A 57,671-nucleotide genomic window follows, 5' to 3' on the forward strand; every position below is an offset into this window, starting at 1 on the left:
GTGAGTTTGAAGCATTCTTTCTTGCCTCTATTTAATTGACGAACGGTATATAAAAAAATCGACATACCCTAGAAAATATTTCAATAAAATAATCTTTATCTTTATATAGAGCGATCTTCCGCAGGTTTGCTTTTCAAAATTTCACTTTCAGCTCATTTAATAGCAAATCTCAATCGCTGTGACAAGTATTGAACTAACGTTTCCCGTTAGCGCAATAAGGCTTTGGTTGATCCGACAATAGCCAAGAGTTAAATGCTATCTTAACGCCATTAACAAATCATCAAATTTCCCTCGCCATTCTCGGTGAGTCGTCCAGTTAACATCTTGATTGTCACCATGTCTCCTAGGGACAATATGGAAATGGGTGTGAAACACATCTTGTTGTGCTTCGGGTCCTGAACTGTTAATTATCTGGACATTTTTGATTCCTAACTTTGTGTTATATAACATAGTTCTCTTTTTAACAACTGACATTACTTTTATCAATTCATCTTCAGGTGTGTCAAAAATGTTCTCATAATGCCTTTTTGGAATAATTAAAGTATGATATTCATTTACGGGATTTAAATCGAGAAAAGCATAAACGGACTCATTTTCATAAACCTTCCAAGAATTAGCTTCACCTTTTACGATTTTGCAGAATATACAGTCTTCCATTAACTCTCTCCTCCCTACCCCAGTAACAGAATATTTATCATTGAGTGACATTCGAGTATTGATTTAAAGCGGAACAAGCAAGGTTACCGAACCTTTGGATATCTGAAATATAATCAAATCCATTTTCCCCTCCAAAAGTCCAAAGACTATTTGTCATTCTCACCACCACTGCTTTAAGCTTAGGTATAACAGTACATGAACATCCTGAAGCTCCAAGAATTTGATAACTCCCTTCAGGAAGGTCCGAGCCCATTTCAGAGTTTTTTACATTCTTGTCTTGTATCCACCAGAATGATCCTAGCTTTGGTAAATGGGATGCTAACGAAGAAGGAGTTAAGACAGAAGTGAGGTTATCAAACAACTCTTTGGGAAGGATTTGTCGACCTTGAAAATATCCCTTATTTAAGTGGAAATTTCCCCATAAAGCAAGATCCCTTGCGCTTACATAAAGATTACGATCACTACCTTCATCTGATTCAAGTCTTAATGTGGGGTAGCTATTAGGATCATTTATATCACAAACTAAAGATTCTTTACCTGCTGTTCTCCACTCGGTCTCCGTTATACCCAACGGTTCAAACACTCGCTTGTTTATAAGTTCAGCTACAGTTTTTCCGGTTGCATTCTTGATAATTGCTGCTAGTATTTCAGGTCTTTTTCCTTCAAAGGACGTACCTGCTTCAAATCTACGTAGTACACCGTCTCCTTGAAATTGCAAACCCGTTGTCCTTGTAACTAAATGTCTAATTGTTGTGTTATTTAGAATGCTACTGTCATAAGTCATTAAATAATTACTTATTGGCTCATCGAGACTTTTTATTGCGCCATCATGTATAGCAATAGCAGCTGCTAGACCTACATATGTAACCCTTGTTGAATAAACATTAAATTGAGAGAACAAATCCACCCTTCTGGCACCTTTATGGAAATGATGATATCCAGAATACCACTCATGAAGGATCTTGTTGTCTTTCATAACGCATATTGCAGCAGCCGAAGCAGCAATGCGATCTTTAATTTCATTTGTATATTGATTCAAATCACTAAAGAAATCCATTTGCTACACCTCATTTCACAAAATATTCGTTCGTATATAATGATAATGATTTCGCTTAATTTTTGGATCTGCTCTTAGCTTTAAAAAAGGAGCGTATTCGGCTCTACCTGTTTTTATTCAACTAACATGCCCGTTAGCTTAATGAAAATTGGAGCAGCTGCTAACCGGCAAACTGCTCACTAAAGTTCTCCATTAATTCAATATTTCATTTTCCCGATTTGGCTACCTCAATCATATCCTTCTTGCATAATTGGGTGCTATCCTTCTCAATATAAGTACCATCTTGTACCCATCGTATAAATCCGCCAATCGTGTTATTCGACCCAGGGATAAACCGCGCTTTCCATTCCGCTAATTTTAATAATTTCACAACTTGTATTAAATTTGAAATATTCTTCGACAATTGTCCTTGTAGTTGTGTTATTACGGTCATCAATATCTATTTTTCCTTTCTGCCCGAAGCGTGATTATTGTGTTATTTGAAGTCCCTGGCTTCCTGAATCATCTCTTATATGATCTTATTCATTGGTAGAGTGCATAGAAATCTTTTAACACCAGGGTATTTCTCCCCCAAACTCATGATTTCAAATCCAATTTTTTTAAAGGATGTAAATTTGAAGTCAATATCATCACTTTAAGTTTTCAGGGTTTAATCCTTTTAAAATATCAGGAATAAACATTCCATCTTTGCGGATTAATATATCATCAAACCATATCTCTCCACCGCCATATTCAGGCCTTTGGATATTAACAATATCCCAGTGAAGCTCGGACCAATTTTCATTTCCAGGTGAACTAACTGGAACACATCCAGGTGTAAAGTGAAAGCTTCCCCATATTTTTTCATCAAATAAAGTATCTTTCATAACATTCTCAATATATGGATTAAGACCAATTCCAAATTCACCAAAATACCTCGATCCTTGATCCGTATTCAATAATTTATTAATTCTTTCTGAATCATTTCCGGTAGCATGTATAATTTTGCCGTCCTTAATTTCAAAACGAATGTTCTCGTAAGTGAATCCCTCTTTTAAAGAAGGTGTATTATACGAGATAACTCCGTTGACTGAATCCTTAACTGGCATCGTATAAACTTCACCATCTGGAAGGTTCATAATTCCTGCATCTTTAATACAAGGCATGCCTTTAATCGAAAATGTTAGTTCAGTTCCTTCTCCTATAATTTTAACTTTGTCTGTTTGCTCCATTAACTCAATTAGATTATCCATAGCTCTATCCATTTTTGAATAGTCCAGATTGCACACATTAAAATATAAATCCTCAAAATCCTCCGTTGACATGTTCGCCTGCTGTGCCATGGCATGATTCGGGTAACGAAGAATACACCACTTTGTATTGTTGTATCGTCTGCCATTAATCGGTTGAGAGTAATACTTCCTGTACAACGCCATTTTTTCAGGAGATACACCACTTAATTCACTCATATTCTCCCCAGCTCTAATAAGTATATAGGCTTGCATATCGTTTACTCGATTTAGGTCGTAAGATGCCATTGCTTTTAATTGTTCCTCAGTACAGCCGATTAATATCTCTCTTAATATCTCATGATTATTTATTAATAGAAATGGAACTCCACCGACGAGATAAGCTTGTCTTACCAATTCTTTGGCCAAGGGAATTTCCAAACCATCAACCTCAATTAATATTTTTTCCCCTCGTTGTAGCTTCACCGAATATTGAATAAGATTGTTAGCGAGTTGTTCAATTCTAGGATCTTTCATTGTTAGTCTCCTTCATAAATTCATTATATTTATTGTTCATATTATTGCTGATAGTATTTGGATACATGTAGATGTTTATCATACAATAATTTCGTCTAACGTTAGGGCATTCACGAACCCTCACTGGCTTAAGCAGCCGGTCGATCGAGCACAATGATCGGCCTACCGGGTCGAAGACTTAGCCAGTGCAGGGTTGTCCCTGAGTATGCTCCCCTGCTTCCACCTCGGGAGTCCGATACGTGAATGCGTTGTTATCAGATGTCCTTACCATCTTCGAAATTGCTGAGAGCACTTTAGTATTTAACAAATCAGATTCGTTTAATAAATCCACGCTTAGTACCCTCATATCCAATTGATTCATAAAATCTATGGGCTTGTTCACGATTTTTACTAGAAGCTAAGATTATATAAGAGCATAGGTTTTCCATAGCAAAATCCTCGAGTGCATTCATGAGTTTCTTACCAATTCCACTTCCCTGGTACACAGATGAAACAACTACATTTTCTACAAGCAAGTATGGCTGACACTCTCCTACAATATCTGGACAAACAATGCCCATGGCTGTTCCAACTACCTTTTCCTCTAAACATGCTACTGCAACATAGTAGTTTGGTTGCTTATGTAATAGGTCTAACTGATATTGGATCTTTTCAATGTTAGATCTCGTTCCAATAAACTCAACGAACAATTCAGACAACTCAAATGCGTCATCTTTTTTTGCCATTCTGACTTTTATGTCCACGCCTTCAGCTCCTATGGTTTATAATCTTGCAAGGATTTCCGATAACGTCTTATCTACGAACTTCGTAAATAATTCCATATGTAGAGTATTCGTGAGTTTATTAAACTATCCTGCCCGTTAGTTTAACAAAGGCAGCCGATCTCGTTAACGGCTGCCTACTTGTCTTTTATTAAACTAACGTTTCCCGTTAGCTTAATCATTACGAGCAATATTACGAATTATTAGTTCGGGGGAGTTTAAAGTTTAGTACCAATCAAAATGAGAATGTCCAGCAAATGAAAATGCCAAGTGTGCGCAGGAGTGAGTCAACAATTCAAGTCCTAATCTTGAGGTATTTAGAAGAACAAGGTCTTTACCAGCGTCTATTCTTAACTGCCTTTCATACTCCCAGCTTTCCCATGTATCCCAAAAAGCCTCATCTTCGCTGCTTTCAATAGATAAATCAATTATTTCCTTCGACTTAGAGCGATTAAGAATCAATTTTAATTCTTTAATTATCTTTCGGTTTAAAGGAATGACAGCACCATTGAAAATAAATATGTCAGAATTTGCAGGACTTCCTCTTTGAAGGTAAAGCACGTCATCAGTGTCATAACAATGTTTAAAAAGAGCTGATAGCAATAACATCTCCGGGGTAGAAGTCGACCCATCTCTTCTTTCACTATGACCCCAATTTCTTTTTGTTGTAGATGTACTACTCTTAAATCGAGTGGACCTACTCTAATTTCATTTCGACTTATAATCAAATTTTTAAACCTCCGTCAAATGGTTAACTCCAGAATAACAAGCTATCCATCTGGAATAAAGGTTGAACTGACCTGCCCGTTAGTTTAATGAAATTGTGTGGAAACATAATTAGATTTCAAACATTACTTCAAAACTTAGAATCGTCGGATACTCTGGAGAGGTTCCATGATATGCTTTAGGGGACATTTCTTGTGATACGATTATTGTTCAAGTCCTTCAAAATTGCATCGCCAATCAGACACCCATGCGGGGAAATAATTTAATCGGTGAGCTACTCTCTGTGAAGCAATGTTACTTGCAATTACGTCATAACTCGGTATTTCTCCACGTTCCAATATTTCAAAAGTTAACCTGTTTACAAGATAACTAGCCAATCCCAGATTACGATATTTGGGTAATACTTCTATGCCAATTTGCCACAGTTTTGTACAGGTTTTACTTGCTCCTGCCACACCAACAATTTCCCCATCTTGCTTTGCAAGCACTGCTAGATCAGTCTGCCAGGGAAGATTCGTATCATATATAATAGCTTCATTGAATCTTGTAACATCAAATAAATTGACCACTTCTTCTCGCTTAATCAGTTCAAATGAAAAAAAATTCGGCGGTGACATTGGCTTAATTCTTTTTACATCAGGCAGAAAATGCAAGTAAAGACCTCTGATAAATGGTAAGGAGAATACGGTATCCCTGGTTTTGCCCTGCATCTGTGTTTTGGCAATTAACAACCGTTCAGGTGTAGCCGACACTACAATTGATTTTCCTATAGAAAGGATCTCGAAATAACGTGCCTTCCTTGGAAACGGTCTGCATCCAGGATTTTCTTTAGCTTCAACAAAAATAATGCTATCCTTTTCGCCGTTCAGGTCATCGATAGAGCAATTCAGGTCAATAGCAAGTTGTGATTGCACAATGAACAGCATTTCTTTTTGTGTCATAATCATTGTTACCCTTCCTTTCGCTTCTGCAACGCAATTCTTCTCTAAAGATTCAGATTCATTTATCGATACTTCTGCTATTTTTGCAGCCTATTTGCCCATAGTTAAAATATAAAGACAGCCGATCGCGTCGCCGGCTGCCTAAGTGTCTATTTCGTTATCGTTTCCCGTAAGTTTAATCCTTGGGTAAAGTAATGCTCTTAACGGTACATTTGAACAAACCACTCTGCAAGTGATTACACCACAAGTCTCTCAATTGCAACAGCAACACCATCATTATCATTTGATTCGGTTACGTGGGCTGCACAATTCTTTAGTTCAATTATCGCATTTTCCATTGCGACCGGAAATCCGGACATATGGAATAGGCCTAAATCGTTAAAATCATCCCCGAATACCATTACATTTTCTGACTTCACTCCGATATCGCTTAACACCCATTGCACGGCTTTTTCCTTTGAGGCTGATTTATGCATGATTTGGACCAATACTCCTTCATCGGTTGCGATTACGTTCACATGGTCACCGAATTGCTCGGATATATCCCTCCATGTGCTGCAACCTAGAACCAATATTTTGGTCGGGGAAAGTGAACTAATATAATCTTTATCAACAACCTGGGGTTTCGGGTCATTCGAGCGGATACCTAATTGAGCGCATTGGGAGTCGGTAACTGGTCTACACGTATACCATGAATCATTAACCTCGTATGAGATTATCGATTGAGGTACTCCTAACTCGATGAATTTGTTAATCTGTTGGCTAATCTCCATAGGAATGCTAATGTGCCGCTCATTTTGCTTAGATTTGCATGTAACTAAAGCACCGTTGTAATAAACCATGTAGTCTACAAAAGGGAACTTCTTCAAAAATTGATTAGCCGCTCTAGGCGGCCGCGCCGTGGCAATAATAATATGAATTCCAGAATCAAAACATCTTTTAACAGCCTGATAATTCCTAGGAGATATCGATTTATCACTAGCAAGCAAGGTTCCGTCCAAGTCCAGTACAATTGCCTGAATATTTGACATCTGTACCCTCCCAAAATAAGCGAAATTGGTAAAATAATACTACTTAATAAAGGTGTCGTCAACAGAAAAGTTGTATTATCCTGCATGTTAGTTTAACAAAGGCAGCCGATCTCGTTAACGGCTGCCTACTTGTCTTTTATTGAACTAACGTGTCCCGTTAGCGCAATGACTTGCTCAGTTGAATTTCATGTTCCTCAACATAATTCCGGTAATGTTCACCACTAAAGTAATCCACAATATCCTTATTAATTTCTGGATATAGTTGAATAGAGTGTAACTCCGAAATAGGGATCCACTTGACTCCAATCTGGTTAGGGTCTGGATTTTCAGGAAGTTTGGGAATCGATTCTGGTTTCAACTTACATTCAAATGTAACTCCTACTGAGTGAGTATCTCCGTAAATGTAGTTGTTTTTCGTTGGTTGATATTCGTAAACAAAAGCGACTGGGCCAACTTCTACCTCTACACAAGTCTCTTCCTTTGCTTCCCGTTGCGCAGCTTCAATCAATGTTTCACCTAGCTCAAGGCCACCTGCTGGAAGGTTGTAATGTACGCCGTCATCATTTTTGAATTCGACTAGTAAGATTGCCTCGTTTTCAATGATTAATGCACAAGCGCGAAGTCTTATCTTTTCCATCCTCTATCACATCCCATTAGGTATATTGCGTTCTACTACAACTTAGCGGAACGGTGTCTGCAGTAATCAAAAATAGCGATTGATCGGTTCCATCGCCGTGCTTCCGTCTTTCGATCGTTGAGTTTCAAGTGAAAATCAGAGTGTCAATACGGTGATTAGCTCGTCTCCAAAGATTTCGCCGTTGTCACGGAACCCGAAGCTTTCATAAAGTTTTTTAGCGGGCAAGTTATCTGCCTTATAAGAAATCCAGCAGTAATGTGCAGGCCCAGCCGGATAGGTGCGGATAAATCCCAAGATTTTTTTCATGGCTTCCCGACCGTAGCCTTGGTTCTGGTAGTGCTTGTCAAACATCAGTCGTACGATACAATAGCTGTCGTTTGCGATTGACGGGAGGTCGTACCCGGTAATTCCATACGTCAACATAACAAATCCGACCGGCTGCTCATCCGAGTAAATGGCAAACGGAAATGGATGTCCCCCATTGGTTGCAAGGACATAACACGAAGCCACGCTTGACAGATTGGACGCAACGAAGCGCCGTTGTTCTTCGGATACTTCCAAGTTAAATATGGCGCGTCGATTTTCCAACGTTATTTTTCTAAGCGTAATCATGCAGATCGTCTCCTTCATACATTAAGGTTTTGCGCCGCGGTCGCATGTATAACTTACAGTTTTCACCAAAAAATTAATAGACTTATGTTGAATTTTTTTATATACTATCATGTATCCATGGCTTTTTTAGGGGTATCCTTTTGGGCATATGGCAATTGGCTAATCGGCACATAATTGCGCCGGTTTTATTTTTTTGTTAGTGTATCCTGGCCGTAGGTTACCCCAACACATAAGATAATCATCTAATCGGCGAAGTAATCAAGTTCTTGTCAATTTCGGCAAAGTATATAAATTCTTGGTCATTGAGTTATGACAAGAACTTATATACTTAAAACAAAAAAGACCGCAACTTATGCGGTTTTCAATGTCTATATGTTCTTGTCGTTCGACATTGAACAAAAGCAGCCGATCTCGTAAACGGCTGCCTTCTTGTCTTTTATTAAACTAACGTTTCCCGTTAGCTTAATCATAATTTTTAATTCCTCTTTTGCCTCGACTGGAAAAGACATGTCAATTGTTCCAGTACCTCGAATTCCGATACTTATGCTTATTCTGTCACCTACCGTAGTTGCGTCATAATAAGATTTCTTCACAGTAAGCCAGATTGCGTTGGGCATTTCATAATTCAACATTTCGCTTAGTGGCGATTCGATATCAGCCCTGCAGCGAACAACCAGTATTCTATCGTTTTCTTTTGCAACATCAAAACCTTCTTTATAATTCCAACGCTCATCAAAAATTAAAAGAGCCGTAGGGATGCTTTCCCATACGGCTCTCTTGTACGCGCGCTTCACGATTTAACCAAATCTTATCACGTAATCGAGTAAGTTGTCTATCTTTAGGACATCACCATCAATGAGTTTAATGCCTATCCACTAATGACCAGGCTAGCGGTTGACCAGGTAATGATTAAGGATAATATATCCTTGTACCATCGAAATAATTAAATGAAGTAATAGTCCAATCATTAATCTTCTTAGTCATCTCAGCTTCAATACTGTAGCTATAGTTATAGTCGCCAACAATCCCATCTGAATGAAAGACCGCTTTAAATTTAGTAAGACTTTGATTCCATTGAATATACTCTGACTCAGGAAGACCTATTTCTAAGTTATTTTTATGAAATTGAATCCAGTATTTCTTTTTGGACATCGCATTTGTTGCAAGAGTCAATGCTTGATTATCTGTCAATGGACGAGCATATACCGTAATGTGCTCAGAATTTCCTGTCAAAGTAGATTTATCCCATTTGATATAATCGTTCGGATAGAAGAAGTTACTTAAAGCTTTAAATTGTACATACACCGAGCCATTTTTCAACAATACTCCATTACCAACAGTAGCATTAAAAGTCTTCCCGCCTTTAGTTAGTGAAGCAGTTTTTGTCTTCTGATTCCAAGTTATTTTTACATCAAAATATTTATCAAGTTGTTCATCGTATCTGAATTGATAATTCGTCGCCATACTACGGAGAGGGGCATATAATCTACCCTCAGAAAGCAAACCGTTTACTCCGCCATATGCATCATAATCATCATTTGCGGCATAAGAACTCATTGGACTAATCATTAAAGCGCCACTTAATAATGATATAAAAACAACCCACAAAATTGGTTTTTTCAAAATAATGATTTTCATATTTACTCCTCACTCTTAATTATTCATACTACCAATAAATTTTACATGAATTAGCAATTAATAACACAGGTAAATTTATCCACTGATTTACCCTTTAGTTGAGTCACTACTACTCATCCATGTGCCTAAAAAAAAGCAATTGTATAGCTCTCTTCTTCGTTCCCCTCGCAGCTGGGCATATATTTGAGTAGTCGACGCTTTTTCATTTCCTAACATGCCCTAGATGAAATCAAGCGGTGCTCAAAACCAAGGATGAGTTATTAAGCTAAACTGCCCGTTAGTGTAACAAGGAAGAAATTGCTTTTGGGTTTTATGTTTTTGCGCTGATTTCTTATAACGTTCCAGCATTCACGAACCCTCACTGGCTTAAGCCCCAAAGGGGCAGCCGCGATGCGGTTAGCCAGTGTAGGGTTGTCGCCTGAATCCTCTTCTACAAAATCCCTCTGGACAGCTTGCTGGACCGCCGCGTGAATGCACTGTTATCTGATGGCATGGCCTTCTCCGAACTACCTTCAAAATCATATTTTTATATTTCCTTCTCGAAGAACACGACATTCATGTCACCGAATTTCTTTTGGGTATACTCTCGATATCCATTCTTCTTGAAAAGTAATATTGCTGGCTCCTGATTAGTGGTTGTATCCAAAATAATTCTTCCAAATCCCTTTTGCTTGGCCGACTTCTCTAACGCAGTCAATATATCTTGACCATATCCTCGCCTTTGATAAGCACTATCTACTCTTATTCTCTTAACTTCTGCGGTCAAATAATCTCGTTTACGGTATGCGCCCATGCATACGATCATGCTATCATGTATTCCAACTAAGAAATCACCATCATTGTCAATATATGTTGTCAAAATGTTTTGCATATCCTTATCCATACTCGGGTCACCGATGCTTGCATTGTGCTGTCTAAGTCCTTCAATGTGCAAATGCATTACTCGTTCATGATCGGTTTCTCGATATTTTCGAATTGCTAACTCCATCACTTCACCGCCCAAATTGGTTTTGCCATGCTTTCAGATAACGTTCAGGCATTCACGAACCTCCGAAGGAGGTTGTCCGCAGCACCCGCTTCCCTGAGATCCCGCCTGCGGACCCGGGCCGTAAGGCCCGCTGTGTGAATGCAATGTTAGGTGAATTTAATACCTTCTTTGAACTAGCAATATACATTTTTTAATATGTCGGGGCGTTCTTGCATTAGCCTAGCTAGAAATCTCATTTGACCTAGGGGTTGTAAAATATAATCTTTGCTATATTCATTTCTTACAATTCTTGATCCGCCCCACGCTATAAAATCTCCATATGTTACTTCACTATTACAAATCCTCAACAACTCGGTTTCAGATAACAAAATAATTCCTTTTGTTTCGCTCCATGGTTTCGGTTCAAGATTGGATCGAGCAAAAAACATTACGTTCTGTCCAAATCTCAATATTGGTTTTACTTCTTTCCCTTCATCTTCTACTTCCATAAGTCGACTATCCCAGGAATCAATCTGATAAGTAATCGGGGAAGAAACCAATAACACATCTAATGTTGTTTCTTCCTTAACTTCTCTTAAAGCGCATTCCACTATTGATTCATTCGCTTCAATATGTCCACCAAACCGTGCTATTCCTAGTTTCCCTTCATGTCGATTAGGTCCAAATGCAAATGCAAATAAACCATTAATAAATAAATAGACTCCTACTGTCTTTGGTTGAATAGTCATTTATTACCTCCAAGATTTACGAGTCATATTGCACTTGCACTAATTTCACCTAACGTTCTTGTATTCACGACGCCCCACCACCCTAAAGGAGCGAAGTGACTGGCCGCGATGCGGTTGGGTGGTGCGGGTGTGTCCGGCAGATTCCGCTTCCTTGCTACTGTAATTGCCTCCTTGAAACCTCTTCTAACTTCGGTCCGGACCGAGGCAGCTTGTCTGCCGAAGCGTGAATACGGTGTCATATGATGGATCGGCCCACTTCCTCGAATTAAGACACGATGTCGACCCACATAAAAATATTAAGCAGCTACATTCTAACTGTAGCTGCTCTGTTCTATGGCTTATGCTTCTGGAAAGAGAGCATTTATTGAGAGATATCGCTCGCCTGTATCTGGAAGTAGTATAACAATTTTTTTATCTTTATTTCCTGGTCTTCTAGCAATTTGTAATGCAACAAATGCGGCAGCACCCGAGGAAATCCCTACCAGTAATCCTTCGCTTTTCGCTAACTGCCTTGTAGTTTCAAAGGCATCTTCATTTTTTACTTGAATAATCTCATCTACTACTGATCTATTAAAATTATCTGGTACGAATCCTGCTCCGATTCCTTGGATCTTATGTACTCCTTTGTTTCCTCCAGAGAGAACCGGCGAATCAAAGGGTTCAACTGCAATAATCCTTACTGTAGGCTTTCTTGCCTTTAGTACTTCTCCAACTCCAGAAATTGTTCCTCCTGTGCCAACACCACCGATGAATATATCAATGTCTCCATCTGTATCTCTCCAGATTTCTTCAGCAGTTGTTTTCTTATGTATTTCTGGGTTAGCTGGATTATTAAATTGCTGAGGTATATATGAATTAGGAATTGTAGCAGCTATCTCTTCGGCCTTCTTGATTGCACCGGACATGCCTTCCTGGGCAGGGGTTAGAATTAATTCTGCACCTAAAGCAGTTAAAAGCTTTCTACGTTCGACACTAAAACTCTCAGGAAGAGTAATCATTAATCTATATCCTAAAGCTGCTGCAGCAAAGGCAAGACCCACGCCAGTGTTCCCACTGGTAGGTTCTATTATTACTGAATCCTTATTTATATATCCTTTTTCTTCAGCGTCTTTAATCATAGCGAATCCAATTCTGTCTTTAACACTTCCAGCAGGATTAAAGTACTCCAATTTAGCAATGATTTTTGTCTCAAGTTGATGCTTCAGCGAAAAGTTGGTTAGCTCTAATAATGGGGTATTACCTATAAGATCTGTAAGGTTCTTTGCAATTCTAGACAAAGTTATCCCTCCGCCAATGTCAATTCCAACTGAATTAGTTGGCTTTATGTTTTTAACATAACACTTATGGAAAATAAATACAACAATAACTTCAGCCCCATGGACGGGGCGATTGATTAGCTTCCACAATGGTATTCTGGGCCGATCTTTCATATAACGTCTTATCTACGAACTTCGTAAATAATTCCATATGTAGAGTATTCGTGAATTTATTGAACTAAACTGCCCTTTAGTTGAACAAAAGCAGCCGATTACGTTGATCGGCTGCCTTTGTTTTTATTGAGCTATCGTTCCCCGTTAGTTTAATAACATCAATTTAAATCTTTATGTTCTAACCCGTGGCATTTGAAAATATGACTGGGATTATTCTCAACCTGTTCTTTCTGAAGGTCATACATGGCAATTTTATAATTAATTTCCTCCAAATACCTCAATTCTTCTTGAATTTTCTTCTGCACTTCCAATTTATGATTCTTCAGCATTTCTTGTCTTTGTAAAAAGGTGGTGTTTCCTTTCAGAAAAAGATCCTTATATTCTTTTATTTTAGCAAGAGACATTCCTGTCTCTCTAAGACATCGAATAAAAGTAATCCATTCTATATGTTGTTCAGAATAAACTCTTCGGCCATTCGTATCGCGAGGTATACCATCTAATAATTCTTGTTCTTCATAAAATCGAAGTGTCTTTGCCGTGATATTAAAGTTTTCCACCACATGTTTCATCGAGTATAACATCTTACTCACCCCTTACTACAGTTACTGTAGATCAAACAATATCACAAATGATTAAAATACTCCAAAAAATCTTGATTATTATGTATAAAAATTTATATTTGACTTACCCTAAGGTTAACATATTACACTTTAGTAGAACTTGAAACAAAATAAAATGAATGAGAGGTTACTACAATGAATCAAAAATATAGTAAGTTTTTTGACTCCTTCACCTTCAAAAGCGGAGTAACGATCAAGAATAGAGTTGTTATGTCACCCATGACAACATGGTCAAGTAATGATGACCTTACCATTTCGGATGAAGAGGTGAGTTATTATAAGCAAAGAGTAAATGGCGTAGGGCTTGTTATTACAGGCTGCACTCAAGTTTTGCCTAATGGACAAGGTTTTACGAATGAATTTGCTGGATACAGCGATGATTTTATTCCGAGTCTGCAAAAACTAGCCGATGCGGCTAAAAGTGGTGGTGCCCCTGCGATACTGCAAATTTTCCATGCAGGCAATAAAGCCATACCTGGATTGGATGCAGTTAGTGCGAGTGCATCGAAAGCCGAAGCTGATAATCCTTTTGAAATAAGTGTAGAAACAAGAGAGCTATCACATGAGGAAATCCTGTCGATTATACGTGCTTTTGGAGACACAACGAGAAGAGCGATTGAAGCAGGATTTGATGGCGTTGAAATTCATGGGGCCCATGGGTTCTTAATCCAAAACTTCTGGTCTCCAGCAACCAATAAACGAACAGACCAATGGGGTGGAAGCCTTGAGAATCGACTGCGTTTCCCATTGGCAATTATTGAGGAAATCAAAAAGGTAATCGAAAAGCACGCTACGAAACCATTCCTGTTAGGCTATCGGTTGTCCCCTGAAGAATCCTCCAAAGTGGACGGATTACGAATGAAAGACACTTATGAGTTAATTGATTTCCTTGTCGAACAAAATTTGGACTATATTCATGCTTCATTAGATCATGTGGCTTCCAAGCCAGTCGATAGCCAAGATGAGAAAACAAGGCTCGAATTGATTCTTGAAAGAGCAAACGGTAAGGTACCTGTGTTAGCAGCTGGTTCCATGCTAACACCAGATGATGCTCTTAAAGCTGTGGAATTAGGATTGCCGCTAGTCGCCATTGGACATGCATTAATTATGAACCCCGATTGGGTTGAAAAAGTGGAAAATGGACGTGAAGCCGAAGTCGAAACCGAGCTGGATGTTTCGAAACTCGACCAACTTCATATTCCAGGAAAACTTTGGGATCAGATTCAAGCATCACCAGGTTGGTTTAATATCAAGAAATAAAAAAGTTGCCCTTTGGGGCAGCTTTTTTTATTTCTTGCAACTATCCTGCCCGCTTAGCTGAATTGTTACAAAGATAAGACCGGATTTATTTGCGCTCTGGTCTTCCTTCTTACTCTTTTAAACTCACCATTAATTCGGCTCTCCGCTTTACCACTCCTTGTGATACGGTTCAGCGCGAATGATCTTAAACTAACCTGCCCGTTAGCTTAATTAGGCATCGTGAGTATTGTCCGTAAAGGTAGTTTACCTGGATAATACCGGCTGTCTCTGCGCTTAATCACGATTCCTTCTAGCTGCTGCTGTTTGCAGAGATCAAACAAGGGTATGAAACCTGGCTCCATATACCTTATTCTCTTAATCACTTCATTCTCTGTGACAGCCTCTTCTAAAATCTCCTTACGTTGCATCAAATTAAGCTTCGTCAGGTCCTTACCCTTATATTGCAGAATATCAAAAGCTACGTAGGTAAGTCCTGGTGTTCGATCTATTCCAGGCTTAGGGTTTGATGAAAATCTGGCCATCGTCGCCTTTATCTATATCAAAGTTTTTCTTTTCGTTATATTTAATGTGAAGTAAAGTCTATTAGAAAGGGGACGATCGATATGATTTCTTAATGCAAACTCAATAAAATTTTATATACCTTGGAGGGGAAAGATGAGAATCGTATGGTTTGCATTCATCCTGTTATTCTTGATAACCGGTTGTCATATTCAAGAATCAACACCTCAAACGATTAGTGATACAGTGACTCCTTATTACGTTAGTGAAATGAAAGATGTGCCTGAAGATACCATACTAATAGAAAACTTAATTGATGAGATGGATCAGGGGACATTTGAGTATCATTCAGGTGAATGGGGAAAATTTGTTGTTAATCCCAATCAACGTGAATTTAACAGAGGTGATGTGGTATACATCCAGACACCTAAAGAAGAGTTGAAAAACCAACCTCCGTATATACCGGAGACGAAAATTCTACGGATTGTCGGAATGCCCGGAGAAAAGTTAAAAGTAAAGAAAGGTCAAGTTTTTGTCAATGATCTACGTCTTGATACTTTTTATGGTAGCGTAAGGAATCTCGGAATGGTCGAGGAGGAATATATTATGTGGGCACACGAGAATGGGGAAGATCCTCATCGGTTTAATGATTATTTTCATAAGAACATTAAAGAAATCACAATTCCTCAGGAACATTATTTTGTTATTGGCGATAATTGGTGGCGAAGTGTCGATAGTTTCAAATTTGGCCCGATTCATAATAAGGATATCATAGGTACAGTTATTGGATATAAAAAGTAAACTCTCGTGCAATGTTGACACTTTTATGTCATTAGACATCCCTCCACCCGCGTAGCAGGTGGTTTTGTTTCGCGCACTCAACTGGCTAAAGCCTAAAACAAAATCATCTGATCACGTTGGCCAGCTGCTTTATTGGTTTTATTAAGCTATCGTTACCTTTGTTTGCTTTTCAAACTAACCTGCCCGTTAGTTGAACAAAAGCAGCCGATCCACGTTATCGGCTGCCTTCTTATTTTTATTGAGCTATCGTTTCCCGTTAGTTTAGTCCTTAGTAGAGTAATGCTCTTAACGGTACATTTGAACAAACCACATTTTAAACCCATGCTTCTCGTAAAAACCAATTATTTTTTGCCACTGCTTTGTCGCTGAATATACAACAGACCGAGTTATGCCATTACCTTCTGCGGCTTCAAGAAGCTTATCTACCATCACGTGACCTATATTTCCACTTCGATACTCAGGGTGAACATATACCTCATCTACCTCTAGATAATGCTCTCCCTGCTCGATTACAGCTAACCCGTCGCTTACATGTACACTACCAGTTATATAGCCTACAATTTCCGAGTTGATTTCTGCAACCCAGAAGTAATCCCCGATATAGTTCTTCAACAACTCTTCGGTATTAGCCCCCAAACCGTAAGTGATACATTCTGAGACCCATATTTCAGATAGGTTAGCCACATCCGAAAGGTCCGTTTCATTTGCTTTTCTAACAATAAACATTTATATCACCACCATTTATTATTTTTTTAAGTAGTTCAATTGTTAATAGTCAAAATCCTTGTCAAAGATTACTGCCCGTTAAAGTAGTGAATGACAATTGTTATCCGTTAGCTGATGCCATCGTGCTAACCTGCCCGTTAGCTTGATAAAATTGCGTGGGAATATAGTTAGATACTTATTTAATCGGTAATCGGCTCATGTTCTTGTCCTCGGCTTGGGACAAGAATTTGTACCGATAAAACAAAAAAGCCGCTAAAGTAGCGACTTTCTATGGGGGCATATTCTTGTTCCTCGACACTATGCGATTCATCTTGTTTTATCATAATTTACAGAAACTTCCACCCGGATCGAATTCCTTAGACTTAAGAGCTACTCTTCGAAGGAAACAGTTCATAAGAGCGACTACGTCTAGTGTGCCTTCCTCTGCTATTCGAGCAATTCGCCCATAATTTAATTGACTTATCCGGAAATTGGCGTCTGCCAAGCCGCTAGAGAACTGGTACTATTTCGATTCGATCTTCAATACCTAGGTTTTAAAGTTTTGCCCTTCTTGACATGCTAATTTCTTAATCAATCACGATGCTTTCTTTTTTGAATAGACTGAAGAATTACGTTGCGCATAAGATCAGGATAATTTTCTTTTAGGTATTTAGTACCGCCGTCAGATATTCCATTTTGATAAGCCTCATTTAGCAGTTTCGTTATTTCTATCACGACTTGTTTATTGAATTGTTCAGAAATTGATTTAGTAAATACTCCATCAGTAAAATATATTTCGTATAATCCTTCAGATTTTTGCTGATATCGATACATTATGCATATCACATCCTGATGTTTTCGTTAGTCGTTACTTCATTATGGGATTTGAAAGCAAAATCGTACTTTGATGATATAATGAGAACTCGTCAAATACATATTGCAATATATCAAACGAAAAAAGTAACTAATCGGCATTTGTTTTAGTTCATGGCCGGCGCCTTAGGTTCCGTTCCGACTGTGTACCTTTCAATAATGTCATTTAAGTTAATCACATTCCAATTGTTTTCTTTAGCGACATTAATTTTCTCATCTAGTCTTAACAAGTTTTTTTCATTTATAGCCACTGCCGCTAAATAATTCGGTCTGCTTAGAGCAACATATGCCAATTTCAGATACATTTTTATATTTCCTTCATTCACTTTAATAACATCATAATCACCAACAAAATAATTAAAAATAAGGCTTAAATCAGATTCATTCTCTGAAGAATTTTGGTCCATATATAAATTTGATTCTAGGAGTAAGGTTGCTTTATGAGTTTCACCTTTGACTGCATGTATTGTATCTAATGAAATAGAAACCTCATTGTGAAGAAACACATTATTGTCTTCTGAATCAACAGATCCATGTTTAGTAATAACATCATTACAATCTTTGAATGATTGATTTAAACCATGAATTTCTACATCTATCATTTCTTCTGTAATATTTAATTGCCAAATGGTTTTCAACAAATACTGATATGTGTCCTTAATGTCTTTGTTTAATTCAGTATAGTCTTTATCAGCCGCCAAATTTATTCTTTTTATCCATTCGGAAATTTTAATTTTAAGCTCCATTAATTCTTTAGGATAAGATTCCTTTAATAACTGGATCAGAGTGTTGTTATTAAAATAACTGTTATCTTTACTTTTAATTTCCGAACTTCTTAATAATCTGATCAATATGTTAATCAGCATTTTATGGTATTTTTGAACAAAAGAAACTTTTTTTTGATCGTTTTGTTTTTTGATGTAACTTGAATGATATTCACCTAATGCTTCATGATTTCTGCATACAGCAGATATTTTTTTGGTACTCTCTCTGAATGCTTTATTAATTCCCTCTAGATTTTTAACTATTACACAAAAACCAGATAACAACTGATCCTTATTAGAATCATTATATATTAACAGATGAGGTTTAAATGATGATATATCTGGATTTCCAACTAAAACGTCATATCGTCGAATACAAGTTGTTTTTAATACATTAGCAATTGATGGGCCGAAACGATTACTAAATGAAATCTGAATACTATTCTCCTCGTCTGGAACCCATGCATCACCTTCTTCATTAAATGAATTATATAGAGCTTGATAAGGATCGCCGAAACGTTGAATGATAGTGTTGCTGTCGTTCAACGTTTCATTGAAAAGCAAATTCAGCAGGTCATATTGTTTAATACTCGTATCTTGTGTCTCATCCATAAATAAATACATAAACCTATTTTGAAATGCTTTATTTAATTCTGCTTTATATTTTTGAATATACCAATAAGATAAGGATAACGTATCGGAATGACGCATAATTCCAACTTGCATTAGATCACTAATTGATTTAAGAGCAATACTTTGTGATTGACTGCCATTTGAATTTAGAAGTCCTATAGATCCATCATCATTCAATACGAGTTGTAATCTTTTTAATGATGGAGGATTATAAGTCCACCAATTTGGTTTATTTCTTTCAAAATTTCTTAAATAATATTTTTGATAATCATCATCATCTAGGAAAGTTAATCTATTATGATTGAAGAATAGTTTATAGGCTTTAATAGCAAAAAAAGTATTTAGAAAATCGTGAATCGTACCAATGAAATGTGGATGAGATAGTTCATTAATACCTACATTTTTCAACTGTTTTAATATTTCTTCGACCCCAACATTTGTATGCGTAATAATGCATATTCCCTTGTTGGCTTTTTCCATTTTTCTAATTATTAAAGCTAACTTAGCTATAAGAACTGTTGTTTTTCCACTTCCTGGGCAAGCAATTACATCATAAGAATGATGATTTGATATTATTACATTAATTTGATCATCGTTGAATGATTTTCCTGCATTAAGAAGCAGCGGCTCTATCTCTCGAATTTCCTCAAGTGTAATGCTAACCATTTACCTTGTTCCTCCTGTAGCATGATAAATCGCTGCCCTTAGATATTCTAAAAAGGGATCATTAAGTACAATGTCACTTAAATTTTGTTTGTTTTCAGACAATAAATGTGCTAATTCTTGGGCTACTGCAGCCTTCGAGATGTGCTTCTCGGATAGAGGTTTATAGATTCTATAAGCCCTATCCGATGAATCTTGCAATATGCTGTAGGATGTTTTTAATCCATCAAATTTATTTTTGTTAACCTCACTATCTGGCTTTTTATATTTCACATTGTGAATGGATTTAATTAAAGTAGGCCATAATTGACTCAATGCTATTTCATATTCCAATGTCCAGTTTGGTGCAATAAAAGTTTTTATATTGGAATGCAAATCTTCGTATTCACTTCGAATAGAATGTTTCTTCTTATTTCTTAATGAAACGATTATCTCAGGAGTTATATCTGTTTTGATAAAATTAAGAATATATTCGAGATTGGAAGAAGTTGTCTTACTGTACAATTCTAATGCGCCCTTTAGCTCAGTTTTTGATAGGAAAACAGTATTCATTGTTCCTTTAATTTCATCTGAACTTATATCTAGTGTCTCTGCTATATGAACTAATTGTTCCTCATTTTGTATTATGTACACTGTTGAATCAATCTCTTTATTATCATCATAATATTGAACAGGACGAACATCGACATCTGTAACAATGGAAACTGGTACATTCAAAGGCGGATTATTCTCTAACCAAGTAACAGATCGTCCATAAATTTTTGCATAGCGCTTGAAAGCTGTATTTCCTACATTGACAATTGTTACACCATGTCTATGCAATGGACGATCTAATATATCGGCAATCACCGGTAGTAATAGATTTTCAGCATCGCCTTCTACAAATATGACTCCTTTTGCAAAGAATAAATTTGCTTTTGTAGAATCAAGGAATCTTTCAAGAAATTTATAATCATCAGTATCTAATTTTGTATGCCTTACCCCCATAGGATAAGCAAAACTATTGTTCAATAGAATCACATGCTCTAATTGTGTAGAGGCAGTCAATGTGGTACTGTGTGTTGTTAAAATAAATTGTCCACTCAATTTTTCCTCATTCCTGCTCTGCAAGTATTTAATTAACCTTAACTGAGCTTGCGGGTGTAAATGAGCTTCTACTTCTTCTATCAATGTAACATTTGCCCCTATACTTGTTTCATTATTATAGAGGAGCAGTTCTGTGGCTATAAAAAGTAAGTTCAGGCTTCCAAGTCCTGATGGAGTATCATTTAAAATTAAACTAAGTTTCTTTAATATCTCATTAAGTTTAACCTGAGCAATTTTAAAGTCAGGATTATATTCATTTTCTTCATCAATTGATTTGTGAAAAAACTGGTCTAGATATCCCTCTAACTCTGATTTTATTGTCTTGTCTTTTTTAAAGGGTTTGTTAAAGAATTCCTCGATTTTCTCATTAGCTTCGCTAAAGACAACCTCTAGTTCATGATTGTCTAATGGATTATTCTTTTTAAATGCTTCGTGATTTTTTAAAATTTGAGCTAGGCGAGACCGAAACCCTGGTTTGAGCTCATTTTCCGCATCACGCAACGGTTTTAAATATGTTGCTCTTATTAAATCTCTAGTTATTCCTTCCAAACGATTAGATGCATTTTCTGGTCCAGCTTTAATATTGCGTTCAATTCTCTCTCCCAATATTTGATCAAAGTGTTTTTTTGCGATTAGTCGAACTTGTAGCTCATAATTTCCTAACTGGTCGAACGAAAGCCATTCTAAGAACAGACCTGCTTCTTGTTCATTAAGTTCAGAAAAAATGCACTCTATTTTCAAATCATCTGCAACTTTACCATTACTCTGAATATGAAAATCACTATCCATTATTTTATGGTTATCATCACTCGAAGTCCCTAAAGTTAATTTAATTGCATCTATAATTGCAGATTTACCTGCATCATTCTCACCTATTATGAGGTTGAAATTTTTATTGAGTTCAATCGATAACCCTGGAAGTTCACTATTGTCACCTTTTGTTCCGTATTTTCTAAAATTCCATAATCGTATACACTTCAGATACATTTTATCGCCTCATTTTTTATATACTTAAATTCAAACGTACATTCCATTATCTTCTACATATTTCATCATATTCCTTTATAAAAAAAGACACTAGGAATATCCTAGTGTCTTATGTATTTATTGGCTAATTTAGTGATGAATTTATGTGATTTTCATTGAGCCTATAAGGTAAGGACTTAGAATATCATTTTGAACTCTGAATATTTTTTAAATCATCTAGTGTTTTAAAAATATCATTAATAAAACCTTCAACAATTTCAACTTCTTGAACACTTCTGGTTGAAAGAACCATATTTATTCGTTCTAATATCTCAGTAATATCCTTGTTCTTCTCACTACGATTATCATAATCTCGAAATAAATCCGTGGGAGTAATATGTAAAGCCTCTAATAACTTCTGTAATGTGTCAAGAGAAATATTTCTCTCCCCCCGTTCTATTCCTCCAACGTAGGGCTGCGGAAGGTCAACAAGCTCTCCTAAATCCGCTTGTGTTAGCCCTTTAGCCTTCCGAAATGCCCTGATCCGTATTCCTACATATGAGTTGATTTTAATCATGTTTCACACCCCTCTTACTAAGAGTAGGTGTACAACAAGATGAGTTAAATATACTCAAACTATATATTACCATTGTTTTTTAGATAATATAAGATATATATTTAATTCAATCATCAGGGTTAGGAGTGTGTTTTTGTGGAAAAACTTCCTTATCAAATTGTTATTGAGAATGTGCTTCAATGCAAAATGAGAGGGAAAGTGGCTTATCAAGGTCATTTCTCTGCCATGCTTGCATTAAATTCAACATATGTTAAACCCTATAATGATCCATCAGGCAAAGGTTATCAAAGACCAACAGATGCAAAACGAGTGGATGATATTGCTATGTACCTTTCAAAAGGTGATGAAGCATTATTTACACCCATTCTACTAAATTGTGGGGGAGTGTGGGAATTTTCAGCCTATGACTCAAGTCGTCCTTCCTATGGCCGTTTATTGTGTAAGAGTAAGGCTTCACTTATGGACGGTCAACATAGATTAGGTGGTATTAAAAGGTACATTGAAGAAACAAATTCCGAAATAAACATTCCTTTCATGGCTTTTCATTATCTTGATGAAGATGAAGAGATCAAACTTTTTGATACTATTAATACAAAGGCTAAAGGAATAAGTTCTTCATTAAGCAAATTTTTAAAAAGGGAATCGGATGAACTAAGTTGGATGGCAACTGAATTGTTAACCTTATCGGAAAGTCCTTTTTATCATATCGGGAGTATTACTGGCAAAAGAAGCAAAGGTAGGCATATTACACTTCAAAACTTATATCGTGTTCTTAAATATTTCTTCAAAGATGCTGAGGTTTCTCATTTAACTAAAAATGAGAAGGTTGGGCTTGTTCTTACGTTTTTTAATTTTATTCGGGAAATGTATCCTAATGAATGGATTAATTATAAAGAATATAAACTCACACACATTGTTTGCTTAGATGCATTGGCATTGGCTGGATCTAAAATGCTTCTCAACTGCAAAAAAGAAAATGGGAAACAAATCGATTATCAGGAAGTATCCATTCACATTAAAAGATTGAGGAAAATTGATTGGTCTAGTGAAGGTCCTTTTAAATATCTCAAAGGAATATCAGGCTCTAAAATATTGGCTTTGGAGCTATTTGACATAATGAAACCTGAAATAGATTTGCCTTAATAATATACGGAGATTAGATTCCTTTAACAAACAAAACAAAGCCCCTTATGTAAAAGTGGAAACTACATAATGGGGCCTTCTGTAGGGCTCTAGTGTTATGAACGGTAATTAGTATAAACATATAGTGCTGATTCTAAATTTTTTATAGCAAATGTATCAGCATCTTTTTCTTTTGGTATATTGCGATATTCGCCACGCAAAGATTCCAATATATGCTTTTCTCGAAAAGTCAGATTACAGCTTGGATCTTTCATTAGCCTCTGTTGTCTTTGAACTGCTATTTGTTGAATCTTATCATAATTATCTTTGTATAATTCTATGTTCTCATTAAACCATAGCTCAACATTCATATGTATTTTTGCGAATTGATACCAGTGACCTACCTCATGTAAGAATAAATATGTCGCGAAAACAATGTTTTCAGATACATCACTTCTAAAGAATTGTAGTAATTGTTTTTTTGTGTGCTCATAAATGCCAGTTCCATCGCTTTTAAGTATTTCCATTAAATCTGATAAAGTTAAATCTGGAATGTGTATTGCAGCTGTTGTACTAATGAACTTCGTTTTATCTTTACTAGCTTCATATTTCTTTCGTTCTTTATCATTTACTGCTGCAAAATAAATTGGTGAATCAAGCTTAAAGTTCTCAATGGTATCATAATTTATCGAAACTCCATATACGTTTAAGATTTCAATAAGCTCTCTTACTTTCATGAATATCAGCCCCCATACTAAATTTTCGCAAAAAAGGATTATCTTTCTGAAAGTGATATTCGCTATGTAAATTGAATTTTTGCTTTAAAAGTAGCAACAACATCCTTAATGAAATTAACTGTAATAAAACCCTTTAGTAATTGAATATGATGGACAAGATGCCTACTATCACTTCCGGTCAATTACTTCATATATAACAATCTTCCCCTTTATATTAAGTATATTATAAGCGTTTATTTGGTTTGTACCGCTCCTCTTTTATTCAAGAAGCGGCATTGGATGTATTCTCACTTGAACAACTATATATTACCGGAGCATTTTTCGGGGAAATAAGTATCGAAGAACCAGTTGTTTTCTAAAATACTAATGAGACCTACGTATTCCCATGGTCGAGTCCTATCTATACTTAGTGCTTTTGCTCTTCGTTGTAAACTCTTTTTAACATCTTGAATATCACCGGTTTCATTGAAAAGAATCTTTAATTCTTGAATTTTCACATTAAATTCAGCTCCAAAATCACTTTGATATAATTTATCTATTTCAAGTTTACTAAAATGATACTTTACTCGTTCAAAAAAAATATTAGACCAGCCGGGTAATTTTTCTATAAAGAATTCAAACCCAATGTGCATATCTTCGACGATTTTACACTTTAAAAATTCTAACATCCTTTCTATTTCCTGATCATAGTATGGGTGAATCAACATCTTTGATATATCAGTATTGTAATGATCATCTTTAATCCGATTACATTCCCCACAAATTGGAACAAGATTATTTGCCGTTACAGCAAATGTAGGAAAATGCGACTTGGGTAGATAATGATCCAATTCGTTCGCATCTCTTGCAGTAAAATTGCAATATGGACACTTAATTTTCCCTCTGATTTTTTCATAATATTTGTAAGACGGTGAATTTTTTTTGGATAGTCTGTTCTCATAGACACTCACCAGGTAGCTATTGTAATTACTATCTTGATTCAGAAAGGAGGACTCTTCCTGTAAAAACAAAGCCACTTGTAGAAAATTGTCATCATACTCCTGTGATTTCTCTAATATTCTATCTTTATATGTAAAACCTCGAAAGCAGTTACAAATGTCTTCTTGCATAATATCTGGCTTGTCAACTTTTCTCATCGGATTCTCTCTTCTTCAATAGACTTTGAATTAAAATTTGTCCCAAAAAGCCTACTTCATTATCGAATTTTCGATAAGTTGTATCGAAATTCTTATCTAGCTCCTTTTCAATTAGCTGATAAAAGCCTGTTTTAACAACTTCGAGCCCAAACACCTCTCTAGTCAAAGTATCTACGCTCGTAGCGAATGTCTGTGTTTCTATCCTGCTGAAACTCATGTTCCTTCCGGTTCTATTAATTTTATTTACGCAATTCCGAGGCACTTCTTGTAAAATAATAGGTGAATGTGTTGCGATGATTGCAACTGCATTTCTTTTGATTAAGAGATGCGACAAAGCCCTAATGTATGTAGAAAGTAACGGTGGATGCAAATGAGTCTCAGGCTCGTCTATCAATACAATAGTCTTCTCAAATATTGATTCAGCAAGTAATGTTAGTGATAGAATTATTATCATATGGCCCGAACTTAATCTCTTAAAGTACTTCTCAATTTCCGAAATAAGGTCGTGACTAGGTTGGTGAGATTTACGTGATGAAAAATATTGATCAAGGATTTCTATAAATCCGTTGTCCTTAAACATAGGATCGGCATTTAAAAATGAGCACGTTTCTAAGTATAAATCTATTTTATCTCTATTCTCTTTTATATTTTTAAGAGTTTCTTTAAATTCAACAGAAAGTTCATCGATAGATTTTGTTTTTATTTTTCCGTTTTTCTGATTTTTATCAACCAAACCTATATATTTATATTTTTTCTTGAAATCATCAATTTCTTTTTGCGCTAGTCCAGTTTCTTCAGGCTTTTCTCTTTTTAAATCGATAGAAAGAGCATCATCGAATACACTGAACGAAAGACCGATAATCCCAGCAAAACTATCCTGAGGGCAATTGATGGAGAAGTCCTCGCTTATGGAATACTTTTCTGATTTAGTTACGTCAACATTTACATTGCTGTTTTTCAGCAATGAAAATACCATATTATGTAGTAACCAGGTTTTTCCTACACCATTTCTCCCAATCAACACATGAATATTATTTGGGAGAGCAACGTCCGGAATTACATCTATCTCAATTAGTTCTTTTAAATATTCAAACGAAAAGCTGTAAGGAGTTAATTCTGATCCTCCAGTGGTTATACGATGAAATTGTTCGACATTAGAAACGTACAGGTTTCTCATTAGTGAACTAGTTAAACAAGCTTCTGCATTATCATGAAGCTCTTTGAATCTGCTAAAGTTGTAGGATAAATCTTTCATGGATGTTAAGTAATGAATTTTCTTTTCGGGGAAAAAATGATTTATATTTTTGTAATAGCTTACGTCCTGTCCTAACGAAAAAAAATCATCTGGCAATTTGTCGAATTCGATATGTAATGGTATTAAATCTTGTACAGAATAGGATGCATAATTATTAGAAGAACTTCCCCTGGATGCTTTACTTTGCAATGATTTACAACCAATCTTAACAGTACCTAATTGCTGATTTTTATAGTGTGCAGTAAAAGTTGTGCAAAAGCCATAGTCATCCCAATACGAATACTCCAAGTAGATAGTCTCTTCATCCAATTCCAAAGGTACAGCACTTACTCTTATAAATTTCATTTGACCTCACCCAGATAAAATTAATTATATGAATTACATTATAACAGATTCCTTTGAAGTCCCTAAATCCCCTTCCATGTTCTGGACGTTACTCTATGATGTATATGGGTAATGATTTCCTAAAGATTTGGTATAGAGAGGGTTGCGATTTTAAAAATTTTCAAATGTAGTATTAGATAAATGAATTATGATTCTCCTTTCCGACGTCTGTAATAAGAGAGCTCTGGTTGAAAGGGTCGTCTTCCAAGATTAGTACCAGCCATAAATATATTTCTCTCAGCAAATGGCTCCAAGCTTCCTCAAGAAAAGCCCCTTACAGACGCTTTGTAACAGTCATCGAATTGTCTACTACAATTTTCGACATAACTAGTTACAAAACCTGCCAATTTGAGAAGTGGTTTTTATAATCTATACCCCCAAATTAATTGGGGCTCCCGAAAATGAATACTGTCTACTTGATTTGAATTCAGCAAAATACACTCCATATTAACATAAAAAAGACAGCTTTTTTCGCCGTCTTTAATACCTCATTCAATAAATTTATCCATCATCGGAATCGTCATCTGTATTGTTACTGGCTAAATAATAGATGTTGCCGATCAGTTTCTCTGTCCTAAACCGATAGTTCAAATTAAGCAACTTCTCGCGAGTTATGACTATAACATCTTTTCGTATCGAAGGATCAGCCGCTTCCGCCTCTTTACTTTGGTCTGAAATAATTGCCTTGTATACCTGCCGACCAGACATAAAGAAAACCGGACAGACACTTATAAAGTCGGTCTTCACGTAAATTGCTATGACAATGACGATAATCGCCAGTGTCACCATGAAGTTTATGGCTGAAGCTTGATCTATAGATATCAATGGCAGCAGCAAGGTCATTAAGAAAAATGAGTAGTCATTTACGCTTAAACGTACATACTTCCTGACCGAGACATTCTTACCAATTTCCTTGTCCTTTAATTGACGATCATAGTCACTGAAAAGCCAAACTGCAACTAGGCGGTATATGACCAATGAAATCACAATAATTGCCGTGATAATAATCAAGTCAAAAAGAGTCTTATCAAGATGTTTAGCCAACCATGTCGCCCATTCGGTCGTCTTAAAGTAGTCGTTACTGTCAACAAATCTGTAGACCATTATCAGGACTAAAGGAAGGTAGGTTGTCGCCCATAAAATGACTTGTTCTCGTTTGCCCCACATTTTTACTCTCCTTCCCAGAGAGGACAATCTCACCCCTAAGGATTACTCATAAGCAACTGCCACCTTGAAGTCTTCAGTCAAGAAAGACCTTACGATCTTATCTGCAAAGAAGTGGATCAAGGCTCTCGGTGAAGCACCTTCTATAAAGATAATTTTACGGTTATCCAAATCAATATATTCGAACAGATCCCAAATGGTTCCGTACTTCTTCATATACTTCTCCCTCTCAAATTCATCCTCAGGGACATTTGATTTTATGCGGGAAAGCTCAGCACATCTGTCCTGGAAATTCTCTTGAACTGCGCTTAACGTCTCAGGTTTAATTTGAGCAAGACCTCTTGAATGAATAAATTTCTTACAGGATTCTTCAAACAACTCCTTGTTGGAGGTCTCCCCTTCAAAGAAAGGCATTGACACGATCTGAGTTAGATTTTGGTCACGAAGTTCAGCGATATGATCCCTGTAGTCGAACGCATTCTCAAATGATTTTACATTGATAATAAAGATATGGTCTCCCACTATAAAGAAATCTACGTTCCCCCCAAGATCAATTACAGTATCCTCGGCAAAGACAAATTGATTGGCATTCTTGAGTACCATCAACTTTTTGGAAGATCTCATACTATTCTTTTTAACACCCCGATAGTAGCAAAAATATGCACTTTGTTCATTGCAAGTCAATTTTACAATTTGAAACTTAGTATGCTTCTCAGGATACTCAGGATCGTGACTATTTAAAGCAGTTACAAGTTTACCGACTTTCCTCGAAATCTCCTCATATTCAGCGTATGCAAACTTAGCTATCTGATCATTCACTGTTATTTCATGGTTGTAGTCACCAACAAGAAAGGCTTCTCTATCATTGTCAACGACTACCTTTAACCCCTGAATCGTCTTAACGATGTTTTTCTTGACCCATTTGATTACATCTGGTGCGAGTTGGATACATGACGATTGGTACAAGTGATCGGCTTCTTTTTGCAACCTGACAAGGTGGAAGGACAAATCCACATTGGTCAACTCATCTTCGGTCATATTACTGAGCTTACTAACAAAATTATCACTGTGGTTTATATCCATTCGACATCCCCTCCACCTTCAAGAATTCGACAAAAGGAAGGTATCCCCTCCTTTGTACTTACCTATATGTGTCGAAATGTCCATGCTTTCTTGTCAGCTGACATTATCGAACATTATGGCCAGCCCATGCACAAGCTTCTTCCGAAACAAACCATCTATATATGCAGCACAGCCAAATCCCTCTACTCGGGCCTTAGAGTGGCATATGTCGTGTTTAACGAAGCATTTAAAAACAAGATGATGAAAGCCATATACAATGTCAACGTCAAGAGATCTTCCTTGGACGCTGAGATTATCACGGAGTTAATCCTCTCCGGACAAGCCCAAAAGATCATCGAAAGAAAAAACAATGGGCTGTAGAGGCCAACCAATGTTTGATCAATATTTTCCGCTTGCTCCTCGTCTCGGACATACACTGAGCTTTTTTCGGCGGATCCCTTTACCGGAATCGGGTAGAACTCTTTATTCCGAAGGATAATTTTTTGGAGAATGGCATTCGAGTGTTTCATCCCAATCGTTTTTTGATCGGCTCTAATACAGAAGAAATGTATCTTAGATTGGCGCTCTCTTCTGCTAATAATATGGAAGAGTTAAATAGGGGATTAAAGTTGTTGAGCGGGATGATTGAGTTCTAATCGTGGTGAAAACGATGGGATAAACGGGTGATTTTTAAGAAATTTAATAATATAAGACTCAACAGAAACAAAGAATACTCTTGGAGCTTTATGGAAAGGGCCATTAGCGGTGATTTGATAGCTTGTCTTTCTGCCCCCGGTAAGCTTGGCAACCGATGATGTACTCGAACTTTAATAGGTAGAGATTTTATTAAGTAACAGTTCGGCCAGATACTTATCTAACCGGTAATCAGCTCAAGTTCTTGTCCTTTTCGGCAATCGGGACAAGAATCTGTACCGATAAAACAAAAAAGCCGCTTAAACAGCGACTTTCATTGGGAATATGTTTTTGTCCACCGACATGACTTCGTAACAGGAACAGTTCAGTTAACCCTGACCTCGGAAGTTATGTCTGTGTAGAGTGTATCAAAATGCCCTTTACAACTTCGTAATGGTGCATAGCCATCTCGTAAGTGGATCGGGCTGAACCCCAGTAATGTTCCATTACGAAATAGATACCTACCGTTGCAACTACACTGTTCAAAAGTTGAATGCTACCAATGAAACTAAACACGCTGATGGCTTCGTTGTGGAAGGCTTTGAATATCCCCTTCTCTGGAGATACGATTAAGGTTAGAGTAGTCCAGTCCATCGCTTTACCGGCTCTTGTAAGCCGCGGTTCACTTGTCGACCTTAACCTGTGCAGTCTGATCTTTGTACTCTTCTTCCATCTTCTCTATATTCAGTGGTAGAGAGAATGTTTCAACATCTTCCTTAATGTTGGGCTGCTGCGAGAACTGGTCTCGATCCCCGCCCGGCTTATTCAAGTACTCACTGGATAAGGAACTAGTACTTGTGATTTAATCACTTAGGACAATGACACCTCTAACCCCAGGTGTTTATGCCTCAGGACTACTTAACGCAAGTCGTTTCATTTTTTAGATGTTCAGCAGGTTGTGGCGGTTGTCCCGTAGTTTTTCGTTTCTTCATCCTTGCTCGGCACTGCATGATCCCTGAATCCGTTTGTGGTTTATGTGCTCTTCTCCTAGAGCAGGGCGGTGATTTTTTTTTCGGTTTCCATACCGAAACTTATGCTGATTGCAAAGCTGAGCGATTTTCACCACCGTCTAATCTTGGACGTTCGGTCTCAGCATCAGCCTTCCAGTGGTAATAGGTAGCTCTAGCGATTCCGAGCCAGCACAGGCCTCAGAAATGCCCACTTCATCTCAGATGGACTCGGTCAGACGAAGACGATCTCTGGTTTCACCTCTTTTCCAGTTCCTCGTACTTTTTACAAATCCATTGGTTCCCTCAGGAATCGATTTTCTACTTTCACTCTCTCCAGTTTCGGGGTGTGTTCTGGACCTTTGTCAAAGCTATACTGCTTACCTACAGGTTGTTCCATGCGAAGGTTTCGACTTCTCGATACCACTTCAGCCAAACCTTGAGTTGCGTCCTATTTCGTATGCCCAACCGTCTCATAATATTGCTTACCGGTACTCCTGCCAATCTCAATTCTATAGTTTTCATCTTTATTTCTACGTCGAGGTAACTCACTCTCGTTACCAACGCAAAAACCTATCTTACAACAAGGTTCCATTCTCTTGTTTTGATTTGTCTCATGTTTCGGGGTCAGTCTCCTTACATTGTTAAAACAAAAAAGCCGCGGATACCGTGACCAAATTGTGTTCATGTAATCTTATAAAAATAATCACTCAAAACGTTCGTTTTTTTTCTGTTCTTGCTCTTGTTCCCATTGGCGTGTTTGATTAATTTCCTTTTTCAAGATAGGTTCCTTTTTCCTGGCCCACTCTCTAACAATTGGATTATCATGGTTTAATACAGAATTTAACAAAGGCAACCGTTTTAACATTATCGCAGATAGTGATCCGTCCCATTGATTTGGTCTAAATGTATGCATAAACTGATCTAAAATAACTGTTGGCTCAGGATAACTATTTATAATGAACAATGCTAATGGTGTCCATTGTAATTCAGTACCAGTATTAAAAAAAGGATCTAAAACAGATGCTATTAAAGGATACCGCAATTCCTCATTGACATTACACCAATCGATTAGTAAATTATCTTGGATTAAATTCAGAGGATTTGCACTAAATTGCCCACTGAATATTTCTGAAATTCGGTAATCCATTTCGTCGCGATCTCCTATAAATACATCCAAAAAAATGTGCGGATGTATTTTGGCTATTGACTTTAATAGATCATCACAGTCAGAGTGAAAAACACTATTGTCCACTATTGATGAATATAGGTTCATTGCTACTATACCAGCTTTATCTGCTGAGTCTTCATGTTTGAAACACATCTTAAAAATTTCAGATATTTGAAAGTCTTTAAGATGTGTTTGAGAAAAATCATAGCTAAGTATTAACCCCTGTCCAAGAGAAATAACTCCCTGGCTTAAAATACTATTGTCATTGAAGCACATATTAAAAATATCTATGGATACGGCTAACCCATCTTTTTTAGAACTTATAATTTGAAGCAACTCACATAAATTATCTTCGCCTATCTGATAAGACACTCTTCCATAAGCTATATTCCCGTATAACCATATTGGTGATTTCCCAATTTCAAGAGATTTTTTTAGTCGTTCTATCCCTTCAAAGTCAATTTTTACACTAAGCTGAAGAATTGGGAAGACTTCCGAAAGAATTTCATCAAATAGTGCGTTATCTAATATTTCGCTACAGAAACCTTCATCATAACTAGAAAGATAATCTAAAAAACCTTGTATAAGCCTATAATTTCGTTTAGATTTCTCTATATGATGTAGCTTTTGCATTATATTATTCCACATTCTTTTTAAATTAGTAGTTCCTTCTGCTAAACCTTGACCTATCTCATAAATATTTCTGTTATCCGAAATCAAAAGATGTCTTAACAATGGGTCAAGAATTTCTTCCTTCGAACTAATTTTAGTTGCAAGATCATGAGATAAATTTCCAATTTTCGAAAATACATCCTCATCAGAACCGGTTTCAATAAAGTAATATGGATTTCTGTGACCCGGTAATGTTAAAAGCAATATTTGATCATATAAATTTTGCGGTTCTAATAATGAGAGTAATACGTCTAAGCGTGCAACAATATGTTTTGGCATTTTATCAGAATCAAACTTTTTAATACATTTAACAGCATACCATGCTTCATGCCATGTATACTCAGTGGAAATTTCTTTTACAGCAAACTCGAGCAGATCATATACTTTAGCACGGGTCCATAATCCTCTGAATTTATCACTAAGAATAGCCCTTAGTTTATTGGAAACAGGTTTTTCAGACACTGAGATAGAGACAGCATACTCGATAAATGTTCTATACCAATGATGGATTTCTTTGTTACTCTGCGGCTGATACCCATAGTTTCTTACATGAGCTCCGAAATCAAAATTATTATAAGACCTAAAATGCCAGGCTTCTAATGCCGCCTCCAAAAGTGTTACACCTAAAGAAACTTCTTTTTCGCTACCCGATTCAATTAACTGAGTAATGATCTCTAACCTCTGTTCAGGAGTAGCATGTGTCCCTGAAAGGTAGAGGTAAAATAGCGACTTCAATGCACTACGTATCGAATTATTGTTCTCATTTTCATCTTCTGTTAGTGCAAAATAACAGAGTAATTGAGAGGATCTTTTAAACAGATCAATGTCATAGGCAATTGACTTCAGCATACTAGTAAAATAGTTGAAATGTTCGTTCTGCCTTGAAAAGAATATTGATGCCTCCTCATGTTCTAAAATTTTCTCTAGACGTGATAGTACTAGTTCAGGCTGGATAGGAGCGATATTACGCAGTAATTGGAGACCAAGCGAATTGAGACTTCTTAAATCACCTAAAATAGCTCCATCCGAAAGCCATTCGCGAGCAATTTTCTTTGCGTTTTCATTGCTATGAAGATAACTTAACCTTCTTGAAAAAGACTGTAATAATCTATTGCATTCCCCGCTTTCAAACGTATCTTTTATTATCTGAATAGGTACATTTTCTAATGATCTTTGCGCTAACCTGTTAGCTAATGCATGAGGTAACACTGCTCTCCAAGAGCTTCTCTGCTGTATTAAATCGCGTCTTTTCAATTCCGCCACGTTTTCATAGAGTTCTGCAACGCTCATTCCGGATAATTGCGCTAATGATTTCATTTCAATATTATTGGGTTCAGCAGTTTCAGTATTAAATGAATATACGAGGGAACAGATTTCAGCTGTTTTGAGTAACCTTGAGTTAGGGTCGTGCCTCTGCTGAAATAATCTATTAAACAATTCAGTATCCCTTAAATTAGATATGTCTTCTCCCGTATTTATAGTTTTTGCCAGTGCAATGGCAACACGTGCATTTCCACCAGCCACTTCTGCTATTTTCCTAGCGGTAACATTGTTTATGTGAATAAATTGCTTTTCAATAATTCTTATGATTAGCTCATTTGAAGCGGGTTCTAAGCGAAATACAGTGGTTTGTTCAGGTTGATCATCTCTAACATCATATTCTACAGTAATTAAGCTTAGGAAACCCTCAGTTGAACACACTTTAGTCAAGTACCTGTGGAGATCAGGGGGACAATTATCTATTATTAAGATCCCCCTTTTTTGAAGAGCTTTAAGTCTTTCAGTAAAGGATTTAGGGTCAGGATCAGGAGCTTCTCCTAAATCAGTGTAAATAGCTAAAGACTTATTCAGTGCATCTTCTCCGACACGCTCATCAAATAAAGACTGAACTAAGCGAGTTTTCCCGACTCCAGACAGGCCAACTAGTCGCACGGAGGAACCCGGGTGTTTTAGTATTTTTCTTAACTCCTGAATACCTTGCAGCAAATCTACACCTTCGGTTTCCACATTAGATGAATTGTACAAACGAGATGTTTCATCTAGGAGATATTCATCGTCCACACTCTTCTCATGATTAACCCAATTATAATAAGACTTCCACCCCTGTATTGGTTGCCCAATCTTGTTCCTCACCCACATAATCATAGCAGGGTGAGATCTAACCCAAGTAGCAATCCTTTCTCGATCGTAAAAGTCAACCATTAATCTAGAAGCATTTCTGTACTTCGAAACTGCCTCTTGCATAGCAACTCTTCTATTATTTAATGATGTATCTGAAGTAGATCCCTGACTACTTACAATTATGTATGCCCCATTGCTATCTGCGAGATCCTTAATTACTTGTCGTAGCTCATTATGTGGCCGCATTTCCTTCAAAATTTCTTTTCGAGGCATATCTGGTTTTTTTACTTGAAATGCTGTCTTTGATCTAGGAATGAAGCCGTTGCGATCTATCTCAGAATTTACTTCAACACGTACATCAATTCCACCATCCTTTGCATTTTGATTGCCCCCCCAAGTTACACCTGCAGTTGCAATCTGTGCAGCTTGTAATTCAGCCTCACAAAGAAGACCGATTAATGACCTTAGATCAGTATCATTTAGTTGGGTGATCTCATTACCTGTAATCTCAATCATAATTTCCTCCGAGAATATCGATATTATATGAGATAACTTATCTTATAAGATAAATTAAGATAAATTTCTCACCGCCTAGCAGCGATTTTCACGACTTTTATATACGTATATATTCTTGTCGTCTGACATGAACAAACCTGAACCTACTAAAAAACCGCAACTTATGCGGCTGTCAATTTCTTTATGTTCTTGTCGTCCGTTTCGCTTCCTCAAACCATACTTATATAATATCTGAATTTTTAGCTTCATCAACTGATTTACTCAACAAATTAGTTGCGATTCCTTGTCCACGGTAACTTTCGTATACATAATATTAATATAAGTCTTTTTTTCACTCGTCTTGGTATTAGTAGGAGGGAATTCATAAAAATTGTCGCACCACAAAAGCAATTATTTCTTCTCGGTTAACTATGTGCAGCTCATCATATTTCTCTAGCAGAGTCCAGTGTTGGTACGCTCAAACAAACGCTCCACGCCTACAAGCTTCAACTTAGGCAATTAACCCTTTGATCATAATCTCCCTTGTAGGAAGTTAGACACTGAAAGAAGAAGGTATAAACAATCGCTACTAAAGAAAAGGTCTCCTTGAAATAAGGAGACTTCAAATGAAACACTGCATACCAATCTATATTTATAGAATTATCAGTAATTAAGAATATTTCCGCTCATTAACTTTGTTGATATATGTGTTACAACCTATAAAAATGCGCACCAACGCTGTCTTCCCTTTCCATCCATCTACATTTGGAATAGCTTATGCAATAAGTATGAGTTAAATGTTGAAAATAAACATTCTTCAATGATCTCGGAGAATGTAACAGCCTTATGTGAACATGGGGGATATAACATTCCGGATTTAGCATTACAGAATCAAATTGCTGTTAACCTCACTCCAAGTAGTTTGATTATAGATGATAAATTAATTTGGACCATTGATGAAATTGAAAAGATCAGGATTATACAAAAACCATTTTTTGGTTATGACGGTTACATAGACATTCATCATGATGTGCGATTTATTAGAATTTAGTGTAGGTTATGGCATCTAGAACACTTTGTATATGTAGCTCAAGAGATATATCTTGCAAAAGAATTGTGTAGAGATACTTTTGAAATTTACAGCAATTCTGCCTTTTAGTGTTTTTGCCGGCCGTTAATGTTAGCTTTAAGAAGCATCGTCAGTCCAATACTATATTTTCTGCTAACACTATTCAGTATATTTAGTATCCTTTATCCTTTTCCAATGATCTAACATAATTGCCCCTTCTTTACTTTCTTGCATGTTATCACTCATATTGTTTTTCTTTTTCTTTTGTTCTGTGGAGTATAAGAAATTTCTTAAGTCATTTAACCCACTCATTGATTTCTCATTAAACTCTAGAATTTCGGGCAAACCATATTGTTGACGAAATTTTTTCTCGTTACTTAGTGATACTATTGATAAAACATACTCACTAAGATTATTACACAATTCCTGTAAACTCGCATTTTTCTTATTTAAGTAATCTAGCTGATAATTAAGCTCCGAAATTTGAACTGTTCGTGCTTCCAGTAATTCAAGAAGATCAAATATCAGCTTTTCAGTTGGTAATAGCAAAGCAAGTAACTTTTTAGGATTATTTGAATACTCCTCAATATATTTTGCAATTGGGGGAATCTCCAGATTTTCTATATTATGTTTCGAGTAGGATCTAATCGGTTTATTAATTTCATCAATTAGAGAACGTGCTTGGTTCGCCCAGACAAATCGGTTATAGATGACCGGGTATTTGTTGCTGTTTTCAAGATGCATTTCCTTAGAAAACTCTGCCATTTTGACATACGTAATTTTTCCTGCCGGGTTTCTTTTCCTAAATTCGATAACTAACTCTTTTAGCGCTGACATCGTTTTCTCATCGTCATATAATCTTTTCCGTCCAACTCTTCCTTTTACCAATTCATTTGTACTCCTTTTTCCCACAACAATAAAGTTTTTAACATTGCAGAGTCATGAATGTCACCTTTCAAACCCTTCACTTCATATTGAAGTGATTCATTCGCCTGAATATTAAATTGGCCATCATCAATTAATGAGTATGCCTCGTTATAGTATCGTTGAATGATTTTCAGTCTGTTGTTTATACTTCGGAATAAATCTGTATCAACTGACTCTAGTTCTGCTAACTTTTGAGTTAGCACTTCCCTTGACACCCAGTACTTTGAACACCGAAAACAAGAGCGGGTAGATTCACATCTTAATTCCTTTGCATCAGTACAATATCCACCTTCGTCTGTCTCTTCTATATGTTTAAATTTTTCTAGTGAAATTAACGACCTAACCTCATATTCTTCTAGCAAAAACGGAGAATTAAAAAGTTCGGTATTTGATAATTTCAACATATTCATGCGGGTAATTTGATAAATTTTTGATTCAACAAAGTAGTCGAGATGTCTTTGGTAATGTAACTGACTTTCTAATTTTTTATGACCACCTAACCTTGCAATTGTTAGTGGATCGACACCTTGCAGCATAAGGGAGCAGAATGCAAAATGTCTTGTATCGGTCGGCTTAATCCTCTCAATCCCCTTATACCCATATTTAATTTCAACGATTTTACAATAGAAATTATCTAGTAATGTGTTAAAATTCATTGTGTTGAATTTCTCTATATTTATTTGAGTATCGGGCCTCCCATATTTATTTCTTTCCATTGATAAGTTTTTATACATTTTATAAGAGATTAACGTTTCAGTACTCCCATAGCCATTCGAAATATCCAAATATGTTTTTATCAAGTTAGAAATCTCAAGGGAAATCTCGTAAGTATCTATTGTTTCATCCTGTTGAGCATAATTCTTCGATCGAATTACTGTAAGCAATGCCCCTTTCTCTGTGAAGACAATACCTTTCCTACTCAACCTACAAAACTCACTAATTCTCATTGGAATAATTGATGTTATTTTCCACCAAAGGACGATTGGAAAATATAATAACTTCTCTTGTTCCGTCCAACTTTTGATAAAATGATTAATGACATCATGAAAGGTAAGAACATCATAAAACTTTGGTAGTTGTCTTACATTAGATTCCGTACTAAGAGGGATTGAATTCAAACAAGCTATATAGTCTTCACTCTGTTCAATTGAACTATAAACTAGGAAGCTTTTTAATGCATAAACATAATGACGCTTGGTACTTTCAGATAGTTTCCACTCTTCTGCTATGTGTTCTCTAAGCATTTCTGTTCTACCAGGCAAAAAATTATCTGTAAGGTCCATAGCAGTTCGAATAATGTATAAATAGGAATCAGCCGTTTGAGGATATATTCTATTACAGAGCTCTGCACACCAACATTTCAACACTACTTTGAATGGAGAATTAAATTCCGAAAACCGCATGGTCAGTTGATATCCGTTCGTCTGCAAATAAATCCAATCATCATCTTCAAAACTACCCTCAAGCATTATTTTTCTCTTAATTAAATTATTTAATATTACTCGCGCCTCCTCTACCGAATCCTCAAAAACAAACCCCAATTCTGCAACTTCATCTAATTTGACTGTTTCATCAAGAATCTCTTGCTCAAAAAGAATCTCCTGCTCCATAGCCCCTCCTATATACTTAATAAGCTATCCTCAAATTCTTGGTATCCGCCTTCCATAAATGACCAAACCATTTCCTCTCCAAATGTCTGTATCGCATAACTAATCGATGGCATAATACTTAGAATCAAATTTTTCGCTTTGTTTTTTGAACCTAATGTTTTAGCAGATCTAATATAATCAATTCTAAATTTAAATTCATTAATAATCGCCCCAACTGCCATGTAATTGGGTATTGAATATTTGCATGACTTGCAATCAAAATAGTTTGATTCTCTGAAACAAGACGGATATGTAAAGCATTGGATATGCTTTTCTTTAGAAGGGAGCTGCCTTAAATAGATCTTTCTAATAAGTTGAAAGGCTTCCGAGGGCGTTAATCTATTAATATAATCGAGCACTACCTTTCTATCATCATCTAACTCTATTAATTTATCCAGGTTAAAAACTTTATTTATAGGGGAAATAATTGAAAGATTCTCATTTTCTATCGTTTGAATAAAACCTACTATAGTTTCTAGAAACTTTGGAGAAATGATCGCTTGCATATTATGGATTTCTTCGCTTTGCTCAATAAAAGTAGGTTTATTTTCAGCTACTATGTTTAAAAGGGCATCGTATAGATATCCAAATTCCCCTCGGTTGAAGATCGCTCTTGTAATTTCTCCGAATTCATTAGTTTTACTCACATATCTTTTTGTTATATCGGACACATGATTTCTTAATTTTGCAGTTAGAATAAAAGCAGAGTACCCTTCGCCTTGCTCTTTTTGAATAGAATAGTATAAGTGCGTCATTAAGCTTCTATTCATTTTTCTATTACCAAATATAAAATCTATTAATTTTTCACTTGAGTTGAAGAAAGTACTTAGGTGGGTAGTTGAAGGACAAAGGCTTTTATTATTAAAGTTCAAAAGAAAGTTACTTATGTTATTATTATTCCGTCGATGAAATTCATTGATACACATAGCAGTTGCTAAAGGAATAACCAAATCTATTGTGCAAAAAAAATTCCTCATTACATTAGTTTTTGAAACGCGCAGCTGAAAGCTTTTAAGTTGGTTAATAATAACTTGACCTTGCTCGAGAGTAAGCATTCGCCCTGAGGAGAAGTAGTCCATTTTATTGACACCTATATCTTCGGGGTAAACCTTTGGGATTTTTACAACATCCGCCTTCCTCCAGGCATTAGACAAATGTAATAAAATGAAAAGCCATGTACCTGCGTAATTATAATTCTCAACAGATGCTCTGATATGCTGATTTATATTGGTAGCATGATTATAGATATCTATTAATTCATCAAAAGAATAGATATCCCCTTCTGTCTGATACACTCCTTTTGGCTTTGGATTTTTAATTTTTTCTATTTTGAATTTGCATATACGTTGGTTATGAATATACTTCAGGAATTGATAAAGTTTATATTTATATAACTTTTTAGGAATGGATTTTAGTAGCGAATCTATCTCATCGTTTGAGCAAATATGATATTCCTTTTTCTGCATTTCCATGATTCTAGCGAGCTTTAATAACTCCTCAATCATTTTAAATATACTGTCTTTATTGCGGTTAGACTGCGAAATCTGTTTCTCACAAAATTCTTGAAATAACTTCTCTGTTTCTGGTAATAAATCAACAAACTTGAGGCCGCTAAGTAATTTGTTATGAGGGTCTGCTGGGCCAGATAGTTTCAGCACAAATTGATCGACGTCTTTTTTTAGATAAAGAGGACTACTTTGAGTCGCTACCTTCCCAAGTAACCATACTGAACAAGGCGAAGTAATTCTCCTGATTGAAGAATTCAAAGTTGTGCTTTGTACATTTCTGTAACCTAAACGTTCATTCGTTTCGGCACGAGTGTAATACTCACTATCAATATTTATTGCAGTCTGGTAAGCTTGATTTACCAAAGATTTTTCTACGAACCATGTTCTACCCCATTTCACTCTTGGGCCGAATATCCCTCTTTTTATCGCCTCTCTTGTTCTCTCATAAGTAGAATTAAATATTTCTTGAATACCAATAGTATTTATATATTCAGTATCTTCGTGCCTAAAAGTGATTGAACCTTTATCATTAACTATTGGGGTTATCTCTACTGATTGTTCCTTAATTACAACCGATCTTTTCTGCACCTTATTTGTTATTTTGTTCATAAAGGTGTCAATCTCGCTAATTCTTAAATACTTGTTTCCCTTTAGCGGATAAACGTTGATATCTTTATTTAGGGCTACTAGACGAGTATCATTTTTAATATATTTATTATTTTTACTTGCATCATCTAATAATATAAATTCGCTTGATAAAATGAGTTCTATATATGATTTAACTTTCGATTTATGAACAAATGTACGATGGTGATTTACGCAGAAAGGAAGTTCCAACACTTCTAAAAGATTTCTAACTTCCCTATTCAATAGGTTCAGATCTAGAGATTTGTTGAGTCCAAGGACGTTAATCAAACAATCTCGAAAAGTAATGTACTCTCGCCGGATCATATCCAAGTATTCAATCATATCATCAACCGAACTTTCCAAAATTGATTGATCTTTGTCTAATTTTAAATAGCCTTGATCAATTAATAATTTTATTCTTTCATATTTCCATTTGGTCTTCTTATGTACCTCATAGATATTCATGTCTGTAACTAAAAACTCCTTTCTCCCACATTTTTGTTAGTCCATCCTCAACTTCTGCTTGGATTTTTTGTCGAGACATATATACCATCGCAGCATCCAATGTCTTGTCTCCCCTAAGCAATGCTAGTTCTTGAGGCGATGAAACTAATTTCGCCATTAAATTCGTAAACACACCTCTTCCAATATGTGTCGACCATGAGGTTCTTGTCAGTGTACTGTAGAACGGAGAGCCTTCAAGTAATTCAAGAAATCTTTTCTTCACTTTTAAGAATCTCTTTTCATACACAGCACCTGTCATAGGTTCACCATTGCTATTCACAAATAAAGCATCATGAGAAGAGTGTTTTTCACCTAGTATGGACAGTAAGTGATATTTAATTATCTCCTTCACAAACGGTAATCGTTGCACTATCTGATTTCTTGGTTGTTTCACTTGATTTTTTGCAGTGTCTTTTGTTCCTAAGAATAAAGTTTCACTACGATCTTTTATGTCAACTTCTACTCCATGTTCCCCATAAAGTCCCTTCAATATTAGAGATGATCTAGTAAGATTAACTACTTCTCCACACCGTAGTCCTCCAAAAAACTGAAAATATAACCCTAGTGTGATATCCGGAGCAACTTTCCTAGATACTTCAATAAAGTGAGTAATAAGGGAGTCAACCGGAAACGCAGTTAGCTTAGTCATCATATTATTCTCATCTTTGCTAGGCAAAGAAAAACCATTACCAACAAAAGGCGATAGATGATATTGCTTCCCATAAGCGTTATACTCGAACTTAGGAGTGAGCTTCTCTTCTAAACAATTATTTTTATTTAAATAATAAAAAAATCTCGTTAAATAGCGATCTGCGTTTTTCATTGTGGATCGAGATGTAGTTTTTGCCTGACTAACATTTTTATTTTTAAGATAATTTAAATACTGGACTCCATGTTCAATTTTGATTTCATCCATCGAACTGAGCCCAAGTATGTGATAATTATCGACAAAAACCCAATTCAGAAATTTCTTAATTTCTTCTGCAGCACTCTTCTGTGAATTAAAAGAGTTGGGCAATTCATCTAATATAAACTTAGTAACAGGGTGAACTCTAAAGAATTTTGTTTCGGTGTCAACTACGACGATAGAAACCCCTTCTGTTATTTGACCGTTAACTCTTCTAATAATTGTTCTTTTCACTTGAAATTTTATCGACATTAATCCCCCTCCTCTTTTCCTCATTTCATCACATATTGAGCTAAATTACTACAAGAAAAGCTTATTATACAAGCCCATTCTACAATCTCTTATATTTTCTAACATAAGTATACATATAACCCTTGTCCTACATCCAGGAATTGCACGAGTCCCGCTCCGTGCATAGACGGAGATTGATAGCCGCCGTACAGCAAAAAAACCAAAGCTCCGGACAGCAGGACAATCGCGGCTCTCATTGCATAGCGCTCGATATAATCACTGACGCGAAAAAAACCTCTCCATCGCAACGCACCGGCCCATTGATCCACGAGCGGAAACATGCCGGTTGCCCCAGACAAATCTCTTTTACTATCCAAGGATACGCGTCCTTCCAATGGAACGGTATCATCCGATCCGATCCGCTCTCCTTCGCAATTTTTGGATCTCATCTTCAGAATGGACAGCAACGAATACAGCACAACAAAATAACATAATATCCAGGCTAACGACGGAGACGGCCACAACGTCATCAAAGCGGATGAACCATTCATCCATTCAACGACTCGGAACGTTATTTGGTTTAACCATTCTGTCACAGCTGCCAACCAGCCAGCTCCGCGCATCCATACCCACCCCACCAGCAAGGACAACATTCCTAACGGAAGAACGACAAGGCTAATAATCGGAACCAGGATCAAATTGGCGAGGACAGATATCAGCGACACCTGGTTAAAAAAATAAATGGTTAGGGGAAAGGAGATCAGCTGCGCTACGACCGTGATTCCGACGGTTCCCGCAAGCCAGCGGGGCAAGAATGACAGCAGCGGCATCAGCTTCGGTACGAAGATCATCAATCCCGCCGTTACGATGAATGACAGCTGAAAGCTGACGTTCACCAGAAAATACGGGTTCCACAGCAGCATGACGAGCGCGGCAACACTAAGAATATGCAGTCCATCCTTCAAAAGTCGCCGCCGTGCAGCATACAAACCGATCATCCCCATGATGCCGGCACGGACAATAGAAGGACTTGCCCCGGTAAGCAGGACATAAACGGGAATCAGCCACATGACCACGGTCAGCGAGGTCTCCCTCGTCATTCGAAGGGTTGTGCATACGAATGAAGAGGCATCCCACAACCACTGCCACATGCATGCCCGATATCGCAAGAATGTGAGTCAACCCCAAACGCGAAAACTCCATAAACGTATCGGGATCCAAATCATCCTGATTGCCAATCACAAGTCCCTTCATATAACCTGCATGGATTCCGCCGTACAATTGATCCAGCTTGCCCCCAAGCTCATGGCGAACGGCATCCGTCCATCTTAGAACATGACTTAAATTCCAGCTGTCAGGCGGGGTAACCTTCACTAGGTCAGAGCCCTTCACTTTGATCATCCAATGAATCTTCTGGGTTCGCAAATATTGAGCATAATTAAATCCGTCAAAATTGCGGGCTTCTCCAGGTTTTTGCAGCTCTCCGGTCAGCTCTATGCGGTCCCCGCGCTGCCATCGATGAACCACCTCCAGCTCCGTTTTGTCCATTAGTTTCACTTGAACCCTGACGATATCATCTGTCTTCCGCAAGGTACCGTTATCCGGATTCGCTTGTTTTTGCGGCGCTGGAGGCTTTGTTAGCGTGAGATCAGCTTGATGCAGGGCAACATTGAAATCCGCGCGGTCACCATCCACTTCAATTGGGGTTGTGATCACTCCGAAAGCAGTAACAGGAACGGTGTCCGTCAATGTCTCCCCTGAGAGGACCGGCTCGAAATCACTTACATTCGCCGCGTCATGCCATTCCCAATAAGAACCCGACACACACAAGGAGAACAACATGCAGAGCGTAAAAAGACGCCCCGTCCCTGCCCAATGACATACAGCAAGCAGTATGAGAATCAGACCGGCCCCAATCAAGGCCAGCCTCCATCCATCATACAGGCATGCAGCACCACTGCCGATTACCCACAACACGGCAAACACAAGTAACGGCCTTCGCTTCATAATTTGAACAAATCCCTTCATCATTAAATAAAAAAAGAACCCTTGCCTGCATATCGCAGTCAAAGGTCCTTCCTCTGTGGCTTTCTATTCATTTTCTTCCGTAACCTTATATTCATGAATCACTCCGCTACCGTCATTAAGGTTTCGCGCGGCGGCTCATACGCTTCAAGCTGCCGGAACAAAATCCCCTTCTGTTCCATCATGCGGGACACCTTGCCCGAATCCTTCGGATAAGGACGGTGGAACACAACCTCGACAATGCCGCTGTTGGCAAGCATATTCGCACAGGTCCAGCAGGGCTCATCCGTCACGTACACCGTGCTGCCTTCCCGATCGATCCGGTCCGTGAATAGCAGCAGATTCTGCTCAGCATGAATCGTCCGGACGCAGCGCTGTTTCTTCACCATGCTCTCCTTGCCATCCTGTACGACCAATTCATAATCCTCAGCGATCATACAGCCCGCTTCCGAGCAATCAGGCACCCCCATCGGCGCGCCGTTATAAGCCGTCCCGAGCAGCTTCTTCCCCTGCACCAGCACCGCCCCGACATGACGCCGCGGGCATTGGGAGCGGGTAGAAACCATAAAGGCAATGTCCATGAAATAAGTATCCCAATCTTTACGTTGATCTGCACTCATCATCTGTCACCTGTTCCTTATCAATATCGCCTTTATTGTAGCACATAGCTAAAGTCCAACGTAAGGCTTCATCTTCTCCAGCATTTTGGGCCCGATGCCCTTTACGTTCATCAAGTCGGCTTGACTTTTAAATGGACCGAACTGATTCCGATAATCGATAATGGCCTTGGCCTTCGCCTCGCCAATGCCAGGCAGCTCCATAAGCGTTGCAGCATCTGCCGTGTTGACATTAATCAATCCGGATGGATCCGGAGCTGCTGGTGACTGCACTGTACTGTTAACAGGAGCTTGCTGCTGTAACTGCTGACTGACACCTTCAGCCTGAGGCGGTACCGGGGGCGAAGAAGGTTGGCCAGAAGCCGAAGACAGAGCCGTATGATCTGCTATACCGCTCCCTGCCGCTCCTTGGTCTTGGTCTGGCATGGAGGAGTCCTTCGCATTACTGGCAGGCTCGATATGCCCTGCCTGCGTGCTCTTTGCATCAGTCTTCGAATCCGTTCCGGCTTCAGAAGGGTCCACATCCTTATGCCGGGAATCAGCACCGGACGTCTTCACACCCGCATTCTCTTCGGCCGCAACCACCTGCTCCAGCTGATCGTTCAGCGGCTGCCAGCCCTCGATCCCCTGATCCGCACCGGCGGCAAACAAGATGAACCCGCAACCCGCAATCGTTGCGGCAAGACTCCAACCTAAAGATATCCGTTTCATCGATTGACCTCTCCTTAACATTAAAGTTCATTTTGTACAAACTCAGGAATATTCTTCGGTTTCCCCACCAAAATCGCATGAAAAACCGTCATGAATCGGCATCTTCCCCGCATACATTAAACGTAAGGACGGTACATTTCTGCCGTAAAGCGCGAAAGGAGGGAACATACACATGAAGGTCGGTTTTATCGGTACGGGCAGCATGGGTAGTCTGTTGATCGATGCCTTCATTCAATCGGGCGCACTCCTGCCTGAGCAGATTCGGGTCAGCAACCGAAGTCCTGAAAAGCCGATGCAGCTGGCAAAACGTCATCCCGGTCTGACGGTATGCAGCTGTAACACGGAGTCGGCTTCTCAGAGCGACCTGCTATTCCTATGTATAAAGCCGCTTGAATTCAAATCTGTCATCAGCGAAATCAAAGATCGGCTTGAAGCCCGGCAAATCGCGATATCCATCACGAGTCCGGTCCAACTGATCCATCTGGAATCATCGCTGCCCTGCAAGGTAGCGAAAATCATACCGAGCATCACCAACTTAACCGGAGGCGGAGCATCGTTATGCATGTACGGTTCCCGAATAAAAGAAGAAGACAGGCAGCTTATAGAAAGCCTCCTGTCTTATATCAGCAGGCCGCTCGAGATACTGGAATCGCACACGCGAATCACTTCCGATTTCTCCAGCTGCGGGCCTGCTTTTTTAAGTTTATTCATGGAAAAATGGATCGACGCTGCCGTTGAAATGACCGGAATCGACCGCAGAACCCTTAATGCATTAGCCGGAGAAATGCTGCTTGGCACCGGCAAGCTGTTAACGGAGGAGGGCTTCTCCCCCGAACAGCTGCAAGAGCGGGTTGCGGTTCCCGGAGGCATCACGGCCCAGGCTTTGGCACTGCTGGATTCAAACCTGAACGGATTGTTCTACCAATTGATCCAAACCACACACGACAAGTATGAGGAGGATTTGGCAAAACTGGATGCTGCCTTCGGTTTTACGATTAACCGGCCACGATATTGACCAGTTTGCCTGGTACGGCAATGACTTTGCGAATACTCTTTCCTTCCAGCGCCTGCTTGACATTCGGAAGGGAGAGGCTATGTTGTTGCATGGCTTCTTGGTCCATGTCTTTCGAGATTTTGGCACGTTCTACGATTTTGCCGTTCACTTGAACGACAATCTCCACTTCGGCCTCTACAGTCCAAGCTTCGTCATACTCCGGCCATGGCACGTAGGTTACGCTCTCCGTGTAGCCTAAACGGCTCCACAGCTCTTCAGCCAGGTGAGGGGCCAGCGGGGAAAGCAGCTGAACGAAGTTCTCCATCGCTTTGCGCGGAAGCTCTTCCGTCTTGTATCCCTCGTTGATGAATACCATCAGCTGGCTGATCGCTGTGTTAAAGCGCATATGTTCAAAGTCCTCGGTCACTTTCTTAATCGTTTTGTGCAGCATACGCTTGAATTCGTCCGTACCCTCGCCTTCCACGATTTTAGGGTTCAATTGACCGTCGTCCCCGATAAACAGGCGCCATACGCGGGAGAGGAAACGATGCGTTCCTTCCACGCCGTTGGTGTTCCATGGCTTGGTCGCTTCCAGCGGCCCCATGAACATCTCGTACACGCGCAGCGTGTCGGCTCCGTATTCGTTAACAATATCATCCGGATTGATGACATTGCCGCGGGATTTACTCATTTTTTCATTATTGTTGCCCAGGATCATACCCTGATTGACCAGCTTCTGGAAAGGCTCCTTCGTATCGACAACGCCCAGGTCATACAATACTTTGTGCCAGAAGCGTGCATACAGCAAATGAAGCACCGCATGCTCCACACCACCGATGTACAGGTCAACCGGCAGCCATTCCTTCTGCTTCTCCTTGGAGCACAATTCATCATTATTGCGTGGATCGATATAACGCAGGTAATACCAGCAGCTGCCGGCCCATTGCGGCATCGTATTCGTCTCGCGCCGGGCTTTCATGCCGGTTTCGGGATCAATCGTTTCCACCCATTCCGTAACATTAGCCAGCGGTGATTCGCCGGTACCGGACGGTTTAATCTGATCCACATCCGGCAGGAGCAATGGAAGCTGATCCTCAGGCACGGTCTTCATCGTTCCGTCTTCCAGATGCAGAATCGGAATCGGCTCACCCCAGTAGCGTTGACGGCTGAACAGCCAGTCGCGCAGACGGTAAGTTACCTTCTTCTTGCCCTTGCCCTCTTTCTCCAGCCATTCATTCATCGCCTGAATAGCCGCTTCATTGTCCAACCCGTTCAGGAAGCCGGAATTCACATGCGCGCCACTGCCGCTGTATGCTTCCTCCTCGATATTTCCACCCTGAACGACTTCAATAATCGGAAGACCGAATTGCTTCGCAAACTCCCAGTCACGGCTGTCATGACCCGGAACCGCCATAATGGCACCCGTTCCATAGCCGGCAAGCACATAATCCGCGATCCAGATCGGCACTTTAGCGCCGTTTACCGGATTAATGGCGTAAGCACCCGTGAACACACCGGTTTTATCCTTGGCCAAATCCGTCCGCTCCAAGTCGCTTTTACGAGCTGCTTGATCTTGATAAGCCTTGACGGCTTCACGCTGATCGGCTGACGTAATCTTATCAACGAGGTCATGCTCCGGCGCCAGAACGCAGTAGGTTGCCCCGAACAGCGTATCCGGACGGGTTGTGAACACCTCCAGATGACCATCGTAACCTTCGATGTCAAACCGAACCTCAGCGCCTGTGGATTTGCCGATCCAGTTGCGCTGCATATCCTTCAGGCTTTCGCTCCAGTCCAGTTCATCCAGATCTTCAAGGAGACGATCCGCGTATTCGGTAATGCGCAGAATCCATTGGCGCATCGGTTTACGTACGACCGGATGACCCCCGCGTTCGCTCTTGCCGTCGATGACCTCTTCGTTCGCAAGCACGGTACCGAGCGCTTCGCACCAGTTCACCGGCACTTCAGCCACATAGGCAAGGCCGCGCTTATAGAGCTGGATAAAGATCCACTGGGTCCATTTATAATATTCCGGATCGGTTGTGCTGATCTCGCGGTCCCAGTCATACGAGAATCCGAGAGATTTGATCTGGCGGCGGAACGTATCGATATTCTGCACGGTAAACTCGCGAGGATGTTTGCCTGTGTCCATTGCATACTGCTCGGCTGGCAGACCGAAGGCATCCCAGCCCATAGGATGAAGCACGTTGTATCCGCGCATCCGCTTGTAACGGGACACGATGTCAGTCGCCGTGTACCCCTCCGGATGCCCTACGTGCAGGCCTGCTCCTGATGGATACGGAAACATATCCAGCGCATAAAATTTCGGTTTGGATGATGAATCTTCCGTTTTAAAGGTTTTGTTCTCATCCCAGTATTGCTGCCACTTCAGTTCGATGGCCTGAGGCTGATAGCCGTGGCCGGTTGGTTGATTGTCCGTCATACTCCATTGCTCCTCCTTCACAGTCAAGAGGCAAGGCCAGTGCCGTTGCCCAAAAAACAAAAAAACCTCATCATCCATAGCGCTGATCGCTAGGGACGAGAGGTTTGATTCCCGTGGTACCACCCTAGTTAGCCAAAGGCATGCTTTGCCTTTCACTCCCTTTGCATCCTTATCGCGGATGAGACGACGATGCTTCAGCGGCCGAATCTGCCGAAATACAGCGGCCGGGTTAACACCATTGCTCCGAGGCGAGTTCATTCCTATCGTCAACCGGTTTTCACCAGACACCGGCTCTCTGCATGATCGAAAGTGGAACGATTGATCCTCATCATCGCGTTCATATTACCGTTTTAATGTGGCTATTATACCCAAAAAGTCCGATCAAGTCAACGAAAGCTCTTCCCCGCTTCTGCGATAATATTCCGGCGTCGTCCCGACCATGGCTTTGAACATCCGGCTGAAATGAGCCAAATGCTTGAAACCTGCCGCCTGGCTGATCTCCGTGATGCTGAGTTGAGGGTGGAGCCTGAGCAAAATTTTAGCTTGGTTAATCCGCCGGTGATACAGATATTTAAACACCGTCGTTCCGGTAACCTCCTTAAATAAGGAGGATAAATAGTGTTTCGTAATATGCATTTCGCGGGCAATTCGCTCCAGCGTCAGATCCTGCATATAATGTTCCTCGACGAACGATACGACATGCTGGACATGCCGTTCTTTCTCGGAGATGGAGTCCTGATCCTGCACAGCGTCCTGGCACCAGTCCGCGATGACGTACATCATCTCCTGAATACGCAAGGTCATCCGTTCCTGGCGAAAACCGGCCGTGGATTCCGAGAGGCGATGTATATCGGCCAGCATGCCTTCGAATTCGTCCCGATTGGCCCCTGTCAGTGTCATGCGATGATTTCGCAGCGATTCGAAGGGATCCAGCAATATCGATTTGGCCGTCTCCGAAAGCCCTTTGCAGATCCAGGCCGGATCGAAATGCAGAATGCTTCTGACGTATCTGGAATCGGGCTCAACATTCGGACAATGGAGCGTAAGCCCATTCATCAGGAGCAGATCCCCCGATTTCAGAGTGAAAACGGAATCGCCGATCAAATACGTGCAGCGTCCTTCATGGAAATAATAAATTTCATAAAAAGCATGCGAGTGAAACTGCCCTCCCGACAGCGGCTGTTCATTGTAATAGGTCAGATCGAACGGCGCTTGCAGCTGCATACGGTCAAAGCCTGGCATCATATCGGCAGATGAGGTCATCTAGAGAATCGCCCCTTTAGCGATTTTGGAGTTATATAACCCTCAACATAACGGGGTTTTCTCTATTATAAATGATTTTATGGAATGCGCACGGCCTCATTTTGGGCGATGACGCACAATTCTCCGGCTTTGAAAGCATGCTCCTGGGACATGGCGTGCTCCGTGCGTTCCAGACAATCCAGGATAAGCTCTCCGAAGAATGGGTAGCCTACCTTGCCTCGAAGCTCCATATGAAACTCTCCCTCGCCATTAACGAGGTACAGATGATCGCCCTGCGGATTCCTTGCGATATCGATGTATTTGCGAAGCTCGATGTATCCTTCCGTCCCCAGAATAAAGGTTCTTCCGTCTCCCCAGGTGCCAAGGCCCCCGGGTGTCAGCCAGTCGACTCGGAAATAATTCGTGGCCCCGTTGTCCCCCACTAGCGTTGCATCTCCGAAATCCTCCAGCTCCGGGTAATCCGGATTCGCATAATTCCCTACCTTGCTGCTGAGCACCTTGGCATCACGGCAGCCCGCAAAAAACAAAAATTGTTCAATCTGGTGGGAGCCGATGTCACACAGAATGCCCCCGTACTGTTGATGACGGAAAAACCAGTCCGGACGGGAAGGCGCATTTAAACGGTGCGGCCCTGTTCCCATCACTTGCACCACTCGCCCGATTGCCCCGTCCTGGATCAGCTTCCCGGCATGGACGGCACTCTCCACATGCAGCCGTTCACTGTAATAGACCATGTACTTCTTGCCTGTCTCCTCGGATTTCGCGCGAGCAGCGTTCACCTGCTCCAGCGTCGTGAAAGGCGTCTTATCCGTAAAGTAATCCTTGCCGTGCGACATGACCTTCAGGCCAAGCTCGCATCGTTCCGAAGGAATGGCGGCAGCCGCTACCAGACGCACTTCCGCATCCTGAAGCACCTGTGACTCGGACGAGGCGACGGTTACATTTGGATAAGCCTTGCAAAAAGCCGCAACCTTCGCGGGATCTGGGTCATACACCCACTTCAGCGTCGCCCCGGCCTCGATCAATCCGTTACACATACCGTATATATGTCCATGCTCCAGCGACATAGCGGCAAAAATAAACTCTCCGGGCTTGCACACCGGCTGGGCCTTGCCCACCGGTGCATAGAGCATTCCATTACTGCGGTCCATACCACGTGCCTCCTGATTGTAATTTAGTAGGATCCAAACGTCTTGCTCATATCCACCGGCCCGATCTCCTTGACCGTTTTCTGAGCGGAAGATTGTGTGATCCGTTCCTGCAGCATTTCGTAATACTGGTCCTCGTTAAGAGGGAGATCAACCCAATTGTCGGTCCAGGTGGACAGATGCATGGCATTGGACAGCGTCAATCCATGGATTCCCTCTTCACCCGGGGCAATCAATGGCGTTCCGTGCAAAATGGCATCCGCAAAGTTCTGGATAATGCCGCTATGCTGCGGATTATCCCCCCAGATCGGGACCTCGCATTTCCAGCACTCCGGTTCGCCGAAGCCCCCGGTATACTGCCGATTGAATTCCGGCTCCGGCACACGGAGGCGCCAGAAGGTAAGCTTGCCGTCCTCGATGACGATTTTTCCGCGGTCCCCCGTCACTTCATATCGGTTAGTGCCCGGCGCTTCACCCGTTGTCGTAATAAACACGGCCGTAGCACCATTCTCGTATTCCGCATAAGCCGTCACGTCATCTTCGACTTCGATGTTCCGGTACTTGCCGAAGGCGCAAAATGCACGAATTCTCTTTGGCATCATGCCGGTCGTCCACTGCCAGAGGTCCAGCTGATGCGGGGACTGGTTAATCAGCACCCCTCCGCCTTCTCCAGCCCAGGTAGCTCGCCATCCGCCTGAATCATAATAGCTCTGGGACCGGTACCAATTCGTTATGATCCAGTTCATCCGCCGGATCTCCCCGAGTTCACCGTCTGCTATAAGCTCTTTCAGCTTCTTGTACAGCGGATTGCAGCGTTGGTTATACATAATGGAGAACACTTTGCCGCTGGCTTCAGCCGCGCGGTTCATTTCCCGCACTTGCTTCGTGTAAACGCCTGCCGGTTTCTCGATCAGGACATGGAGTCCATGATTTAGGCACTCGATCGCCACTTGAGGGTGAGCATAATGGGGCGTTGCAATAATGACTGCATCAATCTCCCCCGATGAGATCATAGCGCCCGTATCACTCCAAATTTTCACGTCCGAAGGCAGCGTTTCCCTCGCTTCTTCCTGTTTGGCAGGATTCAGATCGCATATCGCGCTAAGCCGCGCGCCCTTGATCCGCCCGGACGCCAGCGTTCTGGCATGCGAAAACCCCATCCCCAGTCCAATAACCCCTACTCTTACCTGATCCATGTCTATAGCCTCCTTCAAAAAGTGACCTACGCGTTTTGTTTCTGCTCTGACCACAGCTTCATCTGCTCGGCAAAACGAAGAAGCATTTCCCTGGACTCAAACGTTCCGCTAAAATCTTCGATTCCGTAGTAACCTTCGTAACCAACCGATTGCAGATCCTGTATGACCTGCTTCCATGGCACAGCCCCCTGGTCAAGCGGAACCCATTCCCCGGACCACGCCGCAGAGGTACCATCCTCGGCAGGCGTTTTGCGATACCCCCCGTTTTTTACATGGACATGAGCCAGATAAGGACCAAGAAGCTCCAAGCCCATCCGGTAGTTCTCGTAACCTTCATGGACCATGTTGCCCGGATCATACAGCACGCCGATATGCTGTGGATTAAAGTGGGATACAAGCCGGTGCGTCAGTCCGGCGCTCGGGGCGATCGTAAGATGGTGCGTTTCCACCACGGCTTTGACACCGTAAGCCGCTGCGAGATCCTGCACCTCATGGAGATAACGAACCGCCTGGTCGTACAGCTCATTATAATTGCGCTTCCGGTCGTATCCCGGGATACCCGCGCGAATGAATGAAGCTCCGATCAGCTTGGCTGCTTGCATGACCTTCTCCGTCGCTTCTACGTCGCCGCATGTCAGATAAGGAACGACCGCAAGACTGCGCCTGCCATGCTTGTCGGCCGCTTGCTGAAACTTGAGCCAATCCTCCTGCGTGCCATTCGGATCCATGGAGCAGCGGTTATGCCGCCAGAACGAGGGCTTCTCCCCTGCAGCTTCTTCCGGAATCTCCTTGAAGCGCCATTCGATTCCTTCAATACCGGCATCCGCCGCGGCTTTTGCCAACTCCTCAGGCTGTAAGTCAGGAGTTGCGACTGTGAATACGGACAGTTTCATGCTCATTCATCCTTTCTCGTCCCAATAGATTAGTTTATGCATCATTTGACCATCGTTGAACTCAAATACGGTCATACAGAGCGTACCGGGTTCCTAGAGTCATCTCTTGAGATAGCGCTCTCATTTCTGTTCATCTTATCTATTCCTCATCGTAGCACAGTCTCCGAAGCAAACCCATATCCCTTCTAACGAACCTTAACCACAGTCAAATAAAGCAGAAAAGAAGTGTCTTTGAATATAATGAATCCATGCTCGACGATAAAAAAGCACTTTCTCTCGTCGCTACCGACAAATGAAAGTGCTTCTCGTAAAAGGATATTTGTTTATTTTACAGCAACGTAGAACAGCCGGGATGCATCCTGACCCGCTTCCACCCACTCAAAATCGGCATAACATTTCACATCCCGGAATCCGGCCTTAACCAGCTCGACCTTCATCCATTCGGGGTCATATCCCCGCTGCACATGCGTTTCCTCAAAGCGGCGGTAGACCGTGGGATCCTGGTCATCCCTTGCAAAGATGGAAAGATGATGCTCTATCTCCATCCGGCGTTCATCCATGTCGCATGTCCAAATATAGGACACTTCCCTTTCGTCCAGCACAAATGGCTGATCTGCGTCATATCGTAGGAGCGTGTTCGGGTGATGCACATCAAACAGGAACGTGCCGCCTTCCTTGAGGCCGTTGTAGGTCCTTGTAAAAGCGGAACGGATGTCCTTTTCCTCCAGCAGGTAGTTCACACAATCACAAAATGAAATGACGGAATCCACCTGCTCGGGCAGCTCCCACGATCGCATGTCCTGTTGTACCCAGCGGACGCTGCCTTCCCGGAACAATCGATGCCCCTGGGGTGTACCCTCCAGCTTGCGTCTGGCAACGGAGAGCATATCTGCCGACAGGTCTATTCCTGTTACCTCGAAACCGGAGTTTACGAGCGGAATGGTGATGCTGCCTGTCCCGCATCCGAGCTCAACGACGCTTTTTGGCATTCCGTGCTTATCCCAGGCCGTTCTCGCAAAGCGAATCCAGTCCGGGTACGGCATGTCTTCCATGAGTTGATCATATACGTAAGCAAACTTGCGGTAAGACAACATGATGACACCACTTTCCTTAGAAGCTTCCCCTACCTTGCCGGGTTATTCGTTTGAACCGGAGTTCTCCTCTTTATTGACCATATACGTCCAGCTGTCCTTTTGGGTAACCAAACCGTCCTTCATCAGCTTGCCAAGGGCGCGTTTAAAGGCGGATTTGCTAATGCCGAACCGCTGCTTGATAATGTCGGGGGGCGTTTCATCCGAATACGGCATCGCATGGCCCGGTCGCTCCTTCAGAAAAGCGAGCAGTCGGTCTGCATCATCCGTCCGGCCAATCTCTTTTTGAGGTACCATCGACAGGTTAGCCCTGCCATCTTCCCGGATATGGCTTACCCGGACCTTCACCTCTTCGCCAAGCCGCAGCATACGCGTCCGTTCGGAGGAGTGGATCATGCCAATGGCGCCGAAACCGATCACACCGCCATCGATAATAACAAACGTGCCCATCTGGAGCGGTTTGTACACCAGGGCAGTGAACCATTGGCCTTTCCACGATTCAGGCGCATGGAACGCAAGCGGAGCAAGCTCTTGTTCTCCGGCGAGTTTCGCGCGGAGCCGTCCTTGCTTATCATGCTCCATGATGACAAACACATGATCTCCCACTTGTGGATGAAGCTCCCGCATCTCCGGCAATTCCCGGATCGGAAGCAGAAGCTGCCTGCCAAGCCCCATCTCGAGGAAACATCCCAAGCGCGGATGTACGTCCGCCACCTCAAGCTTAGCGGTTTCGCCTAACGTAAGGTAAGGCTTCTTCATCGTTGCGGCCAGGCGGTCTTCCGTATCGAAGAATATAAAGACCTCTACCGTATCCCCCGGCTCGATTTTACCCGTGAGCTCCGAATAGTGAAGAAGCACATCCCGATCTCCGCCATCCAGAAAAAAACCGTAAGGGGACACTTCTCTGGAAACGACGAGTTTCGTTAATGTGCCGGCAATCAGACTCATACGTTCTCCACCACTTTAGCATCGGACCACAATCGCTCGATGTTGTAATATTCCCGCTCATCGCGATGGAAGATATGAACGATCACGTCTCCGAGGTCCATCAGCACCCAGCGGGCTGCATCCATTCCCTCCAGTCCGCGCAAAGCTACTCCTGCATCATGAGCCTGTTTACGGATTTCAGTTGCGATCGCCTGCACCTGAGTATCCGAGTTACCGTGGCAAATGACAAAATAGTCTGCGATCAGGGAAATTCCTCTAAGATCCAGGACCACGATATCCATCGCTTTTTTATCTTCAGCGGCATTCACTGCCACATTTAACAATTCATTCGGGTTCAACGTCATGAATTCGCCTCCAATTGCTTAATTAGATCGTTTCGGGCTAGTACCGTCAACGGAAAAATGATTTGTCTGCGCGAAAGCAGATGTCCGATCGTCGAATCAAAACCGGCTGCAAGGGCCTCTTCAAGGCTATGGTTGGCCAGTTCGCGAATATTATTCACGCCGGGGAAATCCCGTCCCGGTTCCATATAATCCGCAAGGCAGACCACCTTATCGAGCTGCGTCATGCCGACGCGCCCCGATGTATGATAACGGATGGCGTCAAGCACCTCGGTATCCGTTACGCGATATTCGTTCTCCGCTACGAACGCGCCTACCTCAGCATGCCAAAGCTGCTTGTCGTAATGGAGGAGCTCTTCGGATAGGGCATGCTCCACCATCATTTGATGAAGCTTTTGCACGGGCCAATATTTGGCCACATCGTGCAGGATGGCGGCTAATTCTGCCTTGACCGGATCGGCCCCGAACCTATTGGCAAGGATGACCGCGGTTTCCATTACGCCTTTTGTATGCTCCCAGCGCTTGGCCGGCATCTGGGAAGATACCGCTTGAATGAGTTCATCACGGCTGTACTCCATAAATACCGCTCCTAACAATATAATCGTATACACGGTCCGGCACCATATAACGGATGGACAAGCCTGATGCGGCTCTGCTCCGAATCATGGTGGAGGATATTTCGATCAGCGGCATCTCCGCTGTCACTACCACCTTTTGCAGGAAATCAGGCAGATCATCCACCGATAGCTTGGTTCCGGGACGGTTAAGCCCAATAAAAGTGAGCATTTCCGCCAGCTCCCCGATCCGGTTCCACTTGGGAAGATACGCTACCATATCCGCCCCGATAATGAACGAGAATTCATGCTCGGGATACGTGTCCCTCAGCTCTCTGACCGTGTCTACCGTATAGGATACGCCGCCGCGTTTCACTTCCCAATCCAATGTACGAAAAGATGGATGGTCGGCTACAGCCTCAGCGGTCATCTCCAGCCTCATCAGGCCGGTTACGCCGGCATCTTCCTTGTGCGGGGGAATGTGGCTGGGCATAAACCATACCTCTTCCAGACCGTAAGCGTCCCGAGCTGATTCGGCTGCGAGCATATGCCCGATATGAATGGGATCGAAGGTTCCGCCCATTATCCCTATCTTCATCCGGGTTCACCTCCCCTAATAAGAGAGTTATTCTATATTCGCTAAGCTAAAGCCATCAAGACTCCCTTACG

Annotated in this window: 51 protein-coding genes, 1 pseudogene and 1 other annotated feature (1 of these 53 running past the window's edge); of the genes and pseudogenes, 4 read left to right on the forward strand and 48 right to left on the reverse strand. The window is 40.3% G+C overall.

The genetic code is table 11. The annotated features are described in order from the left end of the window. Window positions 1-255: 255 nt before the first annotated feature. The 15 genes from ACQKPA_RS24250 to ACQKPA_RS24320 all read right to left on the reverse strand — a co-directional run bounded on the left by ACQKPA_RS24250 (window position 256) and on the right by ACQKPA_RS24320 (window position 13,520). Window positions 256-657: an HIT family protein gene (locus ACQKPA_RS24250; protein ID WP_427495060.1), complete on the reverse strand. Its 402-nt coding sequence runs from the start codon at window positions 655-657 to the stop codon at window positions 256-258. A gap of 37 nt (window positions 658-694) precedes the next feature. Continuing rightward, entirely contained in the window at window positions 695-1,714 is a 1,020-nt protein-coding gene (locus ACQKPA_RS24255) for a serine hydrolase domain-containing protein (RefSeq protein WP_427495061.1), read from the reverse strand. A 629-nt stretch (window positions 1,715-2,343) separates the two neighbouring features. Continuing rightward, on the reverse strand, window positions 2,344-3,459 hold the full coding sequence (locus tag ACQKPA_RS24260; RefSeq protein ID WP_427495062.1) for an aminopeptidase: 1,116 nt from the start codon (window positions 3,457-3,459) through the stop codon (window positions 2,344-2,346). Between the two features lie 308 nt (window positions 3,460-3,767). Further along, window positions 3,768-4,202, reverse strand: a complete 435-nt coding sequence (locus ACQKPA_RS24265; protein ID WP_051449297.1) for a GNAT family N-acetyltransferase — start codon at window positions 4,200-4,202, stop codon at window positions 3,768-3,770. A gap of 243 nt (window positions 4,203-4,445) precedes the next feature. Beyond that, complete coding sequence (locus ACQKPA_RS24270) at window positions 4,446-4,823, reverse strand: hypothetical protein (RefSeq protein ID WP_427495063.1); 378 nt, start codon at window positions 4,821-4,823, stop codon at window positions 4,446-4,448. 326 nt (window positions 4,824-5,149) lie between these two features. Next, window positions 5,150-5,893, reverse strand: a complete 744-nt coding sequence (locus ACQKPA_RS24275) for a GNAT family N-acetyltransferase (protein WP_427495064.1) — start codon at window positions 5,891-5,893, stop codon at window positions 5,150-5,152. Window positions 5,894-6,123: 230 nt separating this feature from the next. Continuing rightward, a complete protein-coding gene (locus tag ACQKPA_RS24280; protein WP_427495065.1) occupies window positions 6,124-6,918 on the reverse strand; it encodes a Cof-type HAD-IIB family hydrolase in 795 nt (264 codons plus the stop codon). 157 nt (window positions 6,919-7,075) lie between these two features. After that, complete coding sequence (locus ACQKPA_RS24285; protein WP_427495066.1) at window positions 7,076-7,555, reverse strand: NUDIX domain-containing protein; 480 nt, start codon at window positions 7,553-7,555, stop codon at window positions 7,076-7,078. A 135-nt stretch (window positions 7,556-7,690) separates the two neighbouring features. Next, entirely contained in the window at window positions 7,691-8,167 is a 477-nt protein-coding gene (locus ACQKPA_RS24290) for a GNAT family N-acetyltransferase (RefSeq protein WP_427495068.1), read from the reverse strand. 368 nt (window positions 8,168-8,535) lie between these two features. Beyond that, window positions 8,536-8,961 carry a hypothetical protein gene (locus ACQKPA_RS24295; RefSeq protein WP_427495069.1) on the reverse strand — a complete coding sequence of 142 codons (426 nt, stop codon included), beginning with the start codon at window positions 8,959-8,961 and terminating at the stop codon, window positions 8,536-8,538. Between the two features lie 115 nt (window positions 8,962-9,076). Continuing rightward, on the reverse strand, window positions 9,077-9,805 hold the full coding sequence (locus ACQKPA_RS24300; RefSeq protein ID WP_427495070.1) for a stalk domain-containing protein: 729 nt from the start codon (window positions 9,803-9,805) through the stop codon (window positions 9,077-9,079). Window positions 9,806-10,331: 526 nt separating this feature from the next. Next, on the reverse strand, window positions 10,332-10,793 hold the full coding sequence (locus ACQKPA_RS24305; protein WP_036663019.1) for a GNAT family N-acetyltransferase: 462 nt from the start codon (window positions 10,791-10,793) through the stop codon (window positions 10,332-10,334). A gap of 173 nt (window positions 10,794-10,966) precedes the next feature. Further along, window positions 10,967-11,521 (reverse strand): NUDIX domain-containing protein, encoded by a 555-nt coding sequence (locus tag ACQKPA_RS24310; RefSeq protein WP_216534279.1) that lies wholly within the window; start codon window positions 11,519-11,521, stop codon window positions 10,967-10,969. 338 nt (window positions 11,522-11,859) lie between these two features. Next, window positions 11,860-12,798 (reverse strand): cysteine synthase A, encoded by a 939-nt coding sequence (gene cysK / locus ACQKPA_RS24315; RefSeq protein ID WP_427495071.1) that lies wholly within the window; start codon window positions 12,796-12,798, stop codon window positions 11,860-11,862. 311 nt (window positions 12,799-13,109) lie between these two features. Then, window positions 13,110-13,520: a MerR family transcriptional regulator gene (locus tag ACQKPA_RS24320; RefSeq protein ID WP_427495072.1), complete on the reverse strand. Its 411-nt coding sequence runs from the start codon at window positions 13,518-13,520 to the stop codon at window positions 13,110-13,112. Between the two features lie 186 nt (window positions 13,521-13,706). Between ACQKPA_RS24320 and ACQKPA_RS24325 the strand changes: the two genes are divergently transcribed. Then, window positions 13,707-14,831: an NADH-dependent flavin oxidoreductase gene (locus ACQKPA_RS24325; protein ID WP_427495073.1), complete on the forward strand. Its 1,125-nt coding sequence runs from the start codon at window positions 13,707-13,709 to the stop codon at window positions 14,829-14,831. 206 nt (window positions 14,832-15,037) lie between these two features. On the opposite strand, the gene ACQKPA_RS24330 is transcribed toward ACQKPA_RS24325, so the two are convergent. Then, window positions 15,038-15,352, reverse strand: coding sequence for a hypothetical protein (locus tag ACQKPA_RS24330; protein ID WP_427495074.1), 315 nt, complete (start codon window positions 15,350-15,352; stop codon window positions 15,038-15,040). Between the two features lie 133 nt (window positions 15,353-15,485). On the opposite strand from ACQKPA_RS24330, the gene lepB reads away from it, so the two are divergent. Beyond that, window positions 15,486-16,130, forward strand: a complete 645-nt coding sequence (lepB, locus tag ACQKPA_RS24335; protein WP_427495075.1) for a signal peptidase I — start codon at window positions 15,486-15,488, stop codon at window positions 16,128-16,130. 285 nt (window positions 16,131-16,415) lie between these two features. Here lepB and ACQKPA_RS24340 read toward each other — a convergent pair whose 3' ends face one another. From ACQKPA_RS24340 to ACQKPA_RS24360, 5 genes are all read right to left on the reverse strand, one after another. Further along, the gene (locus tag ACQKPA_RS24340; RefSeq protein ID WP_427495076.1) at window positions 16,416-16,856 is read right to left on the reverse strand and encodes a GNAT family N-acetyltransferase; all 441 of its coding nucleotides are present in this window, start codon (window positions 16,854-16,856) and stop codon (window positions 16,416-16,418) included. Window positions 16,857-17,426: 570 nt separating this feature from the next. Next, complete coding sequence (locus ACQKPA_RS24345) at window positions 17,427-17,669, reverse strand: hypothetical protein (RefSeq protein WP_427495077.1); 243 nt, start codon at window positions 17,667-17,669, stop codon at window positions 17,427-17,429. Between the two features lie 146 nt (window positions 17,670-17,815). After that, on the reverse strand, window positions 17,816-19,771 hold the full coding sequence (locus ACQKPA_RS24350; protein WP_427495078.1) for a UvrD-helicase domain-containing protein: 1,956 nt from the start codon (window positions 19,769-19,771) through the stop codon (window positions 17,816-17,818). Beyond that, on the reverse strand, window positions 19,772-21,841 hold the full coding sequence (locus ACQKPA_RS24355) for an ATP-dependent nuclease (protein ID WP_427495079.1): 2,070 nt from the start codon (window positions 21,839-21,841) through the stop codon (window positions 19,772-19,774). A gap of 184 nt (window positions 21,842-22,025) precedes the next feature. Continuing rightward, entirely contained in the window at window positions 22,026-22,397 is a 372-nt protein-coding gene (locus ACQKPA_RS24360) for a helix-turn-helix domain-containing protein (protein ID WP_427495080.1), read from the reverse strand. Window positions 22,398-22,532: 135 nt separating this feature from the next. Here ACQKPA_RS24360 and ACQKPA_RS24365 point away from each other — a divergent pair, with 135 nt between their 5' ends. Next, window positions 22,533-23,540 (forward strand): DGQHR domain-containing protein, encoded by a 1,008-nt coding sequence (locus tag ACQKPA_RS24365; RefSeq protein WP_427495081.1) that lies wholly within the window; start codon window positions 22,533-22,535, stop codon window positions 23,538-23,540. Between the two features lie 95 nt (window positions 23,541-23,635). Here the strand turns inward: ACQKPA_RS24365 and ACQKPA_RS24370 are convergent, their stop codons facing one another. The 16 genes and pseudogenes from ACQKPA_RS24370 to ACQKPA_RS24445 form a co-directional block, all read right to left on the reverse strand. Then, complete coding sequence (locus ACQKPA_RS24370) at window positions 23,636-24,256, reverse strand: hypothetical protein (protein WP_427495082.1); 621 nt, start codon at window positions 24,254-24,256, stop codon at window positions 23,636-23,638. 299 nt (window positions 24,257-24,555) lie between these two features. Further along, window positions 24,556-25,392, reverse strand: a complete 837-nt coding sequence (locus ACQKPA_RS24375; RefSeq protein ID WP_427495083.1) for an HNH endonuclease — start codon at window positions 25,390-25,392, stop codon at window positions 24,556-24,558. Then, window positions 25,379-26,992, reverse strand: coding sequence for an AAA family ATPase (locus ACQKPA_RS24380; protein ID WP_427495084.1), 1,614 nt, complete (start codon window positions 26,990-26,992; stop codon window positions 25,379-25,381). The genes ACQKPA_RS24375 and ACQKPA_RS24380 overlap by 14 nt, the downstream gene beginning before the upstream one ends. Window positions 26,993-27,532: 540 nt before the next feature. Then, window positions 27,533-28,198: a hypothetical protein gene (locus tag ACQKPA_RS24385; RefSeq protein WP_427495085.1), complete on the reverse strand. Its 666-nt coding sequence runs from the start codon at window positions 28,196-28,198 to the stop codon at window positions 27,533-27,535. A 42-nt stretch (window positions 28,199-28,240) separates the two neighbouring features. Beyond that, complete coding sequence (locus ACQKPA_RS24390; RefSeq protein ID WP_427495086.1) at window positions 28,241-29,278, reverse strand: Kiwa anti-phage protein KwaB-like domain-containing protein; 1,038 nt, start codon at window positions 29,276-29,278, stop codon at window positions 28,241-28,243. A gap of 2,003 nt (window positions 29,279-31,281) precedes the next feature. Continuing rightward, a complete protein-coding gene (locus ACQKPA_RS24395) occupies window positions 31,282-31,422 on the reverse strand; it encodes a helix-turn-helix domain-containing protein (protein ID WP_427495087.1) in 141 nt (46 codons plus the stop codon). 181 nt (window positions 31,423-31,603) lie between these two features. Then, window positions 31,604-35,377 carry a hypothetical protein gene (locus ACQKPA_RS24400; protein ID WP_427495088.1) on the reverse strand — a complete coding sequence of 1,258 codons (3,774 nt, stop codon included), beginning with the start codon at window positions 35,375-35,377 and terminating at the stop codon, window positions 31,604-31,606. A gap of 220 nt (window positions 35,378-35,597) precedes the next feature. After that, a complete protein-coding gene (locus ACQKPA_RS24405) occupies window positions 35,598-35,657 on the reverse strand; it encodes a hypothetical protein (RefSeq protein ID WP_427495243.1) in 60 nt (19 codons plus the stop codon). A 927-nt stretch (window positions 35,658-36,584) separates the two neighbouring features. After that, the gene (locus ACQKPA_RS24410) at window positions 36,585-37,313 is read right to left on the reverse strand and encodes a hypothetical protein (protein WP_427495089.1); all 729 of its coding nucleotides are present in this window, start codon (window positions 37,311-37,313) and stop codon (window positions 36,585-36,587) included. Then, on the reverse strand, window positions 37,307-38,962 hold the full coding sequence (locus tag ACQKPA_RS24415) for a tyrosine-type recombinase/integrase (RefSeq protein ID WP_427495090.1): 1,656 nt from the start codon (window positions 38,960-38,962) through the stop codon (window positions 37,307-37,309). Before ACQKPA_RS24415 ends, ACQKPA_RS24410 begins: the two co-directional genes overlap by 7 nt. Before the next feature lie 8 nt (window positions 38,963-38,970). Continuing rightward, a complete protein-coding gene (locus tag ACQKPA_RS24420; RefSeq protein ID WP_427495091.1) occupies window positions 38,971-41,601 on the reverse strand; it encodes a hypothetical protein in 2,631 nt (876 codons plus the stop codon). Continuing rightward, window positions 41,588-42,799, reverse strand: coding sequence for a hypothetical protein (locus tag ACQKPA_RS24425; protein ID WP_427495092.1), 1,212 nt, complete (start codon window positions 42,797-42,799; stop codon window positions 41,588-41,590). Before ACQKPA_RS24425 ends, ACQKPA_RS24420 begins: the two co-directional genes overlap by 14 nt. 98 nt (window positions 42,800-42,897) lie before the next feature. After that, complete coding sequence (locus ACQKPA_RS24430) at window positions 42,898-43,929, reverse strand: ComEC/Rec2 family competence protein (RefSeq protein WP_427495093.1); 1,032 nt, start codon at window positions 43,927-43,929, stop codon at window positions 42,898-42,900. A 28-nt stretch (window positions 43,930-43,957) separates the two neighbouring features. Next, a pseudogene (locus tag ACQKPA_RS24435) lies at window positions 43,958-44,809 on the reverse strand (ComEC/Rec2 family competence protein); the annotation flags it as partial. 95 nt (window positions 44,810-44,904) lie between these two features. Further along, entirely contained in the window at window positions 44,905-45,423 is a 519-nt protein-coding gene (locus ACQKPA_RS24440; protein WP_427495244.1) for a deoxycytidylate deaminase, read from the reverse strand. A 48-nt stretch (window positions 45,424-45,471) separates the two neighbouring features. Continuing rightward, a complete protein-coding gene (locus ACQKPA_RS24445; protein WP_427495094.1) occupies window positions 45,472-46,131 on the reverse strand; it encodes a ComEA family DNA-binding protein in 660 nt (219 codons plus the stop codon). 172 nt (window positions 46,132-46,303) lie between these two features. Here ACQKPA_RS24445 and comER point away from each other — a divergent pair, with 172 nt between their 5' ends. Beyond that, on the forward strand, window positions 46,304-47,146 hold the full coding sequence (comER, locus tag ACQKPA_RS24450; protein ID WP_427495095.1) for a late competence protein ComER: 843 nt from the start codon (window positions 46,304-46,306) through the stop codon (window positions 47,144-47,146). Here the strand turns inward: comER and leuS are convergent. The 11 genes from leuS to yhbY form a co-directional block, all read right to left on the reverse strand. Beyond that, window positions 47,127-49,568, reverse strand: a complete 2,442-nt coding sequence (leuS, locus tag ACQKPA_RS24455; protein ID WP_427495096.1) for a leucine--tRNA ligase — start codon at window positions 49,566-49,568, stop codon at window positions 47,127-47,129. The genes comER and leuS overlap by 20 nt on opposite strands. 88 nt (window positions 49,569-49,656) lie before the next feature. Beyond that, window positions 49,657-49,909, reverse strand: a binding site (T-box leader). A gap of 40 nt (window positions 49,910-49,949) precedes the next feature. Then, on the reverse strand, window positions 49,950-50,831 hold the full coding sequence (locus tag ACQKPA_RS24460) for an AraC family transcriptional regulator (protein ID WP_427495097.1): 882 nt from the start codon (window positions 50,829-50,831) through the stop codon (window positions 49,950-49,952). A 77-nt stretch (window positions 50,832-50,908) separates the two neighbouring features. Then, window positions 50,909-51,982: a Gfo/Idh/MocA family protein gene (locus ACQKPA_RS24465; RefSeq protein WP_427495098.1), complete on the reverse strand. Its 1,074-nt coding sequence runs from the start codon at window positions 51,980-51,982 to the stop codon at window positions 50,909-50,911. Between the two features lie 23 nt (window positions 51,983-52,005). Then, on the reverse strand, window positions 52,006-53,175 hold the full coding sequence (locus ACQKPA_RS24470) for a Gfo/Idh/MocA family protein (RefSeq protein ID WP_427495099.1): 1,170 nt from the start codon (window positions 53,173-53,175) through the stop codon (window positions 52,006-52,008). Window positions 53,176-53,201: 26 nt separating this feature from the next. After that, window positions 53,202-54,068, reverse strand: a complete 867-nt coding sequence (locus tag ACQKPA_RS24475) for a sugar phosphate isomerase/epimerase family protein (protein ID WP_427495100.1) — start codon at window positions 54,066-54,068, stop codon at window positions 53,202-53,204. Between the two features lie 323 nt (window positions 54,069-54,391). After that, window positions 54,392-55,162: a class I SAM-dependent DNA methyltransferase gene (locus ACQKPA_RS24480; protein WP_216533790.1), complete on the reverse strand. Its 771-nt coding sequence runs from the start codon at window positions 55,160-55,162 to the stop codon at window positions 54,392-54,394. A gap of 42 nt (window positions 55,163-55,204) precedes the next feature. Then, on the reverse strand, window positions 55,205-56,107 hold the full coding sequence (locus tag ACQKPA_RS24485; RefSeq protein ID WP_427495101.1) for a CvfB family protein: 903 nt from the start codon (window positions 56,105-56,107) through the stop codon (window positions 55,205-55,207). Further along, on the reverse strand, window positions 56,104-56,451 hold the full coding sequence (gene rsfS / locus ACQKPA_RS24490; protein WP_427495102.1) for a ribosome silencing factor: 348 nt from the start codon (window positions 56,449-56,451) through the stop codon (window positions 56,104-56,106). Before rsfS ends, ACQKPA_RS24485 begins: the two co-directional genes overlap by 4 nt. After that, window positions 56,448-57,026, reverse strand: coding sequence for a bis(5'-nucleosyl)-tetraphosphatase (symmetrical) YqeK (gene yqeK, locus ACQKPA_RS24495; protein ID WP_427495103.1), 579 nt, complete (start codon window positions 57,024-57,026; stop codon window positions 56,448-56,450). The genes rsfS and yqeK overlap by 4 nt, the downstream gene beginning before the upstream one ends. After that, the gene (gene nadD, locus ACQKPA_RS24500; RefSeq protein WP_427495104.1) at window positions 57,010-57,600 is read right to left on the reverse strand and encodes a nicotinate-nucleotide adenylyltransferase; all 591 of its coding nucleotides are present in this window, start codon (window positions 57,598-57,600) and stop codon (window positions 57,010-57,012) included. Before nadD ends, yqeK begins: the two co-directional genes overlap by 17 nt. 66 nt (window positions 57,601-57,666) lie before the next feature. After that, window positions 57,667-57,671: the end of a ribosome assembly RNA-binding protein YhbY gene (gene yhbY / locus ACQKPA_RS24505; protein ID WP_427495105.1), read on the reverse strand. The gene runs 286 nt beyond the window's last position; 5 of the gene's 291 nt are visible here — the last part of the coding sequence; the start codon falls outside the window, past its right edge — the gene reads right to left on this strand; its stop codon occupies window positions 57,667-57,669.

The organism is Paenibacillus sp. NPDC093718, assembly GCF_050279985.1.
GTDB lineage: Bacteria > Bacillota > Bacilli > Paenibacillales > Paenibacillaceae > Paenibacillus_AQ.

Bases quoted from the DNA above. Each gene is read 5' to 3' on its own strand.
- ACQKPA_RS24430 (WP_427495093.1), bottom strand. From the start codon at position 43,929: ATGTGGCAGTGGTTGTGGGATGCCTCTTCATTCGTATGCACAACCCTT.
- ACQKPA_RS24380 (WP_427495084.1), bottom strand. From the start codon at position 26,992: ATGAAATTTATAAGAGTAAGTGCTGTACCTTTGGAATTGGATGAAGAG.
- rsfS (WP_427495102.1), bottom strand. From the start codon at position 56,451: ATGACGTTGAACCCGAATGAATTGTTAAATGTGGCAGTGAATGCCGCT.
- ACQKPA_RS24285 (WP_427495066.1), bottom strand. From the start codon at position 7,555: ATGGAAAAGATAAGACTTCGCGCTTGTGCATTAATCATTGAAAACGAG.
- comER (WP_427495095.1), top strand. From the start codon at position 46,304: ATGAAGGTCGGTTTTATCGGTACGGGCAGCATGGGTAGTCTGTTGATC.
- ACQKPA_RS24310 (WP_216534279.1), bottom strand. From the start codon at position 11,521: ATGACTATTCAACCAAAGACAGTAGGAGTCTATTTATTTATTAATGGT.
- nadD (WP_427495104.1), bottom strand. From the start codon at position 57,600: ATGAAGATAGGGATAATGGGCGGAACCTTCGATCCCATTCATATCGGG.
- ACQKPA_RS24460 (WP_427495097.1), bottom strand. From the start codon at position 50,831: ATGACCTCATCTGCCGATATGATGCCAGGCTTTGACCGTATGCAGCTG.
- ACQKPA_RS24355 (WP_427495079.1), bottom strand. From the start codon at position 21,841: ATGTATCTGAAGTGTATACGATTATGGAATTTTAGAAAATACGGAACA.
- ACQKPA_RS24280 (WP_427495065.1), bottom strand. From the start codon at position 6,918: ATGTCAAATATTCAGGCAATTGTACTGGACTTGGACGGAACCTTGCTT.
- yqeK (WP_427495103.1), bottom strand. From the start codon at position 57,026: ATGGAGTACAGCCGTGATGAACTCATTCAAGCGGTATCTTCCCAGATG.
- ACQKPA_RS24440 (WP_427495244.1), bottom strand. From the start codon at position 45,423: ATGAGTGCAGATCAACGTAAAGATTGGGATACTTATTTCATGGACATT.
- ACQKPA_RS24330 (WP_427495074.1), bottom strand. From the start codon at position 15,352: ATGGCCAGATTTTCATCAAACCCTAAGCCTGGAATAGATCGAACACCA.
- ACQKPA_RS24415 (WP_427495090.1), bottom strand. From the start codon at position 38,962: ATGGAGCAGGAGATTCTTTTTGAGCAAGAGATTCTTGATGAAACAGTC.
- ACQKPA_RS24340 (WP_427495076.1), bottom strand. From the start codon at position 16,856: ATGTTTATTGTTAGAAAAGCAAATGAAACGGACCTTTCGGATGTGGCT.
- ACQKPA_RS24400 (WP_427495088.1), bottom strand. From the start codon at position 35,377: ATGATTGAGATTACAGGTAATGAGATCACCCAACTAAATGATACTGAT.
- ACQKPA_RS24445 (WP_427495094.1), bottom strand. From the start codon at position 46,131: ATGAAACGGATATCTTTAGGTTGGAGTCTTGCCGCAACGATTGCGGGT.
- leuS (WP_427495096.1), bottom strand. From the start codon at position 49,568: ATGACGGACAATCAACCAACCGGCCACGGCTATCAGCCTCAGGCCATC.
- ACQKPA_RS24395 (WP_427495087.1), bottom strand. From the start codon at position 31,422: ATGAAAACTATAGAATTGAGATTGGCAGGAGTACCGGTAAGCAATATT.
- ACQKPA_RS24250 (WP_427495060.1), bottom strand. From the start codon at position 657: ATGGAAGACTGTATATTCTGCAAAATCGTAAAAGGTGAAGCTAATTCT.
- ACQKPA_RS24370 (WP_427495082.1), bottom strand. From the start codon at position 24,256: ATGAAAGTAAGAGAGCTTATTGAAATCTTAAACGTATATGGAGTTTCG.
- ACQKPA_RS24475 (WP_427495100.1), bottom strand. From the start codon at position 54,068: ATGAAACTGTCCGTATTCACAGTCGCAACTCCTGACTTACAGCCTGAG.
- ACQKPA_RS24470 (WP_427495099.1), bottom strand. From the start codon at position 53,175: ATGGATCAGGTAAGAGTAGGGGTTATTGGACTGGGGATGGGGTTTTCG.
- ACQKPA_RS24375 (WP_427495083.1), bottom strand. From the start codon at position 25,392: ATGAGAAAAGTTGACAAGCCAGATATTATGCAAGAAGACATTTGTAAC.
- ACQKPA_RS24300 (WP_427495070.1), bottom strand. From the start codon at position 9,805: ATGAAAATCATTATTTTGAAAAAACCAATTTTGTGGGTTGTTTTTATA.
- ACQKPA_RS24345 (WP_427495077.1), bottom strand. From the start codon at position 17,669: ATGTATCGATATCAGCAAAAATCTGAAGGATTATACGAAATATATTTT.
- ACQKPA_RS24255 (WP_427495061.1), bottom strand. From the start codon at position 1,714: ATGGATTTCTTTAGTGATTTGAATCAATATACAAATGAAATTAAAGAT.
- ACQKPA_RS24485 (WP_427495101.1), bottom strand. From the start codon at position 56,107: ATGAGTCTGATTGCCGGCACATTAACGAAACTCGTCGTTTCCAGAGAA.
- ACQKPA_RS24385 (WP_427495085.1), bottom strand. From the start codon at position 28,198: ATGTGGGGCAAACGAGAACAAGTCATTTTATGGGCGACAACCTACCTT.
- ACQKPA_RS24260 (WP_427495062.1), bottom strand. From the start codon at position 3,459: ATGAAAGATCCTAGAATTGAACAACTCGCTAACAATCTTATTCAATAT.
- ACQKPA_RS24305 (WP_036663019.1), bottom strand. From the start codon at position 10,793: ATGGAGTTAGCAATTCGAAAATATCGAGAAACCGATCATGAACGAGTA.
- ACQKPA_RS24465 (WP_427495098.1), bottom strand. From the start codon at position 51,982: ATGGACCGCAGTAATGGAATGCTCTATGCACCGGTGGGCAAGGCCCAG.
- ACQKPA_RS24425 (WP_427495092.1), bottom strand. From the start codon at position 42,799: ATGTCGATAAAATTTCAAGTGAAAAGAACAATTATTAGAAGAGTTAAC.
- ACQKPA_RS24275 (WP_427495064.1), bottom strand. From the start codon at position 5,893: ATGATTATGACACAAAAAGAAATGCTGTTCATTGTGCAATCACAACTT.
- ACQKPA_RS24360 (WP_427495080.1), bottom strand. From the start codon at position 22,397: ATGATTAAAATCAACTCATATGTAGGAATACGGATCAGGGCATTTCGG.
- ACQKPA_RS24480 (WP_216533790.1), bottom strand. From the start codon at position 55,162: ATGTTGTCTTACCGCAAGTTTGCTTACGTATATGATCAACTCATGGAA.
- ACQKPA_RS24320 (WP_427495072.1), bottom strand. From the start codon at position 13,520: ATGAAACATGTGGTGGAAAACTTTAATATCACGGCAAAGACACTTCGA.
- ACQKPA_RS24420 (WP_427495091.1), bottom strand. From the start codon at position 41,601: ATGAATATCTATGAGGTACATAAGAAGACCAAATGGAAATATGAAAGA.
- lepB (WP_427495075.1), top strand. From the start codon at position 15,486: ATGAGAATCGTATGGTTTGCATTCATCCTGTTATTCTTGATAACCGGT.
- ACQKPA_RS24325 (WP_427495073.1), top strand. From the start codon at position 13,707: ATGAATCAAAAATATAGTAAGTTTTTTGACTCCTTCACCTTCAAAAGC.
- ACQKPA_RS24350 (WP_427495078.1), bottom strand. From the start codon at position 19,771: ATGGTTAGCATTACACTTGAGGAAATTCGAGAGATAGAGCCGCTGCTT.
- ACQKPA_RS24390 (WP_427495086.1), bottom strand. From the start codon at position 29,278: ATGGATATAAACCACAGTGATAATTTTGTTAGTAAGCTCAGTAATATG.
- ACQKPA_RS24290 (WP_427495068.1), bottom strand. From the start codon at position 8,167: ATGATTACGCTTAGAAAAATAACGTTGGAAAATCGACGCGCCATATTT.